Here is a 57,671-nt window from a genome sequence, read left to right as displayed (position 1 = left end):
ACTTGCCGGTAAATGCGAAAAATGCCCGAGCGCGTGTAGTGTTCAAACCAGGAGGAATAGCCGGTATCCCATAGCCATCGGTGTGAACCGACCTCCAGGAGCCAGGCTCGAGAGGGAAATTTGCACACCCTGAGACCAGCGCCTTTTAGAGCCATGCAGCCGATATGGGTGCAATATCCTGTTTCAAACGCGGTAATCTTTGCCATTCGTCCTCAGCCATTCTCCCGTTAGCGCGATGCCTTCTGCCATTGAAAAGCGAGGGGTATAGCCCAACTCCTCTACGGCTTTTTTAGCGCTCAGCGTCATATCGAAACAAACCGTTCCCGCACTGTAACGGGTGACGGGAGGTTCCTTATTGATGCACTTTCCGACTAATTCCATGCCACGCGCGGCCAGTGACACCACCGGCCAGGGAATTGACCGGATCTGATAGCGTAACCCCAGCTGCTGACGCAGCAACGCGTCAAGCATATCAACCAGCCGCTGCGGCTGGTGATTGGTCACGTTATAGATGCTGCCGGAATAAAGAGGCTGGCCCAAGGTTGCACGTTCCATAGCAAAGACCACGTTTTGTACGAAGGTCAAATCCAGAAGCGCTTCTCCTCCCCTGGGCAGACGCAGTATCCCTCCGTCCTGATGGAGCTGACGCAGCAGGCGAGGAACGATCACCTTATCATGGGGACCGAAAAGCCCACGCGGGCGCAAAATGATGAACGTAGTCGCGCTGAAGCTTGCCACCGCATCTTCAATGATGCGTTCGGCTGCCCGTTTGCTGCTGGCGTAGTGGCTGGAAAATGTGTTCGCCAGGTAGGTTTCCGGAAGATCGTAGTGATGCTGAAAATCGAAGTAGACCGCAGGGGTAGAAATGTGGACAAAACGCGGAATGCCCGCGGTGCCCGCAGCCATCGCCAGTTTTTGTGTTGCAATGACGTTAGCCTGCCAGAAAGCGTCCCTCCCTCCCCAGGGAGAAGATTTCGCTGCGCAGTGCCACACGGCATCGCACCCCTCCATGAGCCTGGCGCATTGGTCCAGAGACGCCAGGGACAAGTCGAGTGGGATAAACGTCGCGCCCACATGCTTTAAATGTGCACCTTCGACCGGATTACGGCCCGTCGCCACTACGCTAAAGCCACGTTCCAGCAAATAGTGGACAGCGTTACGCCCCAGCCCGCTGGTTGCCCCTGTCACCAGGATCTTCATGGCATAAGTACCATGCCAGCCAGCGTCAGGCCTGCTGCAGTACCAATAAGCATCGCGGGTTTTCCCGGCGTGAAACGACCATGGGTTACCGCTTCATGCAGCGCCGTAGGGATGGAGGCGGCCACCTGGTTACCGTAGTGACGGTAAACATCAATTAAGATGGATTCAGGGACGCCCAGCCGCTTACGCATGTGTTCAAGAGAAAGATGGCTGGCCTGATGCGGAATGACGGTACCGATATCCGACAGTTGCAGACCACATTTTCCCAGCAGCCGCGCGAAGTAGTCATCAATCAGCGAAGAGGCATACCGGAACAGCGCCTTACCCTGCATATGGAACATAAAATCACTGTCGCTCATGCCTGCTCTTGGGTTGCGACGCGTTCCTCCCGCACGGATTTCACAGAGTTCGCTGCCATCCGGGTACATCTCGATCAGGCTGGTGATAATCCCACTGTTGCCGTCACCACGCTCCACGATCGCACACGCCGCACCATCACCGAAAATCAACGAAGACTCTTCGTGACTCCAGTCAATGCCGCGCGATGCTAAATCAGCTGAAACAATGGCGATGCGACGATATGCGCCTGTATTCAATAAACCTGCGGCAACTTCTAAAGCGGAAATAAAGCTGACACAGCTGCTGTTAATATCAAACCCCGCCAAACCCGCGGGCATACCCGCCGCCTTGATAATATGAACCGCACTGCAGGGAAGCGCTTGTATGGCAATAGCCGATGCACAAATTAACAGGTCTATGGAAGCAGGTGATATCGTTCCGGCATGTAGCGCGTTATGTAGCGCCTGTGCGGCCAGCCCGGCCTGGCTGGCGGTGTGAGAAGCGTGGTAGCGGGTAAGTATACCGGACCGTTTTTCAACGTAGCCAGGCGGTTTTCCTAACCACGAATCCAGATCGCTGGATGTCAGTCTTTCAGCAGGCAAGGCAATGCCTGTTGAGATAATTTTTATTGCGGCCGAAATTTCCGGCTCTGTTGATTGACCCACACCAGTGCTCCCTTCACTAGCTAATCCAACCGCTAATAATATAGGAGCCCCTTCTTTACACAATCTGAAATTAACGGGAGCGTCCTGCTCCCGTGTCGGTTTTCAGTGAATTAGCGACGGGCGCGAACAATCAGATATTTGCGCGTCAGATACTCCACCGGTGCACTCCAGATATGCACCAGACGAGAGAACGGGAACAGCACAAACAGCGTCATCCCGAGCACCAGGTGCACGCGGAAGATAAACGCCACACCGTCAAGGTGCTCAGACGCACCACCGTGGAAAGCCACCACAGACTGCGCCCAGCCGACCAGCTTCATCATTTCGCTGCCATCCATATGCTGAGCCGAGAACGGAATGGTCAGCAGACCCAGCGCACACTGCACCATCAGCAGGGACAAAATCAGAATGTCCGCGCCGGTGGTGGTCGCGCGAACACGCGGGCTGAACAGACGGCGTTTGAGCAGCAGTAAACCGCCCACCAGCGTCATGACGCCGCAGGCACCGCCGGCAATCATCGCCATTTTCTGCTTCACCTCAATCGGCAGGAATGACTCATACATCCAGTGCGGCGTCAGCATTCCGAGGAAGTGACCCGCAAAAATCCCCAGGATCCCGATGTGGAACAGGTTAGAAGCCAGGTTCATCCCTTTGCGATCGAGCATCTGGCTGGAGGCAGCACGCCAGGTGTACTGGCCGTAGTCATAACGCAGCCAGCTTCCCACCAGGAACACGGTGCCCGCGATATACGGGTAAATGTCAAAGAAGAACATATTCAGGAAGTGCATTATTGCTGTCCTCCGTTAGAGATATTCAAATATTGCGGGGCAACGGCTCCGGCAAAACGACGTTGGTGAGCAGAGATTTCAGACTCACCGCAGTTCTGGTCAGCCATGAATTTCACCTGCTCTTCCTCCCAGACCGCATCCAGCGCCTGTGGCGTATCATCGCGGGCTTCATCGGCGATCTTCTCCGCAACTTTTTCACTGTCGACCGATGCGTTGGCGAGTTTCACCAGCAGGTCGAACAGCACCGCGTAACGGCTCTCGCGCTGCTGAAGTCGTGCGCCGAGCAACGCCAGGATCGGCGCGATGTCCTGCAGCCCCCCCAGCGCCTCCTCTTTAGGCAACTGCGCCAGATACTCAAGATAGAGCGGCAGGTGGTCCGGCAGCTCGCGGCTGTCGAGCTGCAGGCCGTGTTGCTCGTACTGTCCCATCAGGTCAACCATCGCCTGACCGCGGTCACGTGACTCACCGTGAACATGTTCGAACAGCAGCAGCGACGTCGCGCGTCCGCGGTCAAACAGCTGGCTGTAATCCGCCTGCGCATCCAGTAAATCGCGCGCTAACAGGTCCCGGAGGAAAACGGCCAGTGTCTGGGCATCCTCTTTCTCAAGATTTTCAGATGACGCGAGTGCATCAAAGAGCTCCTGCTGATGCTGCGCAAGCGCAGCATCCGGGTACTCGAGCAGACGCGAAACAATGACAAGTTCAATCATTGGTGCGGCTCCGTTTTGCTCGTCACATCCAGGGCATCGATGCGGCGGCTGTTGAAGAGATTGAATTTCGTGTCTGAACCGTGGCAACCGTCGCCAAAGGTAAAGCCACAGCCATTTTTCTCCGGGAAGGCTTCGCGAGCCAGTTCACGGTGGCTGCTCGGCACCACGAAACGGTCTTCGTAATTGGCAATCGCCAGGTAACGGTACATCTCCTGCGCCTGGGCTTCGGTCAGACCTACCGCTTCCAGTGCACGGGTATCGTTAACACCGTCAACGGTTTCAGCGCGTTTGAAGTGGCGCATCGCCAGCATACGTTTCAGCGCCAGCAGGACCGGCTGGGTATCCCCTGCGGTTAACAGGTTTGCCAGATACTGAACCGGGATACGCAGGCTTTCCACGTCTGGCAGAATGCCGTTGCTGCCGAGTTCACCTGCATCCGCAGCAGACTGGATCGGAGACAGCGGCGGCACGTACCACACCATCGGCAGGGTGCGGTATTCCGGATGCAGCGGCAGCGCCAACTTCCAGTCCATCGCCATTTTGTACACCGGAGACTGCTGCGCCGCGTCAATCACGCTCTGCGGAATGCCGTCTTTCAGCGCCTGCTCAATCACTTTCGGATCGTTAGGATCGAGGAAGACGTCCAGCTGACGCTGATAGAGATCTTTCTCGTTCTCGGTGCTGGCTGCATTTTCAATCGCGTCCGCGTCGTACAGCAGCACGCCGAGGTAACGAATACGGCCCACGCAGCTCTCAGAGCAGACGGTTGGCATACCGGCTTCAATACGCGGATAGCAGAAGATGCACTTCTCAGACTTGCCGCTCTTCCAGTTGAAGTAGATTTTTTTGTACGGGCAACCGGTAATACACATACGCCAGCCGCGGCACTTGTCCTGGTCGATCAGCACAATGCCATCTTCTTCACGCTTATAGATGGCTCCGCTCGGACAGGTCGCCACGCACGCCGGGTTAAGGCAGTGCTCGCACAGACGCGGCAGATACATCATGAAGGTGTTTTCGAACTGGCCGTACATCGCCTTCTGCATGTTCTCGAAGTTCTGGTCTTTGGCGCGTTTTTCGAACTCGCCGCCCAGAATCTCTTCCCAGTTTGGACCGCTGGTGATCTTATCCATACGCTGTCCGGTAATGAGCGAGCGTGGACGTGCGATCGGCTGATGTTTGCTTTCCGGCGCGTTGTGCAGGTTCTGGTAGTCGTAATCAAACGGCTCGTAGTAATCATCGATGCCCGGCAGATGCGGGTTGGCGAAGATTTTACCGAGCAGCATCGCACGGTTACCCATGCGCGGCTGCAGTTTACCGTTGATTTTACGGATCCAGCCGCCCTTCCATTTCTCCTGGTTTTCCCAGTCGGTCGGGAAGCCGGTGCCGGGTTTACTTTCCACGTTATTGAACCACGCGTACTCCATCCCTTCGCGGCTGGTCCAGACGTTTTTACAGGTGACTGAGCAGGTATGACAGCCGATGCATTTATCCAGATTCAGCACCATGCCGACTTGTGAACGAATTTTCATTTTACGCTCTCCTGTACCTGGTCATTACCTTCGCCGTCTAACCAGTTAATATTCTTCATCTTACGTACCACCACGAACTCATCGCGGTTAGATCCTACCGTGCCGTAGTAGTTAAAGCCGTAGGCCAGCTGCGCATAGCCGCCGATCATGTGCGTCGGTTTTGGCGTAATACGGGTCACGGAGTTGTGAATGCCGCCGCGCTGCTCGGTAATTTCAGAACCCGGCAGGTTAACGATACGTTCCTGCGCGTGGTACATCATGGTCATCCCGGCCGGGACACGCTGGCTGACAACCGCACGCGCCGTCAGCGCACCGTTGCTGTTGAACACTTCGATCCAGTCGTTATCTTCAATGCCCAGATCTTTGGCGTCCGTCTCGCTCATCCACACAATCGGGCCACCGCGGGACAACGTCAGCATCAGCAGGTTGTCGCTGTAGGTGGAGTGAATGCCCCACTTCTGGTGTGGCGTCAGGAAGTTCAGCGCCTTCTCCGGGTTACCGTTCGATTTCGTACCCATTACCGCTTTCACGGAGCGGGTATCGATTGGCGGACGATAAACCAGCAGGCTCTCACCGAAGTCGCGCATCCACTGGTGATCCTGATACAGGGACTGACGACCGGACAGGGTACGCCATGGGATCAGTTCGTGAACGTTGGTGTAGCCAGCGTTGTAGGAGACGTGTTCATCTTCCAGGCCAGACCAGGTCGGGCTGGAGATAATTTTGCGCGGCTGAGCCTGAATATCGCGGAAGCGGATCTTCTCTTCCTCTTTATTCGTCGCCAGATGGGTATGATCGCGACCGGTAAACTCACTCAGTGCCGCCCATGCTTTCACCGCCACGTGACCGTTGGTTTCCGGTGCCAGAGTCAGGATCATTTCTGCAGCATCAATGGCCGTGTTCAGCATTGGCTGGCCTTTGGCCGGGCCGTCCGCTTTGGTGTAATTGAGCTTACGCAGCAGGTCCATTTCGCTCTGGGTATTCCACGCAATCCCTTTACCCCCGTTACCGATTTTTTCCATCAGCGGGCCGATAGAGGTAAAGCGTTCGTACGTTGCCGGGTAGTCACGTTCAACGGGAATAATGTGCGGCGCTGTCACACCCGGGATCAGGTCACACTCGCCTTTTTTCCAGTCCTTCACGTCCAGCGGCTGCGCCAGTTCGGCTGCAGAGTCGTGCTGAATCGGCAGGGTCACCACATCGGTCTCTTTGCCCAGATGTCCTACGCACACTTCGGAGAATTTCTTCGCGATATCTTTGTAGATATCCCAGTCGCTTTTGGATTCCCACGCCGGGTCAACGGCTGCAGACAGCGGATGAATAAACGGATGCATATCCGAGGTATTCATGTCGTCTTTTTCATACCAGGTGGCGGTTGGCAGCACGATATCGGAATACAGGCAGGTGCTGGACAGACGGAAGTCCAGCGTCACCACCAGATCCAGCTTGCCGTCCAGACCGTTGTCTTTCCACTCCACTTCTTCTGGTTTCACGCCGCCCTGCTTGCCCAGATCTTTCCCCTGAATACCGTTTTCAGTACCCAGCAGATATTTCAGCATGTACTCGTGGCCTTTACCGGAGGAGCCCAGCAGGTTAGAGCGCCAGATAAACAGGTTACGCGGATGGTTTTTGCCGTTTTCAGGCTGCTCGGCCGCAAAGCGAATGGTGCCTTCTTTCAGTGCCTTGACGGTGTAATCCGCCGGGGTCATGCCCGCTTTCTTCGCCTCGTCAGCAATGCGCAGCGGGTTAGTCCCTAACTGAGGTGCAGACGGCAGCCAGCCCATGCGTTCAGCGCGGACGTTGAAGTCGATCAGGTGGCCGCTGTAGCGGGATTTATCCGCCATTGGCGACAGCAGTTCCTGGGCCGTTACCGTCTCGTAGCGCCACTGACTGGAGTGGTTGTAGAAGTAAGACGTACTGTTCATATGACGCGCCGGACGCTGCCAGTCGAGGGCAAACGCCAGTGGCTGCCAGCCCGTCTGCGGACGCAGTTTTTCCTGACCCACATAGTGCGCCCAGCCGCCGCCGCTTTGACCCACACAACCGCAGAAGATCAGCATGTTGATCAGGCCACGATAGTTCATATCAAGGTGATACCAGTGGTTCAGACCGGCACCAACAATGATCATTGAACGGCCATGCGTCTTGTCAGCATTTTCAGCGAATTCACGGGCGATACGGGTGATGTGTCCACGCGGCACGCCGGTAATCTGCTCTGCCCAGGCCGGAGTATACGCTTTGATGTCGTCGTAGCTGGTTGCGCAGTTTTCATCATTCAGGCCGCGCTCCAGGCCGTAGTTGGCCAGCGTCAGGTCATATACGGTGGTCACCAGCGCCGTCGACCCATCCGCCAGCTGCAGACGTTTGACCGGCAGTTTATGCATCAGGATGTTCTGCAGCTCAACTTTGTTGAAATGCTCGGACCCTTCGCCGCCGAAGTACGGGAAGCCCACATCAGCAATTTCGTCCTGGCTACCCAACATGCTCAGACGCAGTTCAGTCTCTTCACCGGTGGTACCGTTACGCTGCTCGAGGTTCCACTTGCCCTTCTCGCCCCAGCGGAAACCGATAGAGCCGTTGGGTGCCACCAGCTCGCCGTTATTGTTATAAGCGACCGTTTTCCACTCAGGATTGTTTTCCTGACCCAGCGCATCCACCAGGTCGGCGGCACGCAGCGTGCGGCCCGCTGCATAGTAGCCATCACGCTCTTCCAGCATGACCAGCATCGGCATGTCGGTATAGCGACGAACATAGTCAGTAAAATACTGGCTGGGTTTATCGAGGTGGAACTCACGCAGCATCACGTGGCCCATCGCCAGCGCCATCGCGGAGTCGGTACCCTGTTTAGGTGCCAGCCACAGGTCGCACAGCTTGGCAATTTCCGCGTAGTCCGGGGTTACCGCAACGGTTTTGGTGCCTTTGTAACGCACTTCCGTGAAGAAGTGGGCATCCGGCGTACGGGTCTGTGGAACATTAGAGCCCCAGGCAATAATGTAGCTGGAGTTGTACCAGTCAGCGGATTCCGGCACGTCGGTCTGCTCGCCCCAGGTCTGCGGAGAGGCTGGCGGCAGGTCGCAGTACCAGTCGTAGAAGCTCAGACAGGTTCCGCCGATAAGCGACAGATAACGAGCACCTGAGGCGTAAGAGACCATCGACATTGCCGGGATAGGCGAGAAGCCCGCGACGCGATCCGGTCCGTAGGTTTTGACGGTATAAACGTTAGAGGCAGCAATCAGTTCGTTGACCTCTTTCCAGGAAGAACGAACAAAGCCACCGCGACCGCGCGCCTGCTTAAAGCTTTTTGCTTTGTCGGCATCTTCGATAATGGATGCCCAGGCATCAACCGGATCGCTGTGCAGCACTTTCGCTTCACGCCACATTTTCATCAGGCGTTTGCGCATCAGAGGGTATTTCAGACGGTTGGCGCTGTACAGATACCAGGAGTAGCTTGCACCACGCGGGCAGCCACGAGGTTCGTGGTTTGGCATATCCGGACGGGTACGCGGATAGTCGGTCTGCTGCATTTCCCATGTCACCAGGCCGTTTTTAACGAAAATCTTCCAGCTACATGAGCCAGTGCAGTTCACGCCGTGGGTCGAACGGACGACTTTGTCATGCTGCCAGCGCTGACGGTAACCGTCTTCCCAGTCCCGGTTGGTCTCCAGAACCTGGCCGTGCCCATCGGCAAAAGTTTCACCCTTCTGTTTGAAGTAGCGAAACCGGTCCAAAAATTTGCTCATCGGGTATCTCCTGTGTGGAGCCTGTGGCTCTCTAAATCGACATTGCTGATTTGCAGCGAAGGTAACGCTCTGATAGATGGCGAGAATTGATAACGATCAAGGCGGAGAGGGAGTTTCAGGTGGGGTATTAGATCGGATACCACCAAAGCGGTAGATTTTTAATTTTTATAAGCCATTAATTTATAATGATATTTATAATTTATCGTACAAAAAGCAGGGCTAAATTTAACATCTCAGGTATTAAGGGGTAGACCGCCCTGTAAAGCGATGGCGATCACAGTGTTACCCGCAGGCATTGTTCTTCAAACGCTATCAGTATGTTGTAACTACTGTAGTGATAAAAAAACGCGGCCCGAAGGCCGCGCAAACGGATAATCACACTTACTTATTTTTCTTGGTATTACGGCCATATACCAGCCACGTAATCACTACGCAGGCGATATAGAAAACGAGGAAGACTTTCATTGCCCCTGCCGGAGAGCCGGTCAGGTCCAGAGAGATACCGAACGCTTTCGGAATAAAGAAGCCGCCAATTGCGCCGATGGCAGAGATAAAGCCCAGTGCAGCAGCCGTATCCGTCGCGGCTTCACGCATGGCCTGCTCTTCGCTTCCGCCCTGCGCTTTAACGCGATCCATCGTCAGCTTGCGGAAGATAACGGATATCATCTGGAAGGTCGATGCGCTACCCAGACCGGCCGTCAGGAACAGCACCATAAACACGCCGAAGAAGGCGGTAAAGTTGCCACCCTGGCCATTGGCTGGCAGCGTCAGGAACAGAAGCGCACAGAAAACAGCCATGATCACAAAGTTCACCAGCGTCACGCGTGTTCCGCCCAGACGGTCAGACACCATCCCGCCCAGTGAACGTGCCAGGGCACCGATGAACGGACCAAAGAAGGCAAACTGCAGGATCTGCACTTCCGGGAACTGTGTTTTGGACAGCATGGCAAAGCCTGCGGAGAAACCGATAAACGACCCGAAGGTTGCCAGATAAAGCAGCGCCATGACCCACAGGTGGCCGCGTTTCAGCACCGGCAACTGCTCGCTCAGCGAAGCCTTAGATGCCGACAGATCGTTCATAAAGAACCATGCCGCCAGGGTGAAGACCACCAGGAACGGAACCCAAATCCACGCCGCATTCTGCAGGTACAGGGAAGAACCATCCGCCTGCTCGACGCCACCGCCGCCAAAGGCTGTAAAAATGGAGACAGAGATTGCCAGCGGTGCAATTAACTGCATCACGCTTACGCCCATGTTTCCCAGACCGCCGTTAATACCCAGCGCACCGCCCTGCTTCGCTTTCGGGAAGAAGAAGCTGATGTTCGCCATACTGGAGGCGAAGTTAGCGCCAGCAAAACCGCACAGCAGGGAGATAATCACGAACACGCTGAAAGGCGTGGAGGTATCCTGCACCGCAAAACCCAGCCACACGCAAGGTACAATCATGATGCCCGTACTGAACGCCGTCCAGCGACGACCGCCAAACACCGGCACCATAAACGCGTAAGGGACGCGCAGCAGCGCACCGGACAGCGACGGCAACGCGGTCAGCATAAACAGCTGATCGGTCGTAAAGGTAAAACCCACTTTTGGCAGATTGACTGCCACTGCACTAAACAACATCCATACGCAAAACGCTAACAGCAAACACGGAACGGAAATCCACAGATTCCGGCTCGCTATACGATGGCCGCGCTGTTGCCAGAACGCCGGATCCTCTGGACGCCATTCAGTAATAACGGCACCATTTTCCCTTTGGGGAGCGGATGAGTGACTCATAGACACCTCTGATTCTCGAATGATGCTGCAAACATTAGGGTTTTAGGGCGGCGGTAAGTTGATATAAATCAAAGGAAAAGTGGGAGGTTTTACAGCGCGAAAAAAGCCCTTATCCTTAGTGAGTAGGCTATTTCAGTAAAAAAGACGTGGTTTTTCACGGCACTGAAGCGTCTCCGATACTGCCTCCTCCTGCCGCTTACTCCGTTGGCAATTTAGGGGTAATCCTTTATTGGTATGGGTATACTCCTGGGTATGCACCAGAATAGCGCCATTCCTGCAAGCAGGCCACGTCAGGAGCCCGGCAACTCTATGTTAAAAAGATGTTTATCTCCGCTAACACTGGTTAACCAGTTGGCACTGATCGTTATGCTGTCCACCGCCCTCGGTGTGACCGGTATGGCGATTTCTGGCTGGCTGGTACAGGGCGTACAGGGTAATGCGCATGCCATCAACGAGGCAGGCTCTCTACGCATGCAGAGTTATCGCCTGCTGGCGTCGGTACCGCTGACGGAAGACGATCAGCCTTTGATCGACGAAATGGAGCGTACCGCGTTCAGCCCGGAGCTGGAACGCGCCGCCATCCGTGACGGGCAGGAATCACAGCTTAAATCCCTGCAAAACTACTGGCACACCCAGCTTCAGCCTGGTCTGAAACAGGCGCGCAATACTGAGACCGTAGCACGGGACGTCGCGGGCTTTGTGTCGCGTATTGACGCGCTGGTCTCCTCTTTCGATCAGACCACAGAATTGCGTATCGACCGGGTGCTGATGGTTCACCGTGCCATGGCGTTGTTTATGGGGCTGCTGCTGATTTTCACCATCCTCTGGCTGCGCGCCCGGCTGTTGAATCCCTGGAAACAGCTGCTGGCGATGGCCCGCGCGGTAACCGCACGCGATTTTACTCAGCGCACGCATATCAGCGGGCGTAATGAAATGGCGATGCTGGGCCAGGCGCTCAATACCATGTCGGAAGAACTCTCCGAAAGCTACGCCGTGCTGGAAAAACGCGTGCAGGAGAAAACAGCAGGGCTGGAGCAGAAAAATGAAATCCTCTCCTTCCTGTGGCAGGCCAATCGTCGTCTGCATATGCAGGTGCCGTTATGTGAACGCCTCTCGCCGGTGCTGAATGGCCTGCAAAATCTGACCTTGCTGCATGACCTGGAGCTGCGGGTCTACGATGTGGAAGATGAAGATAATCATCAGGAATTTACCTGTCAGTCCGACATGTCCTGCGATGACAAAGGCTGTCATCTTTGCCCGCGAGGCTTGCCGCCCCTGACCTCCGTCGGTACGACGCTGAAGTGGCGACTGACGGACAGCCATACCCAGTACGGTATCTTGCTGGCCACGCTGCCCGCCGGGCGGCATCTGAGCCACGATCAGCAGCAGCTGGTCGATACGCTGGTCGAGCAGCTGACCGCTACACTGGCGCTCGACCGCCATCAGGAAAAGCAACAACAGCTGATCGTCATGGAAGAGCGTGCGACTATCGCGCGCGAACTGCATGACTCCATCGCCCAGTCGCTCTCCTGTATGAAAATGCAGGTCAGCTGTCTGCAGATGCAGGATGCGGAGATGCCGGAAAGCAACAAACAGCTGCTGAGCCAGATCCGCAACGAACTCAATACCTCATGGATCCAGCTTCGCGAGCTATTAACCACCTTCCGCCTGCAGCTGACCGAGCCTGGCCTGCGCCCCGCGCTGGAGTCCAGCTGCCATGAATTTAGCGCCCGACTGGGGTTCCCGGTGAAGCTTGATTATCAGCTGCCGCCGCGGTTTGTCCCCTCCCATCAGGCGATTCATCTACTGCAGATCGCCCGTGAAGCCCTGAGCAACGTGCTCAAACACGCTGACGCGACGGCGGTCACCGTTACCGTCAGCCAGCACGATAATCAGGTCAGGCTCACGGTTCATGACAACGGCTGCGGCGTGCCGGAAAATGCCGAAAGAACTAACCATTATGGTTTAATTATCATGCGAGACCGCGCCCAAAGCCTGCGCGGTGATTGCCAGGTTCGCCGGCGAGAGACAGGTGGCACGGAAGTCGTGGTCACCTTTATTCCCGAAAAACCGCTCACAACTGCTCAAGGAGAAACCCATGACTAATCAGGAACCGGCATCCATCCTGTTGATCGACGACCATCCGATGCTGCGTACTGGCGTTAAACAGCTGGTCAGCATGGCACCCGATATCACCGTCGTTGGCGAAGCCAGCAATGGCGAACAGGGCATTGAGCTTGCCGAATCGCTTGATCCCGATCTGATTCTGCTCGATCTCAACATGCCGGGCATGAACGGTCTGGAAACGCTCGACAAGCTGCGGGAAAAATCGCTCTCCGGACGCGTAGTGGTTTTTAGCGTCTCGAATCATGAAGAGGATGTGGTGACGGCGCTCAAGCGTGGCGCGGACGGCTACCTGCTGAAAGATATGGAGCCGGAAGATCTGCTCAAGGCCCTGCAACAGGCCGCCGCAGGTGAGATGGTACTGAGCGAAGCCTTAACGCCGGTGCTGGCCGCCAGCCTGCGGGCAAACCGCGCCACCTCGGATCGCGATGTCAGCCAGCTAACGCCGCGTGAGCGCGATATTCTGAAGCTGATTGCCCAGGGCCTGCCGAATAAAATGATTGCGCGTCGCCTGGATATCACCGAAAGCACGGTCAAAGTGCATGTGAAACATATGCTGAAGAAAATGAAATTAAAATCCCGGGTTGAAGCCGCGGTATGGGTACACCAGGAACGTATTTTTTAAGCATTACTCATCCGGCAGCAGCTTCCAGCGCGGATCGTCGGTGGGTAATGCCACAAGCGGTTGCGCCACAGCCAGCGTGATCTCATTGGACGAGACGCGCTTGCCATCATTATCTTCTACCACCACCGAAAGCCGCCAGCGGTTGCTCGCGCCTTCACTGTCATCCCAGGCAGGCATAATCACGCTCCAGCCGTCTTCGCTGGTATTGTTGGCCGGCGATGTCAGACTCAGCGCCTGCGTATCTCCCTGCCAGTGCAGCTGGCGAATCCCGTGCTTACTGCGGATCTGCAGCTTAAGCATCACGGTTTCGCCCCCTTTAAGATCCCACGGCGGTGTCGCCAGGTAGACGGACAACGTTTTGCTCTGGCGGAACTCCATCACCGGCAGGTTATCCCGCTCTGGCGAATCATAGCGACTGCCGCGCAGAGAACGGGTGACGGCGACTTCACTGGCAGAAAGTTGCTTCACCAGCGGCACGCCAAAGCGGTAGTTGAGTTTGAGGCCAAGATTATTCTGGCTCACCCCACTCTCTCCTTGCTTATGCCCGGCGGTGAGGGTCACCAGCGGAACGGGGGTATAATTCAGCCCCAGATTGACCGCCACCGGGTTGTGATAACCGGTACCGCTGTTGAACAGGTCAACGTTATCACCAAAATATTGCTCAAAGCTGACGCTGGTATTCAGGTGATGGAACCACGGCAGCCACGCTTTAGCGGTTACGTCGTACCCCCGGGCCATGCGCTGCTCCTGAATATCAGAGCGATCGCGCCAGCCGGCAAAGGGCTGATAATAGTTCGCAGACAGACGCAGGTTCTCGCCCCACACTTCCGCACCTAACCCGGCACGCTGCAGGTTTTCATCCAGCAGGTTGTCGTAAAAGGTGTTGTAGCCGAGCAACCATTTTCCGGCAACCCAGCGCTGCCCAATGCCGGCATTGCTCACCAGACCGTCAGTCTGCTGCGTCAGGCCAAGCTGGCTCCAGCTCAGATAACGGTTGTTATCGTTCCACGGAATAAACCAGCTGCCGCTGCTGCCGTTAAATTTGCCGTCGTCATCCACCAGCAAGTTCACGCTGGCGTTCCCCCACGGCGAAAGCCAGGATTCAATATGCTGGTTCACTTCGCCGCTCACCGCGTCACGCACCTTGCCAAAGGCAAACTGACGCGCCTGCTCGCCTGTCGTCAGGCCGTTATCGGTCATACTGGCTTCGCCAAACGCTTTCGCCATTTCTGCCAGATGTTTTTCGCCCTCGGTCGTGGGCGCCGCCATGCCGAGATCGGGCAAATTATCCCCGTTGTTATCAAAGGGGTTCTGTGCCTGTTGCACAAAGGAATTCGGCGCACCGTGAACGGCTCCGACCGGAATGAGGGGGAGTAAAGCAAGCAAACGAAGATGAGATGAAACAGCCATTAACGTCGTAAGAAATACCCGATGCTTACGTGAGAACACCGGGTACCTTACCGTTATTCCTCACGTTTTGCAGCCTTAAGAGGAATTTTCCGGAATATCCTGAAACATTGTTTTTAGTTCAGGCACGCAGGAGCCGCAGTTCGTTCCGCAGCGCAGCCTGGCACCCAGCGCCGCGACGGAGTCACACCCCCCCCCAATCGCCTCGCGTATGACGGTTTCCCCCACGCTGAAACAGCTGCAGATGATCCGGCCCGGATCGACACTGTCCCCGGTTCCCTGTCCATTCAACAACGCGTGGCGCTCAGCAAGCGTCACGGGAGGTGAACGAAACGCGGCTTCAATTACCGCGTGCGCCAGTGTCGGTAACGCAGTGCCTTCCCAGAACCCGAGCATCAGTTGTCCGTCATGCCAGGCCAGCACGCTGCTGCGCTCGCTGGTCTGCGCGACCTGCAGCTGCCAGCCCCGTTCACTGGCGTACTGCATAACCCACGCCAGCAACGGCTTATCCCCCGCCACCGTCAGACGTGAGACTTTACGCCACCAGCAGACAGAGGGGGGAAGCTCCGGCAGTTCACGGGCATAAAGCTCACCCTGCCAGCCCGGCTGCCAGGGCATAATCCTGACGGCCGTCTGTTTACTCTCGGGCTGACCGGACAGCGGGTCACAGCGCCCTTCCACCAGCGCATTCACCTTCCCCTGGCGGGCAAACTGGGCATTCCAGTGCATTGGCACAAACAGCTCACCTTCTCGCTGCCCGTCAGTGATACGTACTCTTGCCAGCATCACCCCACGCGGAGAACTAATGCGCGCCAGCTGTCCGTCGTACAGTGAGAAGCGCATGGCATCGGCGGCGTCGATCTCAACACACGGCTCAGCACTATGCTGCATCAGTTTCGGGACGTACCCCGTCCGGGTCATGGTGTGCCACTGATCGCGGATACGCCCGGTATTGAGAATCAGCGGGTATAGCGCGTTTATTGCCGCACCGTGTGGCTGAGGCTCTACCGGCACAATTTCCCGGCGCGCAAAGGCCCCCGCTGGCCACTGATAAGGCTCAAGTCGGTCCCATTCCTCACGGGTAAGTGACGCCAGTTCATGAAGGTTAAACGCCCGCGCACCGTCATTTTCAAAGGCCGAGAGCGCTGCATGCTCACAAAAAATTTGCTGCGGATGTTCCCAGGCGAAGGCTTCACCATAGCCCAGCGCCTGTGCCACCCGGGCGATGACCCACCAGTCCGGTTTGGTCTCGCCTGGCGCCGGCAAAAAGGCGCGCTGGCGCGAAATACGCCGCTCGGAATTGGTTACCGTACCGTCTTTCTCCCCCCACGCCTGCACCGGGAAGCGGATATGGGCATAGCGGCTGGTGTCGGTCTCCTGCATCACCTCGGAGACAATCACCAGCGGGCAATGTTCCAGCGCCTGGCACACTGCGTGGCTGTCCGGCAGCGAGACGGCAGGATTGGTACCCATGATCCACACCGCTTTCACTTCGCCGCGGGCGATCGCATCAAACAACTCCACCGCCATCAGGCCCGGCGTCTGGGCCAGTCTTTCCGTCCCCCAGAAACGCGCCACCCGCGAAAGAGACTCCGGCTCGAAATTCATGTGAGCAGCAAGCTGGTTCGCCAGCCCACCCACCTCCCGCCCCCCCATCGCGTTAGGCTGTCCGGTCAGCGAAAACGGTCCGCAACCCTGACGGGCGAATTTTCCGCTGGCCAGATGAACGTTGATGATGGCATTACACTTGTCGCTGCCGCTTGAGGACTGATTAATGCCCATGGTGTAGAGCGTGATGGCCCGCGGCGCAGTCACAAACCAGTCGTAGAAGGTCCCCACGTCCTCGGTTGAGAGCCCACAAAACTCAGCCACCTGGGCGATGGGCCACGCGTCGGTTCCCTGAATCAGATTGAGTAAACCGACAAACAGCCCGGCGTCACTGCCGGGCGTAAGCGCCAGATGCAGGTCAGCAATATCGCAGGTGGCCGTTTTGCGCGGATCGATAACCACAACTTTCATCGCAGGGTTGTTCTGGCGCGCCTGTACCAGCCGCTGATACAGCACCGGATGGGTCCATGCCGCATTCGACCCGACCAGCACCACCAGATCGCTGTTTTCCACATCCTCATAGCTACACGGCACCACATCTTCACCAAACGCGCGCTTGTAGCCCGTCACCGCGGACGACATACAGAGCCGCGAGTTGGTATCAATGTTTGCCGCACCGATAAACCCTTTCATCAGCTTATTGGCGGCGTAATAGTCCTCGGTCAACAGCTGGCCGGAGGCGTAAAACGCCACCGCCTGCGGTCCCCAGGTGTCGATGATGGTCTGCAGCCGTTCACCTGCCGCCGCCAGCGCCCGGGACCATTCCACCTCCTGCCCGTCGACCACCGGGTGCAGCAGTCGCCCCTGCAAACCGGTCGTGTCGCCTAATGCCGAGCCTTTAACGCACAGGCGTCCAAAACTGGCGGGATGGCGTTCATCTCCGCGCACGGTGACCTTCTCGCCCTCTACCGTTGCGATCACGCCGCAGCCCACCCCGCAGTAGGGGCACGTCGTTCGGGTTTCATTCATGACGCCTCCGCACGCAAGATCTGCGCGTCGTTCCCGACCCACACCTGACCGTTTTCTATTTTCACCGGCCAGGCGCGCACCGCAGGTTCCCCGTTATCGGCCTGACAGCCGTCGCGCAGACGGATACACTGCTTATAGAGCGGAGAGATGACCACCGGCTCGCCGGCAGCATCGCCGAGAATACCGCGTGAAAGCACGTTTGCTGTGCTGCCCGGCTCGAGGTCGTCGAGGGCATAGACAGATTGACCAAAGCGGAAAAGCGCAATCGGTTTTCGCCCCAGCCGGGCGCCGATCCCCGCCTGCTCAGGGATCTCATCGATAGCGCAGACCGCTTGCCAGCGTTTATTCTCTTCTACCGGCTGACGGTTCACTTCGGTACGGAACAGCGCCAGACGGCTCGGATCGTTAAGCGTGGTCTGCCATTCACACTGGTAGGTTTCCACCACGCGGGCCATCTCCTGTTCCAGCTCGTGCGCAATGCCCAGGCTGTCGTGAAGAATCACCTCGCGCAGGTAGTCGATCCCCCCTTCCAGATTGTCCATCCACGTACTGGTACGCTGCAGGCGATCCGCCGTGCGGATGTAGAACATCAGGAAACGGTCGACGGTACGGATCAGCGTCTCGTCATCCAGATCGCTGGCAAAGAGATCCGCATGGCGCGGTTTCATGCCGCCGTTACCGCAGAGATAAAGGTTCCAGCCTTTGTCGGTCGCAATGACGCCCACGTCCTTGCTCTGAGCCTCCGCACATTCACGGGTACAACCGGACACGGCCATTTTAATTTTGTGCGGCGCGCGTAAGCCTTTATAGCGGTGCTCAAGCGTGACCGCGAGACGCGTGGAATCTTGCACGCCATAGCGGCACCAGGTCGACCCGACGCAGGATTTCACCGTGCGCAGGGATTTACCGTATGCGTGACCGGTCTCAAATCCGGCCTCCACCAGCGCCTGCCAGATCGCCGGCAGCTGGTCGAGCGTGGCACCAAAGAGGTCGATACGCTGTCCGCCCGTGATTTTGCTGTACAGCTGGTAGCGTTTGGCAATCTGGCCAATAGCTATCAAGCCGTCGGCCGACACTTCCCCTGCAGGCATCCGGGGCACGATGGAGTACGTCCCGTCTTTCTGAATATTGGCAAAATAACGGTCGTTGGTGTCCTGCAGCGGCAGATGTGCCGGTTTCAGCAGGTACTCATTCCAGCAGGAGGCGAGCACTGACCCCACCAGCGGTTTACAGATTTCGCAACCGTGCCCCTGCCCGTAACGGCTGATAAGCTGGTCGAAGGTACGAATATGATTGACGCGCACCAGGTGATAGATTTCCTGACGCGACCACGGGAAGTGTTCGCAGATGTCCTTTTTCACCTCCACGCCCTGCTCCGCAAGCTGGTACTCCATCACCTGTTTCACCAGCGCGCTGCATCCTCCGCAACCGGTCGCGGCTTTGGTGCACTGTTTTATGGCTCCAATATCCGCGGCACCGGCACTTACCGCCTGGCAGATATCACCTTTGCTGACGTTATGGCAGGAGCAGATCTGCGCACTGTCAGGCAGTGCCGCCACGCCGAGGGCTTTTGGCGCGCTCCCGGCGAAGGAAGGTAAAATCAGCATTTCAGGCTCTTTGGGCAACGCTATGCCGTTGAGCATCATCTGCACCAGGGTCGCATATTCGCTGGCATCCCCCACCAGTACGCCGCCCAACAGGGTTTTATTGTCCTCACTGACCACGATCTTTTTATAGATTTGCTGCGGACCATGCGTCCATTGATAGCTAAGCGCGCCGGGTGTTCTTCCATGGGCATCGCCAAACGAGGCCACATCTACCCCCAGCAGCTTCAGTTTGGTGCTCATGTCAGCCCCGGTAAAGGCGCTCGCCTCTCCCGCCAGCGTGGCCGATGCCACCCGCGCCATCTGATAACCCGGGGCGACCAGGCCAAAAATTTTACCCTCCCACAGCGCACATTCGCCGATAGCGAACACGTCTTTATCGGAAGTCTGGCACTGGTTATCAATGCAAATCCCGCCGCGCTCTCCGGTCACCAGGCCACTGCTGCGCCCCAGTGCATCCTGCGGGCGAATACCTGCAGAGAAGACCACGATGTCAGTTTCCAGCTGTTCGCCGTCCGCAAAGCGCATCACCAGCCCGCCGTTCGCAGAGACGATGTCGGTGGTGGCTTTGCTGGTGTGAACGCCCACGCCAAGCGCTTCGATCTTTTTGCGCAGCATGGCCGCGCCGTCGTTGTCGAGTTGTACCGCCATCAGGTGTGGCGCAAACTCCACGACGTGCGTTTCCAGGCCCAGCTGTTTCAGGGCATTCGCGGCTTCCAGTCCCAGCAGGCCACCGCCAATGACCACCCCGCGACGGGATTGCTTTGCCTGCGCGGCGATGTTATCCAGGTCGTCCAGCGTACGGTAAACAAAGCAGCCCGGCAGCGTGCTGCCCGGTACCGGAGGCACAAACGGGTACGAGCCGGTCGCCAGCACCAGTTTGTCCCAGTGGGTTTCATGCCCACTGGCAGTACGCACGACGTGTGCGTCGCGATCGATACTCACAATTTGCTGCGAGAGGCGAAGCTCAATGCCGTGTTCAGCAAAGAAATCACCGTCCACCAGTGAGAGCGATTCTGCGCTTCGTCCGCCAAAATACTCTGACAAATGCACACGATCGTAGGCGGCATAGCGCTCTTCGCCAAAAACGATAATCTGGTACTGCCGGTGCAAATTGCGCTTCACACAGTCTTCGAGAAAATGATGGCCGACCATACCGTGTCCAACCACCACCAGCGTAGGTTTTGTCATAGCGTTTTGTCCTGCAACCTGCGGTTGCGTAGTGAATCGATTGAACAGCCAGTCCGCGTGGGCGGGCGCAGCCGTTGCCAGTAAATCGGTGAATGTTGCCGCACTGCGGCAATCCCCCATCAGCAGCACGCCAGCAAGCGCACCGCGATGCAGTAACAAACGGCGATAGTGACGGGTCAGCGGATCCCAGGCGCTCCAGACCACATCGTCGGGCAGAACCTCTACTCGCCCGGCGCTGAACAGCTCCACACCGGGTACTTTGAGGCGCATGCCGCTGTCGGTCAGGGCAAATGGCGTGCTAGCCTCCCCAGCCAGCCGGGCGGCGAGGATATCCGCCTGCGCCAGGCAAGGTGCAACCAGGCCGAACGTCTGGCCGTCGATTTCACAGCACTCACCAATGGCGCTGATCGCCGGGACTGAGGTCTGCATCTGGTGGTTAACCACAATGCCGCGGGCGCAGTGAATGCCGCTGGCTTTTGCCAGTGCGACATTGGGCTGCACGCCGGTCGCCAGCACCACGCGAGAGGCGTTAATCTTGCGTCCGTTGTGTAACGTCACGGCATCCGCCGCAATGGCGGTCATTCCCGATGACAGTTCGCAGCGAACGCCGCGCTCCGCCAGCGCCTCTTCAAGCAAAACGCCTGCCTGCCGATCGAGCTGCTGTTCCATCAGCCACGCACCACGATGCACCAGCGTGACGTTGTCACAAGAGCAGGCCAGTGCCGCAGCGACCTCAACGCCGAGCACCCCACCGCCCAGCACTACAGCTGGCCCCGGGTTCTCCTGAATCGCGCGGATATCGGCCAGCGTACGAAAGGTGAAGACATGCGGAGCGTCACCGCCCGGAATGGGGGGTACAAAAGGCGTCGACCCGGTGGCAAAGACCAGTTCGTCCCAGGCCAGCGTGGTTGCTGTGGTATGGACCTCGCGTTTCTCAACATCCACGGAGAGCACCTTTTCGCCCCGTCGTACCGTCACACCCCGTGCGCGATACCAGGCGTCGTCCTGCAGGCGGATCTGCTGCGCCTGTTTTTCCCCGCCCAGTACCGGCGAGAGCATGATGCGGTTGTAAGCGTGTTCCGACTCCTCGCCAAACACGGTGATCGTGAAGCGACCGGGCGCACGCTCGGTCAGCGAGGCAATCAGCCGTGTTGCGGCCATCCCATTACCGATAACGATCAGTCGCATCACCGCCTCCGTTACGCCGCTTTAGGCTGTTTTTCATAGAGGAAATGGAGGATCTGCTGGCGCATATGGTGATAGCGGCTATCGTCCGCCAGTTGAACCCGATTGCGCGGGCGAGGCAGGTCAACGTGCAGCACCTCGCCGACGGTGGCCGCCGGGCCGTTAGTCATCATCAGTACCCGGTCAGAAAGCAGCACAGCCTCGTCCACATCGTGGGTGATAAGCACGATGGTGGTGTTCAGCGCCTGCTGGATTTGCATCACCGAGTCCTGCAGATGCGCGCGCGTGAGCGCATCCAGCGCGCCAAACGGTTCATCCATCAGCAGGACCTTCGGCTTCATCGCCAGCGCACGGGCAATGCCAACGCGCTGTTTCATGCCGCCGGAGATTTCCGAAGGCCGTTTATGCAGGGCATGCCCCATCTGGACGCGATCGAGGTTGTGTTCAATCCACTCCTTGCGCTCCGCCTTGCTCATGGTGCGGCGAAAGACCTGATCCACCGCCAGCGCAACGTTGTCGAAGCAGGTGAGCCACGGCAGCAGAGAATGGTTCTGAAACACCACCGCACGCTCTGGTCCTGGCCCGGCGATTTCGCGGTTATCGCAAATCAGCCCACCTTCGGTCGGCAGGGTGATCCCGGCAATCAGGTTCAGCAACGTCGATTTGCCGCACCCGGAGTGGCCAATCAGGCTCACGGTTTCGCCTTCGTGAATATCAAAAGAGACGTTCTGCAGCGCCAGAAACTCGCCGCTGGCGGTAGAAAAACGCTGGCTCACGGCCTGGACCTGAATTAATGGTTTCATCTTCGCTCCTTATTTTTCCTGCCAGCTAAAGCGACGGGCGATCAGCATCAGCCCCTGCTCCAGCAGCAACCCGACCACGCCAATGATGACGATGGCGATGAGAATGTTTTCGACGTTGAGGTTGTTCCACTCATTCCAGATCCAGAAGCCGATCCCCAGCCCACCGGTGAGCATCTCGGCGGCGACAATGACCAGCCAGGCGATGCCAATAGAGAGGCGAACCCCGGTCAGCACCGCGGGCAGCACGGCCGGGAAGAGGATCCGCCGCATGATGGTCCACTCGGAGAGCTGCAGCACGCGGGCAACGTTGAGGTAATCCTGCGGAATACGACGTACCCCTTCGGCGGTGTTAATCACCATTGGCCATATTGAACAGATAAAAATGGTCCAGCTGGAGGCGGGTTCCGCTTTCTGGAACAGCAGCAGGCCGATAGGCAGCCAGGCTAAAGGACTGACCGGGCGTAACAGTGCAATCAACGGGCTGAACATGCGCGAACAAAAGGTGAAGCGACCGATCAAGAAACCGAGCGGGATCCCCGCGAGCGCCGCCAGACCAAAGCCCACCGCCACGCGCTGCAGCGAAGCGAGCACGTTCCAGCCGATACCCATATCGTTTGGCCCGTCGCGGTAAAACGGGTCAGCGAAGAGCGTTAATGCGGAATCCAGCGTGCTGAGCGGCGTCGGGAACCCTTTGCTGTTGATCGCGGCCAGTTGCCAGAGCAACACCAGTAACCCGAGTCCCAGCAGCGCCGGGATCACGCGCTGCAGAAGGTCATTCATCCGTCGCGTGAACGTCGGTGCGCGGCGGCGAACCTGCACCGGAGGGAGGGTAATCACTTCCCCGCTCGCCGGCGTCTCGTCTTTCGATTTCGTGCTGTGCAGATGCTGCATAATCAGGCCCCTTTACGGTGAATAGCGAAGCGGTTGGCGTAACCGTCCGGATCGGTACCGTTCCAGACGGTACCGTCCATCAGGGTGCTGCTGCGATACGGTGATGACGGGGTGGATATGCCTCCCACCGCCGTGGCGGCATCCTGCCAGACCGAGGTCTGGTTAATGCGCTGCGCGATGGCGGCATAATCCGGCGCCGATTTGAGCAAGCCCCAGCGGCGGAACTGGGTTAAAAACCACATCCCGTCGGAGAGGTACGGATAGCTGACGGCACCCTCGTTGAAGAAACGGATCGGATGCACATCCTGCCAGCGCTGGCCAAGCCCGTTGTCGTACTCTCCCAGCATCCGTCCGGTGAGATACTGCTCTTTGGTGTTCAGCCACGCCCGGCGAGCGAGGATTTGGGCGGTCTCACGTTTGTTGTCTGGTGATGCATCGATCCAGCGTGCGGCTTCCAGTACCGCACTCACCAGCGCCCGCGCGGTGTTCGGGTTTTTCTCCACCCAGTCGCGACGTGTGCCAAGAATTTTTTCCGGATGATCGGCCCAGATCGACTGGGACGTTGCGGCGGTAAACCCGATGCGGTCGTTAATGGCGCGCGCATTCCACGGCTCACCAACGCAAAAGCCGACCATGTTGCCAATCCGCATGTTCATCACCATTTGCGGCGGCGGCACAACCACGGTCCGGACGTCATCGAACGGATTAATGCCCGCGCTGGCCAGCCAGTAGTACAGCCACATCGCATGCGTACCGGTCGGGAAAGTGTGTGCGAAGGTGTAAGTGCCGGGTGCCTGCTGCCCAATCAGCGTTTTCAGCCCGTCAAGATCGCGAACGCCCTTCTCTGCCAGATCGCTGGAGAGCGTGATGGCCTGACCGTTCTGGTTCAGGGTCATCAGGTTTGCCATCTGCTGTGGCTTACCGGCAAGCCCCAGCTCCAGCCCGTACAGCAGGCCGTAAAGAATGTGGGCGGCGCCCAGTTCGCCTGCCACCAGCTTATCGCGCACGGCTGCCCAGCTTGCCTCTTTGGTTGGCACGATGGTGATGCCATATTTTTTATCAAACCCCTTCAGCGCCGCGATAACCACCGGCGCGCAGTCGGTTAACGGTATAAACCCGATGCGCACCGTCTCCTGCTCCGGTTTATCCGAGCCTGCCGCCCACGCGGCCTGCATGACACCCGGTAACAACATGGCGCCGCTCGCCAGCATGCTGGCCTGTAAAAACCGCCGTCTCGACAAATCCGCCATGACCACTCCTGAAAAAAAGACAAAAAAAAGCGCCCACCCGTGCCGAAGCACCGCTGGACGCCTTTATCCCGAAGACAGATGCACCGCCGTTGGCGCACCGTCAAAAATGGTTAATCAGATAATGCAAAGAGAATGCCAGGTTTTACTGCCCTGTTTTCCGGGCGTTTACCGGAAATTCCCCACGACCGCGCACCTCAATCAGGCACTAAATGCCCACTGATTGTGCACCTACTCCTTAGGGGTTACCTGCCACAAGCTCTTCACGGTGAGCAGCGCACGGGCGATATCCACCATGCGCTGGTTTTTGTCCATCGCCATTTTACGCAGCGCCGTCCATGCCTGTTCCTCACTCATCTTTTGATGGGTCATCAGTACGCTTTTCGCTTTATCGATGGTTTTGCGCTCTTCGAGCGTATCGCGCAGTGACGCAAGCTGACGGGAAAGCTGTTCTATCTCGCGCGCCTGCTGGCGAACCAGGGTTAACAAGGGCTTATCGGGGTAAGAGGCCAGCGGATCGTCCTGTTCCTCAGCCGGGAGCGTGTACTCCTCCTGTCGATGGATACGCTCGTCCACCGCGATCATCAGATCGGCGATAACCATCTCCTCCAGGGTACGCAGATGCTCAAGGCGTGCCGTTTGCAGAGCAAACCAGGCCAGCGCGGTATGGCCATTGTCAGCGGCTGGCTGGCGGGTACAGGCCAGGCGCCTCAGTTGCTCCGTCTCACGGTCAGGCTGGCAATTCTGGGAAAAGGTGGTTTGCACATCCGCCGTGCTGTGGGTCATGAAAATCTCGAAGCAGGCCTGCTGTCCGTCAATCCGGTCCACCAGCCGCTGACGAATGCCATCGTCAAAATAGCCCTGCGTGAAGCCAATGGCGCCCAGCGCCCGCTCTTGTCCCGCCAGCTCTTTACCCTGCATCAGGCTATAAAGCGCGACAAAACGGCCTGCGATTTGCGGATCGTCAATGCTGTCATTAAGCTGCGGTACGATACTGAGCAGATGACGCAGGATGCGACAATAGTGATCCATCGCCTGCGGGGCCGTAATGGTTTGCTGAATAACACCGTCACGAAGGGCTGACAGGTTATCCAGACTGAGCAGCGCGCCGGCTATACGTTCGCACACGCCGCTGCCCTGGAACGGGGAGTGATTATCCAGAACGTCATAAAGCGCAGTGAGGTTTTCATTCACCAGCGCCCGGCTCGCTTTGCATTCGGCAGCGTACAGCTTACCCTGTGAGCAGAGCCAGACGTTAGAGGCTCCACGCTCGCACTGCAGCATATGCACCAGCAGGCTGATGGCGTTAACCAGCACGCCAAGCTGTGCCAGCCTGCTCAGTTGCTCCCGGCGCATCGACCTTGCACGCTGGAGCCATTCGGTCGCACCTGGCGAAATGCCAGCCATTAATGTCATGCTTACTCTCCCGGACAGCGAAACCCTGGATAGCTAAGCAATATTCGTGCCTTTAAAAGAACAGGAGTCAACATGCAAAAGATTGTTATCGTCGCCAACGGTGCGGCTTACGGCAGCGAATCCCTTTTTAACAGCCTGCGTCTGGCGATCGCGCTACGTGATAAAGAGAGTGAACTGGAGTTACGGCTCTTTTTAATGTCGGATGCGGTCACCGCCGGGCTGAAGGGACAAAAACCGGCAGAAGGTTACAACATCCAGCAGATGCTGGAGATCCTGACCGCGCAAAACGTTCCGGTCAAACTGTGCAAGACCTGCACCGACGGGCGCGGCATCACCGGGTTGCCGCTGATTGAAGGTGTGGAAATCGGCACGCTCGTTGAACTGGCCGAGTGGACTCTGCGCGCCGATAAAGTATTAACTTTTTAATAATAAACCCGTAAAAATATTATTTTCTTATGGACGCGGTTTCAGCATCAAGTTTACCTGCAGGGTTGCCGATAGGCATGGAAACAACACAGCAGGTATTTCACTTATGTTCAGATCCATTCGTGCACGCATCATTGCCGCGACGACAGGTTGTCTGGTCGTCGCCCTTCTTCTTAATACTGTCATCAATTTTCAGGTCACACGCCAGGATAACCAGCAGTCACAGCGCGACATCCTGACCAGCACCAGCGCCAGCCATAACATGGCGATTGCGGACTGGGTGAAGAGCAAAATGACGGTTATTGCCTCCGCACAAACCGTTGCGCTCAGCGACGATCCGGTTCCGGTCTTTAAACAGCTTGCCCAGGCGGGTGGGTTCACTAACGTCTATGTTGGCTATGCCAGCAAAACGGCGAAATTCTCTGAACCAGCGGGCGTACCGGCAGATTATGACCCCACGATCCGTCCCTGGTATCAGCAGGTCGTAAGCCAGGATAGCCCGGTCGTGACCGCGCCTTACGTTGACGCCGGTAGCGGAAAACTGGTGGTGACGTTTGCCGTGCCGGTGAAAGAAAACGGTACCCTGAAAGCCGTGGTGGCTGGCGATGTGGCGATGGACAGCGTGGTTGCTAACGTGCGCGGGATCCACCCAACCCCGGCAAGCAGCGGGCTGCTGCTGAATAGCGATGGCACCGTCATTGCCGCCAGCGACCCTGCCCTGACGCTTAAACCGTTCGCCGAAACCCTCAAAGGCATCGACTTTGCGGCGCTGAAAAGCGGAAACCCGGTAAACGGGACCTTCAATGGCGCCGAAAAAACCTTCGTGGCAACCGCCGTGCCGGGTACGAACTGGATGCTGGTTGTTGCCCTGGACACAGGCGATGCCACCTCCGGAATGCGCTCGCTGCTGAAAGCCTCGGCCATCTCGCTGGTGATCCTGGCCTTACTCAGCGGCGCCATTGTTCACTTCCTGATTGCGCGTCTGCTGAAGCGCCTGTCTGACATTCGCGATGCGATGCATAACATTGCGAACGGCACTAACGATCTGTCGCAACGCCTGCCGGACAGCGGCGATGACGAAGTGGCGCAGATAGCGCAGGCGTTTAACGCCTTCAGCGACAAGCTCTCGGTGGTGATGGTACAACTGCGGGATGCCAGCGCATCGGTGAAAAACGCCGCGCGGGAAATTGCGGCAGGTAACCAGGACCTCTCAGGGCGTACCGAGCAGGCCGCCTCCAGCCTTCGCGAAACGGCCAGCGCCGTAGAAGAGATCACCGCGTCGGTAACCCAGTCGAACGAGTCTGCGGCTGAAGCCAATGACCAGGCGAGTAAGGCCTCTGCGGCGGCGGCTCGCGGCGGCGAGGTGGTATCGCAGGCCATCAACACCATGCAGTCCATTGAAGTGGCTTCCGCGAAGATTGGCGACATCACCAGCGTGATTGACGGGATTGCCTTCCAGACCAATATCCTGGCGCTGAACGCCTCGGTGGAAGCCGCACGCGCCGGAGAGCAAGGCCGTGGGTTTGCCGTGGTGGCCGGCGAGGTGCGTAATCTGGCCAGCCGCAGCGCGCAGGCGGCGAAAGAGATTAAAACGCTTATCGATTCCACCACCAACAGCGTGGCCACCGGCTCCCGCTACGTTCATCTGGCCGGGGAAAGCATGAACGAAATCCGCTCCAGCATCGGTAGCGTGTCGGGCATCATGCGTGAAATCTCCATCGCCACCAGCGAGCAGATGAAAGGCATCCAGGAGATTAACCATGCGGTGACCCATCTGGACAGAATGGTTCAGCAGAACGCCGAACTGGTGGTGCAATCTGCCGCTGCAGCCGGCGCGCTGCAGAGCCAGGCGGGCGACCTTGCTGAAACTGCCGGGCATTTCCGCATTTAATGTTAGGGTGGCGCGCGTTCACCGGGCAAAACGCGCGCCAGAGTAAATTTTCAGGAATTTTGTCATTTTTGTTTAATCGTTACGCCATTTTTTGATCAAAGTCAGCATCCTCACCCTCCCCCTTTGGTGTTATGCCATGAGTGAATTGTGAACAATATCACGCTCGGATATGGCAGCAGGGAGAGCGTTGTTTAAGACTACGGGGTAAAAAATGGCACTGGTAAAAACAAGTTTGAAATTGTTTGGCGGGGATACGGTCGTGGTGCGGTGTTCTGAGCGCTGCCGCATTCATTTGATGAGTTCGAAAGCACAACAACACTCGCAGGCGGATATCCTGACCGTGCAGGATGACAAGGCATGGCTTACCGTGCCGTACACCGGCACGTGGGATGTCCTGATTGACAGCCATAGCCAGTCACTGGAGCATTCCGTAAGCTACGTTGCTGCATAAGAGACAAACGCCCGGTCAGCTCACGCAGCCGGGCGCATTCTCAGGCAAAACCGGGACGCAGCGTATTATTCAGCGGGTTCCCTTCCAGCAGCGCTTTCACTTTCACCACCAGCTCATTCAGACAATCGTCCTTCATGCCGAGGCGCGTCAGCTCCTGGTCGAGCGAAAAGAGATACTGCGCGTTGGTGCCCAGCGGTCCACTGGCGGCAGCGATCAACGGGGCAATAACCTGCGTGCGGGTATCCGCTTCATACAGCGGATGGCGCGGATCCATAATAAACACCAGCGCGTTAACGGTACGTCCGTCATCGAGTTCCAGCTTGCACCAGCTCGGCATATAGCAGCCGGTGATCATCTCGCGCTTCCACAGCAGCGTCAGTTCGTCTTCCAGCGTTGCATCCGGCAGACGGTAGGCCACCCCCGTGGTGCGTCCGCCTTCTTTTAGTGCAAGCATGCGTCCAGGCTGACACGCGCTACCTCGACCGGCCGTCAGGCGCAAACAAAATGCGCGATGCCAGCCAGGAAGTGTACCTGTTGCCGATTCGACAAATTCGAGAGCCGGGTTCCACATCAGCGAACCGTAGCCAAAAATCCATACCGGGCCATCATCCGGGCGGCACGCCAGCGTGGCAGCGAGCGACGCCGCACGTTGTTCAGCTGACCAGAGAAGCGATTCCTCAATAGCACCAAATGCCGTCTTACAATCTGCCTTCATTAAGAAATCACGCGTTAACACTTTCCACCTCCGCCACTGCATGCTTCCTTGCGACATCTGTAATCCGCCTTCCCGGCATTGTGTGCTGGTCATTTTGCCAGCAGTTGAGTAACGATAAGCAATTCACGGGCCAGTTGCAATACAACGGAAGTTCAACCGCCTGAAAAGTCAAAACGAAGGCAGCGAATGATTTCACGGCTATTTCTTTTTATGCCATTTATCGTCGTCTCCTTTCTCATATTCATGTTTTACTGCGGCCCAGGCGACTTTGTGCGCGGTCTCTTCACGGCTGGCATCATCACGTCGATCTTCTTTATCTTTGTATTGATCCCAGGCGCTGTTAAAGGCCTCTTTGTAGATATCCTGCGCGTGCGCGGGCAATACGTGTTGCACGCTGTCTGGTAATTCGCGTTTCGTTTTATATGGCATCGCTAACCCCTCTTTTGGTTAAAGAGGTAAGTGTGGACGACGATACGGCAGGGTGCCAGTAAATTAAGAATTATGCGTAAATGATAATTTTAATATTATGTTATTAAAGGATTAATTATAGAACACACCATATTATCGACCCCACACAGCCAAAAAATTACAAACAGTAAAATTGAGTAAAAAATCAAGGGTATTTAACAGAGATCTGTTAATTTAATGACCGAAAATTCTATCTATAATTACAAGCACCTGCATTGATGGAGAAGCACATGACAGCAGCACACGAGGCGGTGAAGACCCGCCACAAGGAGACATCACTCATTTTCCCGGTCCTGGCACTGGCTGTGCTGCTCTTCTGGGGAAGCAGTCAGTCACTGCCAGTGGTAGTTGGTATCAATATTCTTGCTCTGGTGGGTATCTTAACCAGCGCCTTTAGCGTTGTTCGCCATGCGGACGTATTAGCCCATCGCCTGGGTGAGCCTTACGGCTCGCTAATTCTCAGCCTTTCGGTGGTTATCCTCGAAGTCAGTCTGATTTCCGCGCTGATGGCGACCGGTGACGCCGCACCGACCCTGATGCGTGACACCCTCTACTCCATCATTATGATTGTGACAGGTGGTCTGGTGGGCTTTTCACTGTTACTGGGCGGCCGCAAATTTGCGACCCAGTACATGAATCTGTTCGGCATAAAACAGTATCTGATTGCCCTTTTCCCGCTGGCAATTATTGTGCTGGTCTTCCCGATGGCATTGCCGGGGGCCAATTTCTCAACCGGTCAGGCGCTGCTGGTTGCGCTGATTTCCGCAGCCATGTACGGTGTATTCCTGCTGATTCAGACCAAAACGCACCAGAGCCTGTTCGTCTATGAACATGAAGATGATGGCGACGACCCGCATCACGGTAAGCCGTCGGCTCACAGCAGCGCGTGGCATACGGTTTGGCTGATCGTACATCTGATTGCGGTTATCGCCGTGACCAAAATGAACGCCAACCCGCTGGAGACGCTGTTAACCGAGCTGAATGCCCCGGTCGCGTTTACCGGTTTCCTGGTGGCGCTACTTATCCTGTCGCCTGAGGGTCTGGGGGCGTTGAGGGCGGTGCTGAACAATCAGGTGCAACGCGCAATGAATCTGTTCTTTGGCTCGGTCCTGGCGACAATCTCACTCACCGTGCCGGTAGTGACGCTGATTGCCTTTATGACCGGTAACGAGTTGCAGTTCGCGCTGGGTGCGCCAGAGATGATTGTGATGGTGGCTTCACTGCTGCTGTGTCAGATATCCTTCTCGACCGGGCGCACCAACGTGCTGAACGGCGCGGCGCACATGGCGCTGTTTGTGGCCTATCTGATGACGATATTTGCCTAAGCGTTGTTCGGTGAGGCTCTGAGGCCACACCCGACACCTCTTCCATCGGAAGAGGAATAACCAAAAAAAACCCGCCGAAGCGGGTTTTTTTATTAGTGGCTGGTATCCAGCTCGTCGAAACTCTTCACCAGATCGTCAATCGCCTTGATCTGTTTCAGGAACGGCTCCAGTTTAGCCAGCGGCAATGCGGACGGGCCGTCGCACTTCGCGTTGTCCGGGTCCGGGTGCGCTTCAATGAACAGACCGGCCAGGCCAGTCGCCATACCGGCGCGCGCCAGCTCGGTGACCTGCGCACGGCGGCCGCCAGAAGCTGCACCAAACGGGTCGCGGCACTGCAGCGCATGGGTCACATCGAAGATAACCGGAGACTGGTTGGACACGTTCTTCATCACGCTGAAGCCGAGCATATCAACGACCAGGTTGTCATAACCGAAGTTTGCGCCACGGTCACACAGGATCACTTTGTCGTTGCCGCCTTCGATAAATTTATCGACGATGTTACCCATCTGGCCAGGGCTCACGAACTGAGGTTTCTTCACGTTGATGACTGCGCCAGTTTTCGCCATCGCTTCCACGAGGTCCGTCTGACGCGCCAGGAACGCCGGCAGCTGGATAACGTCGACAACGTCCGCAACAGGCTGCGCCTGAGAAGCTTCGTGCACGTCGGTGATCACTTTCACGCCAAAAGTCTGTTTCAGTTCCTGGAAAATTTTCATCCCCTCTTCCAGGCCCGGGCCACGGTAAGAGTGAATGGAGGAACGGTTGGCTTTGTCAAAAGAGGCCTTAAACACGTACGGGATACCCAGTTTCTGGGTCACGGTCACGTAGTGCTCGCAGATACGCATCGCGAGATCACGGGATTCCAGCACGTTCATACCGCCAAACAGCACGAACGGCAGGTCGTTTGCCACGTTGATATCACCAATGCTAACCACTTTTTGTTTCATAGGATCGCCTTATTCAGGTGTGAATCGGAATTAAGATTAATGCAGTGTAATTTGTTTGTGCGAGATCGCGTTGATCTGCGCACGAATCATTTCGCTAATAGGGTCTTCCGGGCATTGCTCAACGAAATAATTCAAATCGTTCAGCGCCACATGCTCGCAATCAAGCTGGGCATAAATCAGCCCGCGATCGCGGATTTCGTACGGATCTTCCGGATTAAACTGCAGCAGCACTTCACTGGCACGTAATGCCAGCTCCATCTGACGCTCTTCCATCAGCGCAGATTTCAGCGTATCCAGCAGTTTACGGATCACCTCAGCGTTATCCGCCTCGTCGAGATCTTCATTAAAGAGCTCGGCAACCGGGCTAATATTGCCTTTTAACCAGACGTCCAGCGTATGCTCATCCAGCGTATCGCCGTTAAACGGATTAATGAGCCACATCTCACCGTCCAGCCACTCCGCTCGCAGGATCATCTGCGTCGGGAAAATGACCGGCACCAGTGGAATATCCAGACGATGCGCGACCCACAGCAAAATGGAACCCAGCGCAACCGCGCTGCCCTGACGATTTTTCAAGACCTGATCCAGCCATAGTGCGTCAGACAGACGATACACGCCACGCGTGTCGCAGAAACCCCATTCGCCGTAGAAAAGCTCAAGCAGCTTCTCTAATTGCCAGTCCTGCGGGCGCGCCTGATTGATCTCTTCACGCGCCAGGCTGACCAGATTCTCCAGCTCTTCGTAGACGTACTGCGACGTAAAATCGTCGCGGATCATCTCCGAAATCAGGATCATGCCATCGCAAAGCGGCACTTTATTAAATTCGAAATCGGCTAAGGACCTCATGACTTACCCCAGTAACGGTATTCTTGTGGTGGCGAGTTTAATGATGATGTACAGCACCACCAGCCCCAGCAGAAAGGCGATAAAACCGGCCTGCTGGCTGCGCGGACGACGACGCCCAAGCGCGATAAAACCCAAAACGATGTAGATGATAACGCCAAACAGCTTTTCAGTCAGCCATGCGCCTTTATCAGTAAATGGCAGATAGCCGGTCTTCCACATTAATCCGGCCCCTGAGAGAAACAGCACCGTGTCAATACAGTGCGGCGCAATACGCACCCAGCGGGCGTCAATCAGCGGATTATTGCTGTAACGCCACCAGTAACGGACGATGAAAAAGCTGATGGTCAGGGCAACGGCTATCAGGTGGGCCGTGATCAGCACGGTAAACAGACTCATGCCCATTGTCCCAGCGTCAGACGGTCGTTGCCGCCATAGTCGCGGCAGGTCTCCACCGCACGATAACCTGCAGCGATGAACACGTCACGCACCGCGTCCCCTTGCGTCCAGCCGTGCTCGACCAGCAGCCAGCCGCCGGGGTGCAAATGCTGTCGTGACGTTGTCACAATATGCACAATATCCGCCAGCCCTTCGTTGGCAGATACCAGCGCCGTCAGCGGTTCAAAACGCACGTCCCCTTGCGTCAGGTGCGGGTCATGCTCGTCGATATAGGGAGGGTTGCTGACAATCATCCCGAACGTGCGGTTATCCAGCGCGCTAAACCAGCTGCTTTGCAGAACGGTGACGTTCGGGAAGCCCAGACGCGCCACGTTACGCTGCGCCAGCGCTACCGCATCGGGCATCACGTCAACCGCCGTCACCTCGCAGTCCGGACGCTCGCTGGCCAGCGCCAGGGCAATTGCGCCAGTGCCGGTTCCAAGATCGAGAATTCGGCAGGCTTGTGCGGGTAAACGCGACAGTGCCTGCTCCACCAGACACTCGGTGTCCGGACGTGGGATCAGGGTCGCTGGGGAGACGTACAACGGCAGTGACCAGAACTCACGCTCCCCGACCAGATGCGCCACCGGCTCACCGGTTTTGCGTCGGGCAAGCAGCGTAGCGAGCTGCCCTTCCTGCTCAGCGCTCAGCTGGGTCTCGCCGAAAGCCAGCAGGTAAGTGCGGGCTTTCCCCGTCACAAACTCAAGCAAAATTTCGGCGTCACGTTTAGGGCTTTCGCTCGCGGAAAGCTCACTGGCGGCCTGCCGTAACCAGTGCTGAAACTCCATTATTCCTGCTCGGACAGTGCTGCCAGCTGGTCGGCCTGGTATTCCTGCACGATAGGCTCAATCAGCATATCCAGCTTTCCTTCCATCACTTCGTCCAGACGGTACAGGGTCAGGTTGATGCGGTGGTCGGTAACACGGCCCTGCGGGAAGTTATAGGTACGGTTACGGTCGCTGCGATCGCCGCTGCCCAGCAGGTTACGACGCGTGGAGGCTTCCGCCTGCTGACGTTTTGCCATTTCAGCCGCGTGGATACGCGCGCCCAGCACGGATAAGGCTTTGGCTTTGTTCTTGTGCTGTGAACGTTCGTCCTGGCACTCCACCACGATGCCGGTTGGCAGGTGAGTAATACGGATAGCGGAATCGGTGGTGTTAACGTGCTGACCCCCTGCCCCGGAGGAGCGGAAGGTATCGATACGCAGGTCCGCCGGGTTGATGTCCGGCAATTCTGCTTCAGGCAACTCTGGCATCACCGCAACCGTACAGGCAGAAGTGTGAATTCGCCCCTGAGATTCGGTGGCAGGTACGCGCTGCACGCGATGACCGCCGGATTCAAACTTCAGACGACCGTACACGCCGTCACCGCTGATTTTAGCGATAACCTCTTTGTAGCCGCCATGTTCACCGTCGTTGGCGCTCATGATCTCAACGCGCCAGCGACGCGCTTCGGCGTAGCGGCTGTACATACGGAACAGATCGCCGGCAAACAGTGCCGCTTCGTCACCGCCGGTCCCGGCGCGGACTTCGACAAAGGCGTTACGCTCATCGTCCGGATCTTTTGGCAGCAGAAGCACCTGCAACTGTTGCTCCATCTCTTCAGCACGCGCTTTTGCATCCAGCAACTCTTCCTGCGCCATCTCGCGCATTTCAGGGTCGTCGAGCATCATCTGCGCGGTTTCAATATCTTCCTGGACCTGTCGCCAGTCGGTAAAGCATTTTGATACATCACTCAACTGCGCGTATTCACGCGAGAGCGCGCGAAAACGTTCCTGGTCAGCAATGGTCCCGGCATCGCCGAGCAGCGCCTGTACTTCTTCATGGCGCTCGTGCAGAGCTTCCAGTTTAGCGACGATAGAAGGCTTCATAGGCGTAAATGCACCTTGTAATAGAAAATGGGTATAGGGCGCTATTCCAGCCCGAGGCTGTTGCGCAGAATAGTCAGGCGTTCATCATCCCCGTCACGGGCAGCCTGCTGAAGAGATTTGGTTGGTGCATGGATAAGGCGGTTGGTCAGTTTCCAGGCCAGATCCTGCATAATGGCTTCTGCGTCGCCGCCCTGCTGAAGGGCGGCCAGCGCTTTGGCGGTCAGGTCATCACGCACCTGCTCCGCCTGACCGCGGTACTCACGGATAGTCTCGCTGACGCTTTGCGCGCGCAGCCAGGCCATAAACTCACTCGTTTCCTGCTCTACAATGGTTTCCGCCTGAACCGCCGCCGCTTTACGCTGGGCAAGGTTATGCGAAATGATGCTTTGCAGGTCGTCCACGCTGTAAAGGTAGGCGTTCGCCAGTTTACCGACTTCCGGTTCGACATCGCGCGGGACGGCAATATCCACCAGCAGCATCGGTTGATTACGGCGGGATTTCAGCGCTCGCTCGACCATCCCTTTACCGATAATCGGCAGCGGGCTGGCGGTAGAGCTGATGATAATATCTGCCTCTTTCAGGCGCTCATCGATGTCGCTCAGCGCAACCACCTCGGCACCCACCTCGTCCGCCAGCACCTGTGCACGTTCGCGGGTACGGTTAGCGATAATCATCTTTTTGACTTTGTGTTCACGCAGATGGCGCGCCACAAGTTCGATGGTTTCGCCCGCCCCGACCAGCATCACAGTGACGGTCGACAGGGATTCAAAGATTTGACGGGCCAGGGTACAGGCCGCGAAAGCAACAGAAACCGCACTGGCACCAATGTCGGTTTCGGTTCGCACACGCTTCGCCACAGAGAATGACTTCTGGAACATACGCTCCAGTTCACTGGCTTTCAGATGCCCTTTTTGCGAATCGGCAAACGCCTTTTTCACCTGACCGAGAATTTGCGGCTCGCCGAGCACCAGCGAGTCCAGGCCGCTGGCCACACGCATCAGATGGCTGACTGCATCGTTATCCTGATGCCAGTACAGGCTATTACGCAGCTCTTCTTCGTTGAGGTTGTGGTAATCACATAACCAGCGGATCAGCGCTTCATGCAGGTTGTCCTGCTCTTCAACGCTTAGGTAGAGTTCAGTACGGTTGCACGTCGAGAGCACCACGCCACCCTGCACCATCGGCTGTGCAAGCAGGCTGTCCAGCGCCAGGTCAAGCGTATCCGGCGAAAACGTGACGCGTTCTCGCAGCGAAACCGGGGCTGTTTTGTGGTTAATACCGAGTGCTAATAGGGTCATGTTGAGCGGGAGTAGTACCAGCGTTAATAAGGTTAGCAGAACGCATCATACAGGATGCGCGAGATCAATAAAAGAGACTGCCCCCTTTCGGAGTAATAGCTTATACAATGCTTTGAGATAATTTGAACGTAGACGGTGGCACCCTTCGACGCTAGCATTAACAGTTATAACTGCAACGTATCTCAAGGATTTGTCCTCATTATGACCCGACTGATTCGCCTGCTGCCCCTGGCGGCACTGGTTCTGACCGCATGTACCGTCACCCAACCTAAAGGCCCGGGCAAAAGCCCTGATTCACCGCAGTGGCGTCAGCACCAGCAGGACGTCCGCAATTTGAGCCAGTACCAGACCCGTGGTGCCTTCGCTTATCTCTCTGATGAACAAAAAGTGTATGCGCGTTTCTTCTGGCAGCAAACCGGGCAGGACAACTATCGCCTGCTGCTGTTAAACCCGCTGGGCAGCACCGAACTGGAGCTTATTGCCAAACCGGGTGAAGCGCAGATCACCGATAACAAAGGCAAGCACTATACCGCCACCGACGCCGAAGAGATGATCGGCAAGCTGACCGGAATGCCTATTCCGCTGAACAGCCTGCGCCAGTGGATCCTGGGCCTGCCGGGTGACGCGACCGACTACCAGCTTGACGACCAGTACCGTCTGAGCCAGGTGAACTACACCCAGAACGGCAAAACCTGGAAAGTGGTGTACAGCGCCTATGACAGCAACACCAGGCCTTCCCTGCCATCCAACATGGAACTGACCCAGGGCAGCCAGCGCATCAAGCTGAAAATGGACAAATGGATCGTTAAATGATGACCCACTGGCCTTCTCCGGCAAAACTGAACCTGTTTTTATACATCACCGGACAGCGTGCTGACGGGTACCATACCCTGCAGACGCTGTTTCAGTTCCTTGATTACGGCGACACGATCGCGATTGGCCCGCGTCAGGACGGCGAGGTTTGCCTGCTGACGCCGGTTGATGGCGTGGCGCATGAAGATAACCTGATCGTGCGCGCTGCACGTCTGCTGATGAAAACGGCGTCGGACACCGGTCGTCTGCCGGCAGGAAGCGGCGCGGATATCCGTATTGAGAAGCGTCTGCCGATGGGCGGTGGACTGGGCGGTGGCTCATCAAATGCCGCCACCGTGTTGGTTGCCCTGAATCACCTCTGGGGCTGCAGATTATCTCAGGATGAGCTGGCAGCGTTAGGCTTAACGCTGGGGGCGGATGTCCCGGTCTTCGTGCGCGGTCATGCGGCGTTTGCTGAAGGGGTGGGCGAAATACTTTCCCCGGTCGAGCCGCCGGAAAAATGGTACCTGGTGGCCCACCCGGGCGTCAGCATTCCGACCCCGGTCATCTTCAACGATCCTGACCTGCCACGGAATACCCCGGTGCGGTCAATAGAAACGTTATTAAATTGTGAATTCAGCAACGATTGCGAGGTTATCGCAAGAAAACGTTTTCGCGAGGTTGATGCGGTGCTTTCCTGGCTGTTAGAATACGCGCCGTCGCGCCTGACTGGCACAGGGGCCTGTGTCTTTGCTGAATTTGACACCGAATCCGCCGCTCGTCAGGTGCTTGAGCAAGCGCCGGTTTGGCTGCATGGTTTTGTAGCACGTGGGATGAACACCTCCCCCCTACAGCAAGCCATTCTGGCGCAGACTGAGTTTCGGTGACAACGTCACCCTGTTCCAGACGTTGCATCGCGCTCTTTAATACACCGCCTGGATAGCATTTCGCCTGGCCCGCACAGTTTGCGGCGAACGCTATCCACCACTGGACGCATGCCTGAGGTTCTTCTCGTGCCTGATATGAAGCTTTTTGCTGGTAACGCCACCCCGGAACTAGCACAACGTATTGCCAACCGCCTGTACACTTCCCTCGGCGACGCCGCTGTAGGTCGCTTTAGCGACGGCGAAGTCAGCGTACAAATCAATGAAAATGTACGCGGTGGTGATATTTTCATCATCCAGTCCACCTGTGCTCCAACAAATGACAACCTGATGGAACTGGTTGTTATGGTCGACGCCCTGCGTCGCGCTTCAGCAGGCCGTATCACTGCTGTTATTCCTTACTTCGGCTATGCTCGTCAGGACCGTCGTGTCCGTTCCGCGCGTGTGCCAATCACTGCCAAAGTTGTCGCTGATTTCCTCTCCAGCGTTGGCGTTGACCGTGTTCTGACCGTTGACCTGCATGCAGAACAGATCCAGGGCTTCTTCGACGTTCCGGTTGATAACGTATTCGGTAGCCCAATCCTGCTGGAAGACATGCTGCAGCTGAATCTGGATAACCCAATCGTGGTTTCTCCGGACATCGGCGGCGTGGTACGTGCTCGTGCTATCGCTAAGCTGCTGAACGATACCGACATGGCAATCATCGACAAACGCCGTCCACGCGCTAACGTTTCTCAGGTGATGCACATCATCGGTGACGTTGCTGGCCGTGACTGCGTGTTGGTTGACGACATGATCGATACCGGCGGTACGCTGTGTAAAGCAGCAGAAGCGCTGAAAGAGCGTGGTGCCAAGCGCGTATTCGCCTACGCGACTCACCCGATCTTCTCCGGCAATGCAGTAAACAACCTCCGCAACTCCGTTATCGACGAAGTAGTGGTGTGCGATACCATCCCACTGAGTGACGAGATCAAAGCGCTGCCAAACGTGCGCACCTTGACCCTGTCCGGGATGCTGGCCGAAGCGATTCGTCGTATCAGCAACGAAGAATCTATCTCAGCAATGTTCGAACACTAATCGAACACGGCCGAAAAACCCGCTGCGGCGGGTTTTTTTGTCTCTGATATTTATTTGTATGATCAATGCCTCCTTCACCTGCCATTCATATGACAGATGATGCGCACACGGATGAGAGATAATTGTGAAACACGTAACCTCCTCACATGTTCTTCCCTTTCGCGCCCTCATCGACGCTTGCTGGAAAGAGAAATACACCGCTTCACGTTTTATGCGTGACCTTATTGCCGGTATCACCGTCGGGATTATCGCCATTCCGCTCGCCATGGCACTGGCGATTGGCAGCGGCGTAGCACCGCAGTATGGGCTTTACACGGCGGCCGTCGCCGGGATTGTGATTGCGCTAACGGGCGGGTCTCGCTTCAGCGTTTCCGGCCCGACAGCCGCATTTGTGGTGATCCTCTATCCCGTTTCTCAGCAGTTTGGCCTGGCAGGCCTGCTGGTCGCCACCCTGATGTCCGGCGTCTTTTTGATCCTGTTTGGTCTGGCCCGTTTTGGCCGGCTGATTGAATACATCCCCCTTTCCGTGACGCTGGGGTTCACCTCCGGGATTGGCATTACCATTGGGACAATGCAGATCAAGGACTTCCTCGGCCTGCAGATAGCCCACGTCCCTGAACATTACCTGCAAAAAGTTGGGGCGCTGTTTATGGCGCTCCCCACCGCCAACCCCGGCGATGCCGCCATCGGGATTGTTACCCTGGGCACGCTGATTATCTGGCCTCGTTTAGGCATTCGTCTGCCTGGCCACCTGCCCGCCCTGCTGCTGGGCTGTGCGGTGATGGCCATCGTTAATCTCTTTGGTGGGCACGTCGCGACCATTGGATCTCAGTTCCACTATGTTCTGGCTGACGGTTCACAGGGAAGCGGTATTCCTCAACTGCTACCGCAACTGGTACTGCCATGGGATATGCCGGGTTCCAGCTTCACCTTAAGCTGGGACTCCCTGCGCGCCCTTCTGCCCGCGGCCTTCTCAATGGCGATGCTGGGGGCCATTGAATCCCTGCTCTGTGCCGTCGTGCTGGACGGCATGACCGGCACCAAGCATAAAGCCAACAGCGAACTGGTTGGGCAGGGTCTGGGCAACATCATCGCCCCGTTCTTTGGCGGTATTACGGCAACAGCAGCCATCGCCCGCTCTGCGGCAAACGTACGTGCCGGGGCTACGTCGCCGGTATCAGCAATTATCCACTCCGTGCTGGTGATCCTCGCCCTGCTGGTCCTCGCCCCGCTGCTCTCCTGGCTGCCGCTTTCAGCCATGGCGGCCCTGCTGCTGATGGTGGCGTGGAACATGAGCGAAGCACATAAGGTGGTCAATCTGCTGCGTCGCGCACCGAAAGACGACATCATCGTGATGCTGATGTGTATGTCGCTGACCGTGCTGTTCGATATGGTTATCGCCATCAGCGTCGGGATCGTGCTGGCCTCCCTGCTGTTTATGCGCCGTATAGCGCAGATGACGCGCCTTTCCCCGGTTAACGTAGAGGTACCTGACGATGTGCTGGTGCTGCGTGTGATTGGCCCGTTGTTCTTTGCTGCTGCGGAAGGTCTGTTCAGCGAACTGGAAACCCGTATCGTGGGCAAACGCATTGTGGTGCTGAAATGGGATGCCGTGCCGGTGCTGGATGCGGGTGGTCTGGATGCCTTTCAGCGCTTCGTTTCGCGTCTGCCGGAAGGCTGCGAACTGCGGGTGAGTAATCTCGAATTCCAGCCGCTGCGCACCATGGCGCGCGCTGGCGTGCAGCCGATCCCTGGCCGCCTGGCCTTTTATCCCAACCGTGAAGCCGCGTTAGCGGATCTGTGAATGCCCTGATGCAGAGAAACGTCTCTGCATCATCACGGCTATCGCCTGCTGGAGCCATGCAAGCACGGCAGGCGTCATCCATGTTCCTTTCATCAGATGCGCCTCCTGCTGCATGGCAACGCGAAACTTTTGCTGGGTTTCAGGATTCGTTCCCGCGTATGACTGGAACAATATCCGCCAGTGTTCAGCGAGCATTTGCGCCTCACCGGAAGACGGGTCAAGGTTTTCCCGCTGCGCCTGATGCAATTTCGCTACCAGTGGCGGCCACTCCATCATGCGATCAAAATAGTGCGCGCGGGTAAAGGCCATCTCTTCTGCAGAGAGATACTTTTCCCAGATGGCAAGCTTCGATTCGGCAAACGCCCGCGTAATATAGTCAGTCATTTCCGCCGTAATACCCGTCTGCTCACGCATCTGCGGCTCGACGCTGTGCATCTCGTTCAGCCGGGTGAGAAATTCCGGCTTACCTGCCGTATCCTGCTCCAGGCGTGACATCCAGCGCGTCGCCAGATCCCTGGCACGGGGATCCGAAACGTCGATATTATGCTTCAGCAGGTTATTTGCCTCAGCAACCAGACCTGACCAGATATCCGCAAGTGCCTCCTTCTGTACGGCAAACGGCAACTGCTGTAATTCCTCTTTGCTAAACCAGCGTTCGTACATATTCATTAACTCCAGAGTCTGTAGCCAGGATTCCAGATTGGGTGCCGCATCGTCGGTAAGCCCGGTACGCAATTCCACCAGCCTCTCGCGCAGTGTCAGCATGCTGCGAAGTTGCTTATCCAGCAAACTGATTTGCGCATCGATTAATTCGGTTAACGACAGCGACTCCTGTTTCAGAAAATCCCTGATTTCAGCAAGTTCCAGCCCGGCTTTTGCCAGCACCTGAATCATATGCAGACGTTGCACATCCGCCAGATTATACAGCCGGTAACCTGCCGCACTTCTGGCAGAAGGCAGTAACAACCCTGTTTGCTCATAGTGATGCAATGTTCGCACGGTGATCCCGGCACGTTTCGCGAGTTCACCCACCTGAATCAACATAACGGCTCCTTTTACTTTGCCAGTGGCACCACTCTGAAGCCTTACGTTACGTGAGGGTCAACCTTTCATGCAAAAAAAAACGACTCCATGAGGAGCCGTTTCGGTGTTCTTTCGTCGTAGCACGTTAGCTGTGTTTGTGCTGGTCCCTGCGGCAGCGCTTATCGTAATGGCGCACCCACCAGTATTTATCGCAGACTTCTTCATGACCACTCACGCGCGCACCGGCAAGCCATAGCACTGCACCAAGGAAGATACTCAATACCGCGCCATGCGCAAAGTATTGCGGAAGGTCAAGCTGCGGCAATTGGTTTAAAATTGAATAACCCACGCCAGCGACCATCACAAACAGTCCCAACCCCATCAGCACATTACCGAGTATCGAAGCGTTTTTGCGTTTCATATGTCACCTCCGGAACTTTGGGTTGTAAGGGGAAAAGCCCCTGATCCTTGTGTGTAAAGTATAGACAACGGCTCTTTTATGAGTTGCGTGAATGATCACATTTACAGATAACTCCCAGACAAAAGTTTACAAATAAGACATTGAACAGCTTGAAATTCTAATTGTTCAGATAAGTAATTATTCATATCTCGCGGTTCGGGCAGCAGAATTTTGTCAAGCGGCGCGTCAGACAGTAAACTACGCGCCAGATCTGGAACCCATTAGGAATTGAATCGTGACGATTAAACTGATTGTCGGCCTCGCGAACCCTGGCGCAGAGTACGCGGCGACCCGCCACAATGCCGGCGCCTGGTATGTTGATCTGCTGGCCGAACGGTTGCGTGCTCCCCTGCGTGAAGAACCAAAATTCTACGGGTATACCTCACGTATCAATCTTGCTGGCGCAGATGTCCGTCTGCTGGTGCCCACCACCTTTATGAACCTGAGCGGCAAAGCTGTTGCAGCCATGGCGACGTTTTATCGCATTAACCCGGATGAAATTCTGGTGGCCCACGATGAGCTGGACCTGCCCCCCGGTGTGGCAAAATTCAAACTGGGCGGTGGTCATGGCGGTCACAATGGTCTGAAAGACATTATCAGCAAGCTGGGCAATAATCCCAATTTCCACCGTTTGCGCGTGGGAATCGGCCATCCGGGCGATAAAAACAAAGTTGTCGGTTTCGTACTGGGTAAGCCACCGGTTTCTGAGCAGAAACTGATTGACGAAGCGGTTGACGAAGCGGTGCGCTGCACCGAAATCTGGCTGCAGGATGGCCTAACCAAAGCGACAAACCGCTTACACGCTTTCAAAGCGCAATAATCCGCCCGATACGGCTTTTTTACCGCGCGTGGTGCGGGTTACGTGTATAATAGGCGTAGTTATTTACTTTTCATCAATCGGTTATCGTTAACGGATTGATTATCAAGATATTAAGGTGATTTAGAAATGGGATTCAAATGCGGTATCGTCGGTCTGCCAAACGTGGGCAAATCCACCCTGTTCAACGCGCTCACCAAAGCAGGTATTGAAGCGGCGAACTTCCCGTTCTGTACCATCGAACCGAACACCGGCGTTGTGCCAATGCCCGATCCGCGTCTGGACCAGCTCGCGGAAATCGTGAAGCCGCAGCGCATTCTGCCGACCACCATGGAGTTCGTGGACATCGCGGGCCTGGTGAAAGGTGCATCCAAAGGCGAAGGCCTCGGTAACCAGTTCCTGACCAACATCCGTGAAACGGAAGCAATTGGTCACGTTGTGCGTTGCTTCGAGAACGACAACATCATCCACGTTAACAACAAAGTGGACCCGGCTGACGACATCGAGGTGATCAACACCGAGCTGGCACTGTCTGACCTCGACACCTGTGAACGCGCTATTCACCGCGTGCAGAAGAAAGCCAAAGGTGGCGACAAAGACGCGAAAGCAGAACTGGCTGCGCTGGAAAAATGTCTGCCACAGCTGGAAAACGCGGGCATGCTGCGCGCGCTGAAAAACCTGACGGAAGAAGACAAGGCGGCAATCAAATACCTGAGCTTCCTGACTCTGAAGCCAACTATGTACATTGCCAACGTTAACGAAGACGGTTTCGAGAACAACCCATACCTGGACAAAGTGCGTGAAATCGCGGCGGCTGAAGGTTCAGTGGTTGTAGCGGTTTGCGCTGCCGTGGAATCCGACATTGCAGAGTTGGACGACGCTGACCGTGACGAATTCATGGCCGAGCTGGGTCTGGAAGAGCCGGGCCTGAACCGCGTGATCCGCGCAGGCTATGAGCTGCTGAACCTGCAGACCTACTTCACCGCTGGCGTGAAAGAAGTGCGTGCGTGGACCATTCCTGTGGGTGCGACTGCGCCTCAGGCGGCCGGTAAGATCCACACCGACTTCGAGAAAGGCTTCATTCGTGCGCAGACTATCGCGTTTGAAGACTTTATCACCTACAAGGGTGAGCAAGGCGCGAAAGAAGCAGGCAAGATGCGTGCGGAAGGGAAAGATTACATCGTTAAAGATGGCGATGTGATGAACTTCCTGTTTAACGTTTGATTTATTTTGAATGAAAAAAATCCACGCTTTGGCGTGGATTTTTTTATTGCGAATCTATCAATAGATAACTAGTTTTCCCGCAGGCCAAGTTCCTGACCATCCACAAGGCATATGACCAGCTTCATAAACATTAATCAATCCGTTAAAAAAGAACGGCTCTCGTAGTAAAGAACTATACGCATCTTCAAGCAAGTAATTCACCAGATCCCATTTTAAGTTCTCAATCATTGAGCTTTTCTCAGACTCTGGGAAGATTATTTTTGGGATAATATCATTCTCCACCACTTTCTTAGCCTCTTTGACCAAAGAGTTCCAATATTGATAATTGTTAGTATGTTTCTTTGCGAGATAACCTGTTATTTCATTGCCTGCTTCCAATGTGGCACTTTCCCATTCATCGCTATTCAAGCCTTTTATAAATAAGCTAAGAGACTGAACCTGGATAACCCCAGGGAGGGTCGTCGCCACACCAAGATTAACAAACCAATTAATTTTGTTTAACCTGTCTATTGCTAACGGGGATATTTTCATGATTTAACCTGATTTATTCTTCCTGGGATCCCAGGTACGTTCATACCACCAAGCGCACCATGCTGTATTCGATTTTGAATACTATATCTGACTGCTTCTTTCACCTGATTTGCTGGTAAACCAGCAGCCTCCAGTGAATGCTTCAATGCCTGAGTATATTGGAGATTGGAAGACATTTCTCGGTATGAAGCTCCGCCTTTCCTAAATTGATTCCAAAACTGCTCTAAAGATTTATGAGCTTCATAATGTGGAGTACCTGGTTGAGTGAACGCATTACCTTCTAATTTTATCGCTGCTCCACTATTAGTAGGAATAATATCACGGAATGCAGCATCCTGATTTAAGTGATGTGATTGTCCAGGGCGTAAGTCATTTTTAAACTTCCATGAGGACCTAAAATCGGACCATCTTCCGTAGACTTGCATTTCAACCCCCACGGATCCACCCACCCCAGCGCATTCGGCGCATACTGGTAAAGGTATTGCCCCTGCATCCGCAGGTTCTGGGAATATCCTGATAACTGCGTCTCGCTTTCCCGCAACAGCTTGCCCCAGGCGCTGTTCACCGCTTCCCAGCGCACCTGCCCTTCGCTATCCGTCCGCTCCGGCTTGCCGGTCGGCTGTCCGCCCAGCATCTGGCGTCGCGTTTTGCTGATGCGTCGCCCGAGTGGATCGTAGCGGAAGCTGACCTGCGTCTGAGGTTTGTTGCGGTCCCGCGGCTGGCTGATGACTTCCGTCAGACACCGTCGTAGCGGTAGTGCCAGCGGGTCTGGCCGTTATCCTTCTCCACGGTGCGGCCGTGGACGTCATAATGCCAGCGAATGCCGTTCAGCTGCGTCAGGCGGTTGTGCGTGACCTTCTCAGTAGAACCTTCCAGCGGGTTACCGGCAGCATCCCAGCGCCACTGCTCCTGGCCAGGCAACGTGCCGTCCTGAACAAGCAAACGGCCCGGCGCTGTCGTATTGCCAGCGGTACCAGCTGAACGGGTTATCATCCCGCTCTTCCCGTACCAGGTTATTACGGTAATCGTAATCCCAGCGGCGATGCAGTCGGCCAAGACGGACAGGTGGTCAGCAGCCCCTGGGTGCGGCTGATCTCACGGTGAAGTTCGTCGCGGCTAAAATCTTAGACCGACAGCTTATTGAGAGCAGGATGAACAAGGCGCGAAGAAGCAGGCAAGATGCGTGCGGAAGGGAAAGATTACATTGTTAAAGATGGCGATGTGATGAACTCTTGTTTAACGTTTGATTTCCTTACGGGGTCAAAACACATTTTCCAGGAGTTCTGTCTTCATACTGGGTTCAAAAGGTATGATTTCAACAGTCGCAAGCTTTAGCGTCAGAAAAGGATCCTCGCATAAACACTCTTCAAGCGAGGCAAGACTCTCACATTAAGCGAGAATGACCCCACCGGTTATTGTTATCATTTTTTGGCACTGTCGAGCTTAATACGCAGGGCCCGATCGAGAAAACGCGTTACGCTTCATATCGTAGGAATAAAACCAATCATACCAGCCATTCTGTTGTACTGCATAACTACAGACGACGACCACTTCCTTTGAAAGATTGAATGTTAAGTAGTAGAAAATAGCGTCTTCAGGAGGTGCAGACGACAACAGCTTTTCGCCCCGAGCATTGAAAATTGTCAAAACGGTTGGTAATGGCTTTGGTTCGCTTAACGCAAAGACTAATTGTCGTGTTGAATCTATCATTGCACAGTCTAAAAATGGCAAAGTAATCAGTGTGTTACTTTCACCATGCGTCCATTCAAGCAGATCATTTTCTTTAATACAATTAAGATTTTCAATCATAGGTAAACCTAAAATTTCATTGTTTGATCTGTTTCAAGTCACCTTCAAAAAACCCCACAAGATATACACGGTACCGGGCTGGCTGAACTTCTTTATACGTAAAAACAGTTGAAAAGTCTTTTAAACAGTTTTGACATGTGTTTTTCGAAACATACAATTGGCTTTCATCATAGCTATATTTATTAGCTTCACTAAGATACTTCACACCTCTCATTTTCTTAACAAGAAAGCATTTTACCTCTTCGGTGAGCGAGTCAAAACCATATGAATTTACTATGGAATATATTATTACACCTTCGCATTCAGGGCATTCTAGTTCCTTTCCATACTCTATGAAATCATTGTCAATGCCATCTAGTACTAATAACTTCTTTTTCAGTCGATTTGTTATTTTCACTTTATCTAAACCTTTAACTCCATTAATAGACAGGTTAGGTGATAAGCAAATGGGGGGATTTTATTAATTGATAACTTCATTTAGTCAAACATTCCATTCGATATAAATTCCACAGTCGAAGCTTTTTTCATTAGACTGTACAACAATTCGTCCCCATTCATGATCCCATTGAATTCCATATGGAGGATTGTTAATTTCAAGCTTAGGGTTTGAGGTTATTTCATTTTCAACCTATTTTTCGTTTGAACACTAATTGGTCCTAAAAGGTAGTTACTATTTCTGAGAAATAACAAACTCATGACCAAAGATGGTAATTGTTAATTAAAGGGAAAAATACGTTGGATTTTTAGTTTTTAACTAGAACTTTATGGCTTGCTACAGAATTTCATAAAAATAGACTTCACAGCAGCAGAATTAAATAAGTCGCAAACTTATTAATTATTCTTTAAGGAAGACTCTCTTCTGTTACCAACCTCTCAACAAAGTTGGAGAATGAATTTATCAGATATCTTTGAAGTTTTATATGATTCTCTTGCATAGTCAAATCTTCATCAAAAGAATCTGTGGCAAAATATACAATTGAATAATTATCTAAATTCAGACAAAAGAAATTCCCTCCCCAATCATTTGCGAAAGGAAGCAGGTTCCTAGGAATCACTTCCCTATCCAACATGCTAATATAGCAACCGTCAATTAAAGACCTAGGATCATCATTTGTCTGAGTATTATAAACAAACGGTTTAAAACCTGCTACCTCTACTGGCTCAAAACCTTCATCACCGTCCCACCAACTTTTCTCAGGAGTGCCACCATTAAATTCCAGATAATGTAATACGAAATCATCCGGAAGGGTAATAGATAATTTACTTTCCGTTTTATAGATATCTGCACGTCCAATCTTTTTTTCACATTTTTTGAAGTTATTCATGAGATTAATAAAGTAGTAATCATACTCCTTAAGCAATTATATGGAACATATTTATTCAAGCCACCTTAAAAAGGTAAATAGCGATGTACTCATGTTCCTTTGCGCAAATAAAATTCAATGTATTTTATAGGTCTATCCTGAAACGCACGCTCTTTGCCGTAGTGATAAGCATCGTTAAAATATTTATACGCTTCCTCAAATTGGTTCAGCTCATAACAGACCATGCCGAGATCGATTAAGGGTGCAGTGTCTACATCCGATCCACATGTACGTAATGTCGTCTCACCCCATGTCTTTGCCTCAGCATAATCCGCCAGATCAAAATATGCGCTGTACATGCATGCAGAGATCCAGTTGGCAATTTCCCATTCGAGCTTCGGCTCAGGAAGAGCTTGCCAGGCTTTTTGGTATTGCTCTAAAGCCTCAGTATATTTTTTATCATCATGAAACTCGTTTCCTTTTCCTATAAGAGATGTAACTCTTTTTTCATCAAATTTATCGCAACCCATTTCCATGTGTTTATTGATTGTGAATCGCAAAGAACCCTCCTCACCAATATAAAAGCTGACATGAGCCATGAATACTTTTTGAAGCAAGAAGGCCTCTAGGAAAATGCAATTTTTAATATTAAAAAATAAAAGATTAACCAAAAAAGAATTGCTTAAACCCTTCTACCTCAACATCCTTTAGTTTGCTTTTAAGCATAAAATCGACATCTTCCAGAAAATCCTCTCTGAAATTAAAATCATCATCTGTTCCATCACCATCATATTTACTTTGCTCTATCTCAATGGCAGAACAAAAAACATCCAAAAAGTCAGCTAAGGAACCGGAAATGATAAAGTTTCGTTTTTGAATACTACCATAAACAGGAGATGTTATATTTCGGGTGTCACAAAAAAGAACGTCACCATTTCTTTCAGCAAAGATTATATATTCATCGTGCCAAGCCGTATCGTTTTGAACTCGCCAACCTGATAATATTTCATTGAGATCTTGGGACTCAATGACCTGTAAATAGAAGGTACCATCAAAGGTTGGTCGGTCATTTAAAATCAAATGACGATAAAAAAACTGAAGCTCCCCATTTAAATTCACGGGAAAAGAAGTTTCAATTTCATCGTCTGTATAGTCTATATCTCCCATATTCAAATCATTCATTTTGAATTTGATAACAAGATCTTGGACTGCATTTTTTATATTCATCTTTCCCCCTATAATTGCTTACATCGTTGTCTGGATTTTAGTGTTCTTTCTCTATCGATTAAGCGCCCACGCGTCGAGTTCTTAGTATTCCCTCTATGTCCTTGATCACCATGGACATGCTCATTGAACTTGTCGGGATGGTTATGATTTTTCAAGAAAACAATGTTCCTCGGATCACCTTGCCATTTAGAACCAAGTGTACCATTGCCTTCTACCGAATTGATATGATGTCCAGTATAGCCTGCCCGTGACATCACAGAGGTAAGGCTCTTGTTGGGAGTCTTCAAAATTAAATCCCTCTCTTGCGCTGTCCAATTCCTTGTGCCAACTCCACCATTCTGCAGTAAGGCTTTTTCTTGCACCCATGCCCTAGAAATAGCAGAACTTCTAGCTCCACCTTGAGCAGAAAGAGAATCATGTGGGCGGTAACGAATGAGATCGTCAGGGGTCAACCCCCACGGATCCACCCACCCCAGCGCATTCGGCGCATACTGGTAAAGGTTTATCCCCCCCGCCAGCCCTATCGGGTCCTGCTGCGTAAACCGCCCGCAGTCCGGGTCGTAATACCGGAACAGATTGTAGTGCAGCCCTGTCTCACGGTCCAGGTATTGCCCCTGCATCCGCAGGTTCTGAGAATATCCTGATACTTGCGTCTCGCTTTCCCGCAGCAGCTTGCCCCAGGCGCTGTTCACCCCTTCCCAGCGCACCTGCCCTTCGATATCCGTCATCCGCTCCGGCGTGCCGTTCGGCTGACAGTGGAACCAGAAGATCTCCGGGGCATCTACGCCATCAATGCGTGCCAGCGGGTCGTAGCTGTCCTGATCGCTGTAGACGTAGGTCAGTGGCACGTCCCCGTGCACTTCCTGCAGCAGACGGAACCCTTCCCAGACAAACCGGGTGGTGACCGGCTTGCCGGTTGGCTGTCCGCCCAGCATGTGGCGACGCGTTTTGCTGATGCGTCGCCCAAGCGGATCGTAGCGGAAGCTGACCTGCGTCTGCGGTTTGTTACGGTCCCGCGGCTGGCTGATGACTTCCGTCAGACGGTGCTCACCGTCGTAGCGGTAGTGCCAGCGGGTCTGGCCATTATCTTTCTCCACGGTGCGGCCGTGGATATCATAGCGCCAGCGAATGCCGTTCAGCTGCGTCAGGCGGTTGTGCGTGACCTTCTCAGCAGAACCTTCCAGCGGGTTACCGGCAGCATCCCAGCGCCACTGTTCCTGGCCGGGCAGCGTGCCGTCCTGAATCAGCAGACGCCCGGCGCTGTCGTACTGCCAGCGGTACCAGCTGAACGGGTTATCGTCCCGCTCTTCCCGCACCAGGTTATTGCGGTAGTCGTAATCCCAGCGGCGGGACCAGCGGCGCGGCGACGGGCGCTGGGCATTGCCGGTAAAGACGTCCCGGCGATGCAGTCGCCCAAGACGATCGTATTCGCTACGGGTGGTCAGCAGCCCCTGAGTGCGGCTGGTCTCCCGGTGGAGTTCATCGCGGGTAAAATCGGAGACCGACAGCTTATCGAGAGCAATGCTGAGCAGATGCCCGCTGCCGTAGTAAAACTGCTTCAGCTCGCGGCCATCGGGCAGCGTGACGGAGGTGCGGTTGCCGAGAGCATCATACTCCCATGTCAGCTCACCGTGCTCGCCCACTTCACGCGTGACACGCCCCAGGGCGTCATAGTCAAAGGCAAGTTCCTGTTCTGCCTCTGCACTCCAGGCGTCAACGGAAAGTGCCGGATGAAGTCCAATACGACTCAGCAAACCTGACGGTGTGTAGTGATAACGGGTCTGCCCTTCCGGCGTGGTGCGGGCAACCAGTTGGCCACTGGCGCTCCAGGCGAAGGCATGGGTGATGGCTTCCGGATGACCGGCGGCAAACGTGCGCGCTATCGTACGCCCGCATGCGTCATAGCGATACTGTGAGGCCACGCCATCGAGCCCCACCTCTTCCAGCAGCAGCGAGTCCGCGCCCCAGCGGAACTGGTACGCTTCGCCGTTTTCATTTTCCAGGGCAATCAGTCGCCCGCGGCTGTCCCAGCGGCGACGGACCTCTTCACCCTGAGTATTACGCGTAGCGGTTAATCGTCCTGCCTCGTCGTATTTAAACTCACTTTCTTTGCCATCAGCGCCCGCATGCGTCACCGGCAGGCCGCGTTCGTTCCATGCGAGCGACTCTGTCCAGCCTTCCGGTCGATCGAGTTGCACCGGACGCCCTGCGGCATCGTAGCGATAGCGCGTCTCTTCGCCGTCAGCGCCGATCTCAGTCGTTAACCAGCCCAGCGGATGATAGGTATAGCGGGTTATACGTCCTGAACAGTCTGTGGCACGAATGACCTTCCCGGCCTCGTTGTACTCCTGGTAGCGACTGTTTCCCGCGGCATCAACTTCTTCAACGACCTGACCAAACTCGTCCCGGCGCAGCAATGTTGTCTGCCCCATCGGGTCTACCACACGCTTCAGCCCGTGATGTTCGTCGTACCAGAAACGGGTCGCACTGCCGTCGGCTTCAATGATGGCTGACGGCAGCGCGCGGTGTTCCAGCCAGGTGGTGGTGCGGGTATTGCCGTCGGCGTCGATTTCCTGCACCCGGTTGCCCATTTCGTCGTAGACGAAGGTGACGGCGTTACCGAGCGGATCGATGCGACGGGTCAGAAGTTCGTTGTCATCCCACTCATAGCGCCAGTTTTCACCGCGCTCGTCAACGTAACGGACAATCAGATTTTGCGCGTTCCAGTAGTGCTTACGCGTCTGGCCATCGTAGTGCTCGACGGTCGTCAACCCGGCGGCTAAATCGTAGGTGAAGCGGCAGCCGTCGCCGGTGCTGGTACGGTTTTCCACGACGCGCCAGTGGTCGAATTTTTGCCAGCGGTATTCGCTCTCCAGCCCGCCCGGCAGTCGGTGCCAGACCATCAGGCCGTGGTCGTTATAGCGGTATTCACGCGTCACTACGCCAGAGGCATCCGTCACGCTCGCCAGCTGGCCGCGCGCATCGTAACCCCATTGCATCAGCGGCCAGGTACGGTTGCCGTCAAAATGGCTGGCAGAGGTGGCGCGCTGCGGGAAACGCTCATCTTCATAGCGCAGGGTGACATCAATCGCCCGTGGCTCATCGTGAAGATTGACCAGCCTGCCGTGTTCATCCCACTCCGTCAGCAGCGCGTTACCGTATTCGTCGCTGAGGGAGGCCAGACGCAGGATGGTGGGATTCGCCCGGGTCGGTTTATACAGACGCCATACCGCGCCGTCATCGTCGGCAATCGCCACGTCGCCGCTCTCATTGCGGCGGATGATGATGCCTTCGCTGATGCTGTAAAACGCGCGATCGACGGGCGGCAGCTCAAAGCTTAGCTCACGACCGGTTTCGTCGAACCAGGTCGCGTTGTTCTCTTCGAGCGTCAGATAGCTGTCAAAGGTTGTCGCCCAACCCAGACCAAACAGCCCTTCACGGGTGGTCAGGCTGTTGTAGCTGCGCTGCCAGCGCAGCGGGAAGCGCCCCGGCAACGAGAAATCGAGTTCATCGTCATCATTCAGCACCTTCACGCCGGTTGCAGCATGTACCGGGTGCGAGGAGCCAAACACAGCATTAACGGCCATATCGGCCAGCATGCCACCGCCGGCTGCCGCCAGTGCACAGGGCATATTTTTCAGGATTTTACCCGGACGTCCGCGCAGCAGGGAGAGCGCAATCATCCCCAGCGCCAGACCCGGCGTTTTACCGCTTTTGATATCGCGGACCGTGAGCGTGTCCCCGCCGATGATCACATTCGGGGAGACATCGTCGGAAACGGTGCCCTCGCAGGTGGTGCGATCTTTTGCACGTACCGCGGGCTGCCCGTTAATGAAGACGCTTTTAGAGCCTTCCGCCAGATACTGCGGCCCGGAGTGCTTTTCGCACGCCACCTTGTCTTCTTCCAGCGGCGAGGTTCCCGCGGCGGCAGAAGCCACGCTCGGCTGCCACATCTCGCTGCCAAACTGTCCAGCGGCGGAAAGCAGCATGCCGGCATAATCGGCAAAGCTGACCGGAGACTGTGGTTCAGGTGACGGTGTGTCGGCGGGCGTCAGCGTCCCGGCCGCTCGTGCAGCGGGAATCGCGTTCGTCAGAACGTTATCAGACCCGGTGGTAATTTTGCCCGCTGGCGACGGCGGGAACAGCGCGTTGCCTAAGCCTTCGGCGGCGTTGCTGATATCGTCAGTTATACCTGCCACGTTTGCCAGTACGCCGCCAATGATCCCACTTAACAGACAGCTGGATCCAATAGCCGCCACGCCCGCGGCGGCGGCACCCGCCCCCAGCAGCGGAGCAGCAACGGTTGCCGCCGCGCCTACGGCAGCGCCGATAACGGCATAGGCCGCACCTTCCGCCACAATACTGGTGATATCCGCAAAAATGCTGGAGTGAATGATCTCGTCGCCCTGACGGGCCGCGTTGTTATCGCTCATGCCTTACACATTCCGGTTGTCGTTTAGCGTCAGACTCTGCTTAAGCGCGCTCCAGCGCCCCTCATCCTCTGCGGTGAATGCTCTGAGCGCCGAGAGGGTAAAAATCATCAACACCGGCTTGCCCGGCGTTTGTACGGCCAGCTGTTTTTGCCAAATGCGCTGTCCGTTACTGTCAAAAGTCGTCTCGACTTCCAGCGCGTTAATTTTTCCGTCAGGCCCGACCTTTACGCCCTGGAATGCGCTTTGGGCAATCTCGCCCATCTGCGGACGTAGTAGTTCCCACTGGCGGTGAAACTCTTTCTCATAGTCGCTGCCATCCGGAATAACGCCGCGACTGACCACCACGGACAACCCGCTTTCGTCGTCGCGAATAATGTTCATACTGTTATCCTGCCACGCGGCAGGAAAAAGGGAGAAGGAACCTTCCTGGAGGGTATATTTCATCGCTGAACTCGTGTCTCAAATTGCTGAAGGGATTTACATGCCGCCATAGACAACCCGGCGGCAGACTGAAAACGGTTACTCTTCCGGCGTCGTAAATTTCTCCTGCACCGCCGCATCAATATCCCCTTTATGCCCGGAACCCGGCGCCGTGGTGCCCGGTTGTGTGCCAGACGTATTCAGGTGCAGCTTACCGCCGGTGGTGATATGACCATCCCCTTCAACGAAGAAATTAAACTCTTTGCCGATGAGGTTAATCTTGCCGTTAGCGTTCAGTTCAATTGCGCTTTCACCAGAGACCAGCCGTAGCTTCGTACCGGAAGCAATGACATATTGCTCCACCGCCGCATCCAGCTTGCCTTTGCCCGTCAGGATCTCTGTTCCGCCTTTCACCGCCTGGATCTGATTCGCTTCCACCCGATGCAGCTCATTTTTCTTCACATAATGGCTGCGCTCGCCACCGACGCTGTGCGTTTCATCGTTCTTAATGCTGGTGTCCATGTTGCGCTCAGCCTGGATCCACACCTGCTCTGCGCCCGCCTTGTCCTCAAAGCGCAGGGCATTGGCATTATCCACGGAGCCATCCTTCGTGCGGCTCATAAAACCCATCTGCGTGGCCGCCGCCGGCAGCGCCCACGGCGGCATGCTTGCTTCGTTATACACCCGCCCGGTGATAATCGGACGGTCCGGGTCACCGTTGATAAAGTCCACCACCACCTCATCGCCGACCCGCGGAATTTGCACCCCGCCGTACCCCTGACCCGCCCAGGCGCTCGACACACGCACCCAGCAGGAGCTGGTGTCATCCCCCTTCGCCAGACGGTCCCAGTGGAATTTCACCTTCACGCGGCCATATTTGTCCGTCCAGATACTCTCCCCGTTTGGTCCCACAACCTTTGCCGTCTGCGGGCCGTAGGTGCGCGGCCACGCCGTGCTCTGCGCCGGACGGTATGACACCGACGCCGGGATGACCGCGAAATCAGTGCGGTGAAGGGTTTCCCCCTCGCCGCTCGCGTAGCGGTTCTCCTCGAAATGGTAACCCGCCGCCGTGACCAGATAGTCACCGTTATCACTGAAGAACGGGGCGTTAGTCAGGGTGAAGGTGTGTCCCGGTGCAATACCCGCGGCCGTGGCCGTCGCCTGAATCTGCTGGTGCTCCACCTGCCAGCGCTCCTGACGGATACGGGCGTAGAACTCCGCATGCCCGGTCTCAACAAACCGTCCCGGCCAGTCGTACACGTCGATACTGCCCGGTTTCGGTGACGCCGGGTTCTGCTGCGCCTGGAACAGCCACGCGTTCGGCTTGCGGAAGTCGTAGTCATCGAGGCTGTAAATCCCCGGGGTGACGCTGTCCTCCAGCGCCCACTGGCTGATGCCTTCTTCATCCGTACTGCCGCCTGACGGCGTCTGGTGGTAAGGAATGACTTCGTAGCCGCTGAACGGCTGGTGCTGCGTGGCGGCGTCGGTGAGCACCAGCGTGTGCTTGTCCGCCTCGTGGCTGAAGTGATACGCAATCCCCTCCAGCTCCATCAGACGGCTGATGAAGTCCAGGCTCGACTCCTGATACTGCACGCAGTAGTCCCACACCCTGTAGCTCCCGGTGAGCTTATCTTCTACGTTAACCTGATGTTCACCCAGCAGGGTTTTCACAATCTGCGGCACCGTCTGACCCTGGAAGATACGCAGGTTACGGTCGCGCTTCATCGGCCACAGGTCCGGCTCCACCGTCAGCTGGTACACCGCATAGCGGGTGCCCGTCAGCTCGACGGCACTCACCGCCACGCGGGTGATTTTTCCATTGATATAGCGGGGCGCCAGCAGGCTCTGCGTCGGGATGGTCACCGTGACCGGCTGACCCAGCAGTTTGCTGCGGTCAATGCGCGCATCCGTGCCAAGCAGGGTCAGCGTCAGGGCGAACGACTCGGACATCGCCTCGCGACCTGTGAGTTTCCAGAACAGAAGCCCCTCCACCGGGAGCTGAACGGTAATTCGGTTGAGCATAATCTTTATTCCGTAATGGTTTTATGCTGGAGAAGATAATAAAAAACGGATAAATGAAAAAAGTCATTTACTATTACATGTAACCAGGCAGATGAAAAATCACCTGGGGAAATTGTCGAGGAACCTATCATTTAATATGGAACAATTAATTAACTAATTAAAAATACACCCTACGCATGGCACCATACTTTCCCCATGCTAAAAATAAATCATTGATATAATGCACACATCTCTTCCGCAGCGATGAAATTTCCCCAGCACGTCCACAGTGTTACTCCCGGAGATGGATAACCCCTCTCATTCGTCAAGCCGACTTCAGTAATGTGTGGTGGAGTCAAATCTGCTGGCTTAACACGCATGGGCAATATCACCTGGTAATGAAGTATTACCTTGTCAGTTATGGTGTACAGCCATTTCCAGTCGTTCGCCTCAAGATCTTCGTTACTGGTAGCGGAGGCTATGGGAAACGGATAGTTGTTCTAAGTGTTTATAATGTCTCTTCACTTAGGCTGCGGAGGCTAGCCAGATACCATAGAATATAAGAATGCAACCAAATGATGACAGGCATTTCGCCAGCAAAAGCAATCCAGGGCTATATCTGTTTGCCAGCGATGACAAAATCGAATAATTTTGCTCCGTGTTATATCGCTGATAAAAACGCATTATAGTTTCAAATATTGTGCAAATCATAATGACGAAAAACTTAGCCAATAACAGTGTGACAAACGAAGGCGGAATAACGATTAGTACCAACTCACCATCTTCTTTTGTCATCGAGGGGAAAATTCCCCGCAATCCGATCAACACGAAAACCAGAATAAAAGTGCCGACTAAAATAAAAGATAATTTTACGAAAAAAACTACCCATTCTTTTTTATTAAAATTATCTTTGCCATTCCAGATATAGGTAAGAGCGACCAATGAAAAAATAATAAACCCGAGAAACTTCATTGAATCCGATGCTCCTTATTCGCTCGCCCGACTATGACAGTCACACACTAACAATTGGCGCCACGGCGGGTTGCGTGAGGATGATCACCGTAACCATTTAACCGAGCTGCCTGCTGTGGTCAATGCACGCATCCGTATCGGGTCGGGTCAAGGGCATGACGCAAAGCGGAGACGTGGTTGCGATAACAGTAGAAACAACGGTATCCGTTATGCAACCTTAATCATTGTGCTTACTTTAGCCAAAGACCCGAAAACATAAGGGCGCTTCCGAGGGAAATTAAGCTTTTAGCAACGATAAGTAAGCCAGGCGCGACGATGCGTGATATAGACGATATTTTTTCATAATTTTCCACATTGTAGCTTTTGTGCCCCCTCAGAATCCCCGAGAAAACAGTACA

49 protein-coding genes and 2 pseudogenes (2 of these 51 cut by a window edge) are annotated in these 57,671 nt (G+C 55.2%); 13 read left to right on the top strand and 38 right to left on the bottom strand.

Annotation, left to right across the window (positions count from 1 at the left end):
- The 8 genes from ACMVME_RS09905 to ACMVME_RS09870 form a co-directional block, all read right to left on the bottom strand.
- On the bottom strand, positions 1 to 206 hold the beginning of the coding sequence (locus ACMVME_RS09905; RefSeq protein WP_032680838.1) for an MBL fold metallo-hydrolase. It extends 601 nt beyond the left edge of the window; only the first 206 of its 807 coding nucleotides appear in the window; its start codon is at positions 204 to 206; the stop codon falls past the left edge of the window.
- Positions 184 to 1,200, bottom strand: a complete 1,017-nt coding sequence (locus ACMVME_RS09900) for an NAD-dependent epimerase/dehydratase family protein (protein ID WP_032680837.1) — start codon at positions 1,198 to 1,200, stop codon at positions 184 to 186. The genes ACMVME_RS09905 and ACMVME_RS09900 overlap by 23 nt, the downstream gene beginning before the upstream one ends.
- Positions 1,197 to 2,204: a 3-oxoacyl-[acyl-carrier-protein] synthase III C-terminal domain-containing protein gene (locus tag ACMVME_RS09895; protein WP_050594872.1), complete on the bottom strand. Its 1,008-nt coding sequence runs from the start codon at positions 2,202 to 2,204 to the stop codon at positions 1,197 to 1,199. The genes ACMVME_RS09900 and ACMVME_RS09895 overlap by 4 nt, the downstream gene beginning before the upstream one ends.
- 110 nt (positions 2,205 to 2,314) lie before the next feature.
- Positions 2,315 to 2,992 carry a respiratory nitrate reductase subunit gamma gene (gene narI, locus ACMVME_RS09890; RefSeq protein WP_414743421.1) on the bottom strand — a complete coding sequence of 226 codons (678 nt, stop codon included), beginning with the start codon at positions 2,990 to 2,992 and terminating at the stop codon, positions 2,315 to 2,317.
- Positions 2,992 to 3,702 carry a nitrate reductase molybdenum cofactor assembly chaperone gene (gene narJ / locus ACMVME_RS09885; RefSeq protein ID WP_040017698.1) on the bottom strand — a complete coding sequence of 237 codons (711 nt, stop codon included), beginning with the start codon at positions 3,700 to 3,702 and terminating at the stop codon, positions 2,992 to 2,994. Before narJ ends, narI begins: the two co-directional genes overlap by 1 nt.
- On the bottom strand, positions 3,699 to 5,234 hold the full coding sequence (gene narH, locus ACMVME_RS09880; protein WP_020882363.1) for a nitrate reductase subunit beta: 1,536 nt from the start codon (positions 5,232 to 5,234) through the stop codon (positions 3,699 to 3,701). The genes narJ and narH overlap by 4 nt, the downstream gene beginning before the upstream one ends.
- Positions 5,231 to 8,974: a nitrate reductase subunit alpha gene (locus tag ACMVME_RS09875; protein ID WP_020882362.1), complete on the bottom strand. Its 3,744-nt coding sequence runs from the start codon at positions 8,972 to 8,974 to the stop codon at positions 5,231 to 5,233. The genes narH and ACMVME_RS09875 overlap by 4 nt, the downstream gene beginning before the upstream one ends.
- 381 nt (positions 8,975 to 9,355) lie before the next feature.
- Positions 9,356 to 10,753: a NarK family nitrate/nitrite MFS transporter gene (locus tag ACMVME_RS09870; RefSeq protein WP_050736922.1), complete on the bottom strand. Its 1,398-nt coding sequence runs from the start codon at positions 10,751 to 10,753 to the stop codon at positions 9,356 to 9,358.
- A gap of 309 nt (positions 10,754 to 11,062) precedes the next feature.
- Here ACMVME_RS09870 and narX point away from each other — a divergent pair, with 309 nt between their 5' ends.
- Both narX and narL read left to right on the top strand, forming a co-directional pair.
- The gene (gene narX / locus ACMVME_RS09865) at positions 11,063 to 12,859 is read left to right on the top strand and encodes a nitrate/nitrite two-component system sensor histidine kinase NarX (RefSeq protein WP_050736923.1); all 1,797 of its coding nucleotides are present in this window, start codon (positions 11,063 to 11,065) and stop codon (positions 12,857 to 12,859) included.
- Entirely contained in the window at positions 12,852 to 13,502 is a 651-nt protein-coding gene (gene narL, locus ACMVME_RS09860) for a two-component system response regulator NarL (RefSeq protein ID WP_003856701.1), read from the top strand. Before narX ends, narL begins: the two co-directional genes overlap by 8 nt.
- A 3-nt stretch (positions 13,503 to 13,505) precedes the next feature.
- On the opposite strand, the gene ACMVME_RS09855 is transcribed toward narL, so the two are convergent.
- The 7 genes from ACMVME_RS09855 to nasR all read right to left on the bottom strand — a co-directional run bounded on the left by ACMVME_RS09855 (position 13,506) and on the right by nasR (position 25,823).
- Complete coding sequence (locus ACMVME_RS09855; RefSeq protein ID WP_050736924.1) at positions 13,506 to 14,912, bottom strand: YchO/YchP family invasin; 1,407 nt, start codon at positions 14,910 to 14,912, stop codon at positions 13,506 to 13,508.
- Between the two features lie 75 nt (positions 14,913 to 14,987).
- Positions 14,988 to 17,486 carry a nitrate reductase gene (locus tag ACMVME_RS09850; RefSeq protein WP_068794705.1) on the bottom strand — a complete coding sequence of 833 codons (2,499 nt, stop codon included), beginning with the start codon at positions 17,484 to 17,486 and terminating at the stop codon, positions 14,988 to 14,990.
- On the bottom strand, positions 17,483 to 21,469 hold the full coding sequence (gene nirB / locus ACMVME_RS09845) for a nitrite reductase large subunit NirB (protein WP_414743420.1): 3,987 nt from the start codon (positions 21,467 to 21,469) through the stop codon (positions 17,483 to 17,485). The genes ACMVME_RS09850 and nirB overlap by 4 nt, the downstream gene beginning before the upstream one ends.
- An 11-nt stretch (positions 21,470 to 21,480) precedes the next feature.
- Positions 21,481 to 22,269: an ABC transporter ATP-binding protein gene (locus ACMVME_RS09840; protein ID WP_014170481.1), complete on the bottom strand. Its 789-nt coding sequence runs from the start codon at positions 22,267 to 22,269 to the stop codon at positions 21,481 to 21,483.
- A 9-nt stretch (positions 22,270 to 22,278) separates the two neighbouring features.
- Positions 22,279 to 23,160: a nitrate ABC transporter permease gene (gene ntrB / locus ACMVME_RS09835; protein ID WP_014170482.1), complete on the bottom strand. Its 882-nt coding sequence runs from the start codon at positions 23,158 to 23,160 to the stop codon at positions 22,279 to 22,281.
- Positions 23,161 to 23,162: 2 nt separating this feature from the next.
- Positions 23,163 to 24,410, bottom strand: a complete 1,248-nt coding sequence (locus ACMVME_RS09830) for a CmpA/NrtA family ABC transporter substrate-binding protein (protein ID WP_068794706.1) — start codon at positions 24,408 to 24,410, stop codon at positions 23,163 to 23,165.
- A 228-nt stretch (positions 24,411 to 24,638) separates the two neighbouring features.
- Positions 24,639 to 25,823: a nitrate regulatory protein NasR gene (gene nasR, locus ACMVME_RS09825; RefSeq protein WP_050736927.1), complete on the bottom strand. Its 1,185-nt coding sequence runs from the start codon at positions 25,821 to 25,823 to the stop codon at positions 24,639 to 24,641.
- 72 nt (positions 25,824 to 25,895) lie between these two features.
- On the opposite strand from nasR, the gene ACMVME_RS09820 reads away from it, so the two are divergent.
- From ACMVME_RS09820 to ACMVME_RS09810, 3 genes are all read left to right on the top strand, one after another.
- Entirely contained in the window at positions 25,896 to 26,249 is a 354-nt protein-coding gene (locus ACMVME_RS09820; RefSeq protein ID WP_020882353.1) for a DsrE/DsrF/TusD sulfur relay family protein, read from the top strand.
- Positions 26,250 to 26,355: 106 nt separating this feature from the next.
- A complete protein-coding gene (locus ACMVME_RS09815; protein WP_044867054.1) occupies positions 26,356 to 28,140 on the top strand; it encodes a methyl-accepting chemotaxis protein in 1,785 nt (594 codons plus the stop codon).
- A 211-nt stretch (positions 28,141 to 28,351) separates the two neighbouring features.
- Positions 28,352 to 28,591, top strand: coding sequence for a DUF1883 domain-containing protein (locus tag ACMVME_RS09810; protein ID WP_014170489.1), 240 nt, complete (start codon positions 28,352 to 28,354; stop codon positions 28,589 to 28,591).
- Between the two features lie 40 nt (positions 28,592 to 28,631).
- Here the strand turns inward: ACMVME_RS09810 and ACMVME_RS09805 are convergent, their stop codons facing one another.
- Together ACMVME_RS09805 and chaB are read right to left on the bottom strand one after the other, a co-directional pair.
- Complete coding sequence (locus ACMVME_RS09805; RefSeq protein WP_020882351.1) at positions 28,632 to 29,327, bottom strand: gamma-glutamylcyclotransferase; 696 nt, start codon at positions 29,325 to 29,327, stop codon at positions 28,632 to 28,634.
- A gap of 177 nt (positions 29,328 to 29,504) precedes the next feature.
- Positions 29,505 to 29,735 carry a putative cation transport regulator ChaB gene (gene chaB, locus ACMVME_RS09800; protein ID WP_032680829.1) on the bottom strand — a complete coding sequence of 77 codons (231 nt, stop codon included), beginning with the start codon at positions 29,733 to 29,735 and terminating at the stop codon, positions 29,505 to 29,507.
- A 269-nt stretch (positions 29,736 to 30,004) separates the two neighbouring features.
- On the opposite strand from chaB, the gene chaA reads away from it, so the two are divergent.
- Positions 30,005 to 31,099, top strand: a complete 1,095-nt coding sequence (chaA, locus tag ACMVME_RS09795; RefSeq protein WP_020882349.1) for a sodium-potassium/proton antiporter ChaA — start codon at positions 30,005 to 30,007, stop codon at positions 31,097 to 31,099.
- A 92-nt stretch (positions 31,100 to 31,191) separates the two neighbouring features.
- Here the strand turns inward: chaA and kdsA are convergent, their stop codons facing one another.
- Genes kdsA through hemA form a run of 6 tightly spaced genes read right to left on the bottom strand, consistent with a single transcriptional unit; the run spans position 31,192 to position 36,495 of the window.
- Positions 31,192 to 32,046, bottom strand: a complete 855-nt coding sequence (gene kdsA, locus ACMVME_RS09790; RefSeq protein WP_014170494.1) for a 3-deoxy-8-phosphooctulonate synthase — start codon at positions 32,044 to 32,046, stop codon at positions 31,192 to 31,194.
- A gap of 36 nt (positions 32,047 to 32,082) precedes the next feature.
- On the bottom strand, positions 32,083 to 32,892 hold the full coding sequence (sirB1, locus tag ACMVME_RS09785; RefSeq protein WP_014170496.1) for an invasion regulator SirB1: 810 nt from the start codon (positions 32,890 to 32,892) through the stop codon (positions 32,083 to 32,085).
- A 3-nt stretch (positions 32,893 to 32,895) separates the two neighbouring features.
- Positions 32,896 to 33,288 carry an invasion regulator SirB2 gene (sirB2, locus tag ACMVME_RS09780; RefSeq protein WP_063214294.1) on the bottom strand — a complete coding sequence of 131 codons (393 nt, stop codon included), beginning with the start codon at positions 33,286 to 33,288 and terminating at the stop codon, positions 32,896 to 32,898.
- Positions 33,285 to 34,115 (bottom strand): peptide chain release factor N(5)-glutamine methyltransferase, encoded by an 831-nt coding sequence (gene prmC, locus ACMVME_RS09775; RefSeq protein ID WP_068794707.1) that lies wholly within the window; start codon positions 34,113 to 34,115, stop codon positions 33,285 to 33,287. Before prmC ends, sirB2 begins: the two co-directional genes overlap by 4 nt.
- On the bottom strand, positions 34,115 to 35,197 hold the full coding sequence (gene prfA / locus ACMVME_RS09770) for a peptide chain release factor 1 (protein ID WP_020882346.1): 1,083 nt from the start codon (positions 35,195 to 35,197) through the stop codon (positions 34,115 to 34,117). The genes prmC and prfA overlap by 1 nt, the downstream gene beginning before the upstream one ends.
- A 41-nt stretch (positions 35,198 to 35,238) precedes the next feature.
- Entirely contained in the window at positions 35,239 to 36,495 is a 1,257-nt protein-coding gene (gene hemA, locus ACMVME_RS09765) for a glutamyl-tRNA reductase (protein ID WP_014170500.1), read from the bottom strand.
- A 201-nt stretch (positions 36,496 to 36,696) separates the two neighbouring features.
- On the opposite strand from hemA, the gene lolB reads away from it, so the two are divergent.
- From lolB to dauA, 4 genes are all read left to right on the top strand, one after another.
- On the top strand, positions 36,697 to 37,308 hold the full coding sequence (gene lolB / locus ACMVME_RS09760; protein ID WP_414743419.1) for a lipoprotein insertase outer membrane protein LolB: 612 nt from the start codon (positions 36,697 to 36,699) through the stop codon (positions 37,306 to 37,308).
- Complete coding sequence (ispE, locus tag ACMVME_RS09755) at positions 37,305 to 38,174, top strand: 4-(cytidine 5'-diphospho)-2-C-methyl-D-erythritol kinase (RefSeq protein WP_014170502.1); 870 nt, start codon at positions 37,305 to 37,307, stop codon at positions 38,172 to 38,174. The genes lolB and ispE overlap by 4 nt, the downstream gene beginning before the upstream one ends.
- Before the next feature lie 126 nt (positions 38,175 to 38,300).
- Positions 38,301 to 39,248, top strand: coding sequence for a ribose-phosphate diphosphokinase (gene prs / locus ACMVME_RS09750; RefSeq protein ID WP_003856663.1), 948 nt, complete (start codon positions 38,301 to 38,303; stop codon positions 39,246 to 39,248).
- A 124-nt stretch (positions 39,249 to 39,372) separates the two neighbouring features.
- Positions 39,373 to 41,052 (top strand): C4-dicarboxylic acid transporter DauA, encoded by a 1,680-nt coding sequence (gene dauA / locus ACMVME_RS09745; protein ID WP_414743418.1) that lies wholly within the window; start codon positions 39,373 to 39,375, stop codon positions 41,050 to 41,052.
- On the opposite strand, the gene ACMVME_RS09740 is transcribed toward dauA, so the two are convergent.
- Positions 41,038 to 42,096 carry a MerR family transcriptional regulator gene (locus ACMVME_RS09740; protein WP_414743417.1) on the bottom strand — a complete coding sequence of 353 codons (1,059 nt, stop codon included), beginning with the start codon at positions 42,094 to 42,096 and terminating at the stop codon, positions 41,038 to 41,040. The two genes, dauA and ACMVME_RS09740, sit on opposite strands and share 15 nt — an antisense overlap.
- A gap of 124 nt (positions 42,097 to 42,220) precedes the next feature.
- Complete coding sequence (ychH, locus tag ACMVME_RS09735) at positions 42,221 to 42,496, bottom strand: stress-induced protein YchH (RefSeq protein WP_014170506.1); 276 nt, start codon at positions 42,494 to 42,496, stop codon at positions 42,221 to 42,223.
- Positions 42,497 to 42,770: 274 nt separating this feature from the next.
- On the opposite strand from ychH, the gene pth reads away from it, so the two are divergent.
- Positions 42,771 to 43,355 carry an aminoacyl-tRNA hydrolase gene (pth, locus tag ACMVME_RS09730; RefSeq protein ID WP_006175913.1) on the top strand — a complete coding sequence of 195 codons (585 nt, stop codon included), beginning with the start codon at positions 42,771 to 42,773 and terminating at the stop codon, positions 43,353 to 43,355.
- A gap of 126 nt (positions 43,356 to 43,481) precedes the next feature.
- Positions 43,482 to 44,576, top strand: a complete 1,095-nt coding sequence (ychF, locus tag ACMVME_RS09725; RefSeq protein ID WP_014170508.1) for a redox-regulated ATPase YchF — start codon at positions 43,482 to 43,484, stop codon at positions 44,574 to 44,576.
- 57 nt (positions 44,577 to 44,633) lie between these two features.
- Here the strand turns inward: ychF and ACMVME_RS09720 are convergent, their stop codons facing one another.
- The 3 genes and pseudogenes from ACMVME_RS09720 to ACMVME_RS09710 form a co-directional block, all read right to left on the bottom strand.
- Positions 44,634 to 45,107 (bottom strand): hypothetical protein, encoded by a 474-nt coding sequence (locus ACMVME_RS09720; protein WP_047955741.1) that lies wholly within the window; start codon positions 45,105 to 45,107, stop codon positions 44,634 to 44,636.
- Positions 45,104 to 45,532, bottom strand: a complete 429-nt coding sequence (locus ACMVME_RS09715) for a type IV secretion protein Rhs (RefSeq protein ID WP_139108113.1) — start codon at positions 45,530 to 45,532, stop codon at positions 45,104 to 45,106. Before ACMVME_RS09715 ends, ACMVME_RS09720 begins: the two co-directional genes overlap by 4 nt.
- A pseudogene (locus ACMVME_RS09710) lies at positions 45,526 to 46,276 on the bottom strand (type IV secretion protein Rhs); the annotation flags it as partial. The pseudogene ACMVME_RS09710 and the gene ACMVME_RS09715, both read right to left, overlap by 7 nt.
- Here ACMVME_RS09710 and ACMVME_RS09705 point away from each other — a divergent pair.
- Positions 46,272 to 46,354 (top strand): annotated as a pseudogene (locus ACMVME_RS09705) (DUF933 domain-containing protein); the annotation flags it as partial. The pseudogenes ACMVME_RS09710 and ACMVME_RS09705 sit on opposite strands and share 5 nt — an antisense overlap.
- A 196-nt stretch (positions 46,355 to 46,550) precedes the next feature.
- Here the strand turns inward: ACMVME_RS09705 and ACMVME_RS09700 are convergent.
- From ACMVME_RS09700 to ACMVME_RS09655, 10 genes are all read right to left on the bottom strand, one after another.
- The gene (locus ACMVME_RS09700; RefSeq protein WP_072048406.1) at positions 46,551 to 46,916 is read right to left on the bottom strand and encodes a hypothetical protein; all 366 of its coding nucleotides are present in this window, start codon (positions 46,914 to 46,916) and stop codon (positions 46,551 to 46,553) included.
- 16 nt (positions 46,917 to 46,932) lie between these two features.
- Positions 46,933 to 47,313 (bottom strand): hypothetical protein, encoded by a 381-nt coding sequence (locus tag ACMVME_RS09695; protein ID WP_068794710.1) that lies wholly within the window; start codon positions 47,311 to 47,313, stop codon positions 46,933 to 46,935.
- A 445-nt stretch (positions 47,314 to 47,758) separates the two neighbouring features.
- Positions 47,759 to 48,241 carry an SMI1/KNR4 family protein gene (locus tag ACMVME_RS09690; RefSeq protein ID WP_068794711.1) on the bottom strand — a complete coding sequence of 161 codons (483 nt, stop codon included), beginning with the start codon at positions 48,239 to 48,241 and terminating at the stop codon, positions 47,759 to 47,761.
- An 89-nt stretch (positions 48,242 to 48,330) separates the two neighbouring features.
- Positions 48,331 to 48,756 (bottom strand): tetratricopeptide repeat protein, encoded by a 426-nt coding sequence (locus ACMVME_RS09685; RefSeq protein ID WP_068794890.1) that lies wholly within the window; start codon positions 48,754 to 48,756, stop codon positions 48,331 to 48,333.
- Positions 48,757 to 48,883: 127 nt separating this feature from the next.
- Complete coding sequence (locus ACMVME_RS09680) at positions 48,884 to 49,447, bottom strand: hypothetical protein (RefSeq protein ID WP_047744809.1); 564 nt, start codon at positions 49,445 to 49,447, stop codon at positions 48,884 to 48,886.
- 8 nt (positions 49,448 to 49,455) lie between these two features.
- Positions 49,456 to 53,880: an RHS repeat-associated core domain-containing protein gene (locus ACMVME_RS09675; protein ID WP_139108114.1), complete on the bottom strand. Its 4,425-nt coding sequence runs from the start codon at positions 53,878 to 53,880 to the stop codon at positions 49,456 to 49,458.
- 3 nt (positions 53,881 to 53,883) lie between these two features.
- The gene (locus tag ACMVME_RS09670) at positions 53,884 to 54,324 is read right to left on the bottom strand and encodes a DcrB-related protein (protein ID WP_050736953.1); all 441 of its coding nucleotides are present in this window, start codon (positions 54,322 to 54,324) and stop codon (positions 53,884 to 53,886) included.
- Between the two features lie 75 nt (positions 54,325 to 54,399).
- A complete protein-coding gene (locus ACMVME_RS09665; protein ID WP_068794712.1) occupies positions 54,400 to 56,322 on the bottom strand; it encodes a type VI secretion system Vgr family protein in 1,923 nt (640 codons plus the stop codon).
- Positions 56,323 to 56,826: 504 nt separating this feature from the next.
- Positions 56,827 to 57,273: a hypothetical protein gene (locus tag ACMVME_RS09660; RefSeq protein ID WP_068794713.1), complete on the bottom strand. Its 447-nt coding sequence runs from the start codon at positions 57,271 to 57,273 to the stop codon at positions 56,827 to 56,829.
- A gap of 230 nt (positions 57,274 to 57,503) precedes the next feature.
- Positions 57,504 to 57,671: the end of a hypothetical protein gene (locus ACMVME_RS09655; protein WP_414743416.1), read on the bottom strand. 282 nt of this gene lie beyond the right edge of the window; the window shows 168 of its 450 coding nt (coding positions 283-450); its start codon lies off the right edge, out of view; its stop codon occupies positions 57,504 to 57,506.

The sequence above is a fragment of the Enterobacter cloacae complex sp. 2024EL-00711 genome, assembly GCF_047529885.1.
GTDB lineage: Bacteria > Pseudomonadota > Gammaproteobacteria > Enterobacterales > Enterobacteriaceae > Enterobacter > Enterobacter ludwigii.
Note: the sequence above shows the minus strand (reverse complement) of the source record. Positions and strands in the feature narration are given on the sequence as shown.

Bases quoted from the DNA above. Each gene is read 5' to 3' on its own strand.
- ACMVME_RS09690 (WP_068794711.1), bottom strand. From the start codon at position 48,241: ATGAATAACTTCAAAAAATGTGAAAAAAAGATTGGACGTGCAGATATC.
- kdsA (WP_014170494.1), bottom strand. From the start codon at position 32,046: ATGAAACAAAAAGTGGTTAGCATTGGTGATATCAACGTGGCAAACGAC.
- ACMVME_RS09840 (WP_014170481.1), bottom strand. From the start codon at position 22,269: ATGAAACCATTAATTCAGGTCCAGGCCGTGAGCCAGCGTTTTTCTACC.
- ACMVME_RS09740 (WP_414743417.1), bottom strand. From the start codon at position 42,096: ATGTTGATTCAGGTGGGTGAACTCGCGAAACGTGCCGGGATCACCGTG.
- ACMVME_RS09900 (WP_032680837.1), bottom strand. From the start codon at position 1,200: ATGAAGATCCTGGTGACAGGGGCAACCAGCGGGCTGGGGCGTAACGCT.
- narH (WP_020882363.1), bottom strand. From the start codon at position 5,234: ATGAAAATTCGTTCACAAGTCGGCATGGTGCTGAATCTGGATAAATGC.
- sirB1 (WP_014170496.1), bottom strand. From the start codon at position 32,892: ATGAGGTCCTTAGCCGATTTCGAATTTAATAAAGTGCCGCTTTGCGAT.
- chaB (WP_032680829.1), bottom strand. From the start codon at position 29,735: ATGCCATATAAAACGAAACGCGAATTACCAGACAGCGTGCAACACGTA.
- ACMVME_RS09720 (WP_047955741.1), bottom strand. From the start codon at position 45,107: ATGAAAATATCCCCGTTAGCAATAGACAGGTTAAACAAAATTAATTGG.
- ACMVME_RS09875 (WP_020882362.1), bottom strand. From the start codon at position 8,974: ATGAGCAAATTTTTGGACCGGTTTCGCTACTTCAAACAGAAGGGTGAA.
- ispE (WP_014170502.1), top strand. From the start codon at position 37,305: ATGATGACCCACTGGCCTTCTCCGGCAAAACTGAACCTGTTTTTATAC.
- prmC (WP_068794707.1), bottom strand. From the start codon at position 34,115: ATGGAGTTTCAGCACTGGTTACGGCAGGCCGCCAGTGAGCTTTCCGCG.
- ACMVME_RS09680 (WP_047744809.1), bottom strand. From the start codon at position 49,447: ATGAATATAAAAAATGCAGTCCAAGATCTTGTTATCAAATTCAAAATG.
- narI (WP_414743421.1), bottom strand. From the start codon at position 2,992: ATGCACTTCCTGAATATGTTCTTCTTTGACATTTACCCGTATATCGCG.
- ACMVME_RS09675 (WP_139108114.1), bottom strand. From the start codon at position 53,880: ATGAGCGATAACAACGCGGCCCGTCAGGGCGACGAGATCATTCACTCC.
- ACMVME_RS09685 (WP_068794890.1), bottom strand. From the start codon at position 48,756: ATGGAAATGGGTTGCGATAAATTTGATGAAAAAAGAGTTACATCTCTT.
- sirB2 (WP_063214294.1), bottom strand. From the start codon at position 33,288: ATGAGTCTGTTTACCGTGCTGATCACGGCCCACCTGATAGCCGTTGCC.
- ACMVME_RS09870 (WP_050736922.1), bottom strand. From the start codon at position 10,753: ATGAGTCACTCATCCGCTCCCCAAAGGGAAAATGGTGCCGTTATTACT.
- nirB (WP_414743420.1), bottom strand. From the start codon at position 21,469: ATGCGACTGATCGTTATCGGTAATGGGATGGCCGCAACACGGCTGATT.
- nasR (WP_050736927.1), bottom strand. From the start codon at position 25,823: ATGACATTAATGGCTGGCATTTCGCCAGGTGCGACCGAATGGCTCCAG.
- ACMVME_RS09820 (WP_020882353.1), top strand. From the start codon at position 25,896: ATGCAAAAGATTGTTATCGTCGCCAACGGTGCGGCTTACGGCAGCGAA.
- ACMVME_RS09670 (WP_050736953.1), bottom strand. From the start codon at position 54,324: ATGAAATATACCCTCCAGGAAGGTTCCTTCTCCCTTTTTCCTGCCGCG.
- ntrB (WP_014170482.1), bottom strand. From the start codon at position 23,160: ATGCAGCATCTGCACAGCACGAAATCGAAAGACGAGACGCCGGCGAGC.
- ychF (WP_014170508.1), top strand. From the start codon at position 43,482: ATGGGATTCAAATGCGGTATCGTCGGTCTGCCAAACGTGGGCAAATCC.
- narX (WP_050736923.1), top strand. From the start codon at position 11,063: ATGTTAAAAAGATGTTTATCTCCGCTAACACTGGTTAACCAGTTGGCA.
- ACMVME_RS09700 (WP_072048406.1), bottom strand. From the start codon at position 46,916: ATGATTGAAAATCTTAATTGTATTAAAGAAAATGATCTGCTTGAATGG.
- narJ (WP_040017698.1), bottom strand. From the start codon at position 3,702: ATGATTGAACTTGTCATTGTTTCGCGTCTGCTCGAGTACCCGGATGCT.
- ACMVME_RS09850 (WP_068794705.1), bottom strand. From the start codon at position 17,486: ATGAATGAAACCCGAACGACGTGCCCCTACTGCGGGGTGGGCTGCGGC.
- hemA (WP_014170500.1), bottom strand. From the start codon at position 36,495: ATGACCCTATTAGCACTCGGTATTAACCACAAAACAGCCCCGGTTTCG.
- ychH (WP_014170506.1), bottom strand. From the start codon at position 42,496: ATGAAACGCAAAAACGCTTCGATACTCGGTAATGTGCTGATGGGGTTG.
- narL (WP_003856701.1), top strand. From the start codon at position 12,852: ATGACTAATCAGGAACCGGCATCCATCCTGTTGATCGACGACCATCCG.
- ACMVME_RS09715 (WP_139108113.1), bottom strand. From the start codon at position 45,532: ATGCAAGTCTACGGAAGATGGTCCGATTTTAGGTCCTCATGGAAGTTT.
- ACMVME_RS09855 (WP_050736924.1), bottom strand. From the start codon at position 14,912: ATGGCTGTTTCATCTCATCTTCGTTTGCTTGCTTTACTCCCCCTCATT.
- chaA (WP_020882349.1), top strand. From the start codon at position 30,005: ATGACAGCAGCACACGAGGCGGTGAAGACCCGCCACAAGGAGACATCA.
- ACMVME_RS09665 (WP_068794712.1), bottom strand. From the start codon at position 56,322: ATGCTCAACCGAATTACCGTTCAGCTCCCGGTGGAGGGGCTTCTGTTC.
- ACMVME_RS09810 (WP_014170489.1), top strand. From the start codon at position 28,352: ATGGCACTGGTAAAAACAAGTTTGAAATTGTTTGGCGGGGATACGGTC.
- ACMVME_RS09660 (WP_068794713.1), bottom strand. From the start codon at position 57,273: ATGAAGTTTCTCGGGTTTATTATTTTTTCATTGGTCGCTCTTACCTAT.
- ACMVME_RS09830 (WP_068794706.1), bottom strand. From the start codon at position 24,410: ATGGCGGATTTGTCGAGACGGCGGTTTTTACAGGCCAGCATGCTGGCG.
- ACMVME_RS09815 (WP_044867054.1), top strand. From the start codon at position 26,356: ATGTTCAGATCCATTCGTGCACGCATCATTGCCGCGACGACAGGTTGT.
- lolB (WP_414743419.1), top strand. From the start codon at position 36,697: ATGACCCGACTGATTCGCCTGCTGCCCCTGGCGGCACTGGTTCTGACC.
- prfA (WP_020882346.1), bottom strand. From the start codon at position 35,197: ATGAAGCCTTCTATCGTCGCTAAACTGGAAGCTCTGCACGAGCGCCAT.